This window comes from Zhongshania aquimaris, assembly GCF_019312595.1.
GTDB lineage: Bacteria > Pseudomonadota > Gammaproteobacteria > Pseudomonadales > Spongiibacteraceae > Spongiibacter > Spongiibacter aquimaris.
Window position 1 is genome coordinate 1 of sequence record NZ_JAHWDQ010000001.1, and the last position, 57,671, is coordinate 57,671.

Sequence of the window (57,671 nt, forward strand, 5' to 3'; positions counted from 1 at the left end):
ACGCCAATGGCAACTTTACTTGATGGTAAAACGATCTGGGCTGAGAAAAATTTAGCTCAGATCTAAACTGGCAGACACCGGTAAAAAACGGGTAACTGTCAGATCAAGTCTGAGCTACTACAGATTAGCGAAGGTACCGACATACCGAGACTAAAAGTGTGCTGTCACCTTACTAGGGTTAAAACCGAGTTGTATTTCAGGCAAATTTTAGGCCGTATATTACGCTCTACGGGTATTGAAAATGATGAAGGCTTTCTATTCATGCCCGCCGAACCAAATCTAGTCGAATACGCCGAACGAATTATTGAAGATATACCCAACGCGAATACCGTTGCCATTGAACAGATGATCGGAAGCATCACCACAAGCGATAATTCAACTCAAGTACTGACGCTACCGGAGATAGGGAACGATCCTAAGCCAATTGTAAACGTCAATTTTTCTAACGAGCTATTTTCAGGTGAAAAAGGGGTTGAACTTTCAGCATTAACTACACCAACGCTTGCTGAAACTTACGACACGTCGGTTGGCCTATTTGGACGATTTAAGCAAGAAATAATAAATTTTGCGATACAAGACATTGCCTTTAATCGTTAAGAAAGTGGACATCAATACGGCGCCACTGAACGCAAACTTAAAGCGAATCAGACCTCCGATCTTAAAAACCCTCTCATTTACGGAGAATTAGCTATAGAATTTGGTAACTTCAAGTAAGCTTGATAATTTTCAGATGACTTCATCATATAGCTTCGCCCTTCAATCACAAAACCGTCCAAGCCATGCTCTATCGTATAAGCTGCGAGATCTGCTATGTTGTTTATAAACCCTCTTCCATTGAAATTTAGAGAGGTATTACACAAAACACCATAACCTGTACGTAACTTGAATGCATCGAGCAGCTCATACATTTTACAATTAGAATCAGGAGTTACAGTTTGAATGCGCGCCGTCCCATTAACATGTGTCACGGCTTCTAGTGCACCGGTCGAAACGGGCCGCGTATAAAGCATAAATGGGCTTGGGTGAAAGCAGTCAAACCATTTTTCGGCATCTTCTTCGAGACAGAGCGGCGCTATCGGACGAAACTGCTCGCGTTGCTTAATCACATTCAATCGCGCCTTAGTGCTATTTTGAAACGGCGACGCAAGGATGGACCGGTTTCCCAGTGCGCGTGGTCCAATTTCGTATTTTCCATTAACCCACCCAATGATCATGTTATTAGCCAGCATGTCGGCAATCATTGCGATGTTCGCATTACACTCATCAAATAAAGAAGCATCAAATGTGCCATTAGTTTCAAATTCAAGACCCGAATAAACACTCCAATTTATCTTGGGATTTCCTGTGAAGTAAAATTGCGCGTCAATAGCTGTGCCTATCGCCGATCCTGAATCGTTGGCAACGGGCGGTATGAATACCTCTGGGAAGAGATTGGATTCCCGCCACTTTGTGTTCCAATCACAATTTAATCCGCACCCACCAGAAATTAACAATGGCAAGCCTTTCTTCATATTCGATTTAGCAAATTGATAAAAGCGATCGAAAATTCTATCGCTAACAATACCTGCGAAGTTACGAAATTCTTGATCATCTAAGCCAACATTGTAGTGACTACAATGCCTTAAACTCTCACAATCCTTCGCCCTGAGGTGTAAGCAGTCCTGCATTAAAAAAGTGATTATTTCTTCCTCTTCATCCGTAGGCAGACTTCGCTTCGAAAATGATGCTAGAGCCATCAGCTTTCCTGCGTCAGAAAACCGGGAGAATTCCGCAACACTCTTATCAAAGGTTGGATCCGCTAGGCCGTAGAGCAAGGCATACCGATGTCCAGGTTCAGGCATGACATCGCCTAGCTTTGTTATATTCAACTCGGAATCAATTTCGTAGAACGATCCGATTACGCCTTCCCAAAGCAGCGCATAGCATGGTGTTCCTTTAGGTAGATTTGACATTCCAAAAGCACAAAGAAGATGTGATCGTTCGTGAGAAGATGAAAAGTATTCAACAGTCTTCCCGAATAGACGACTTTTGCTAACTATAATACCGCTGTTATGCACACCACGGTAACCAGCAATACTTGGCTGTTCAGGTAGATGCGAGTCGCTCGGCCACCAGCCACCTCTACATAGAACATCGGGAACCTCTTTGAGTTTACTAAAAACATTGAACGCATCCGGAACTGCCAGAGGTGAATAGCGATAACCGGAGTTCTTTTCAGACTCAACCGACGCCACTAGCTGTCCATCTTCAAGATAAGCGAATGCACCATCGTGGCCCGGATTGTAAGATAGGATAATCATAGAGTGGCCAATCCATCGTGAAGTATTTTAGCCTTTGTCTGGAGCATATCGTCAGCATTAGATACGGGCGTTGAGGTAACGGAATTCGCTTTGATAACAATGGATTCTAATATCGCAGCTCCTGGAAGCCTTCGCTTATTGATTCGCCCAGCAAGTTGAGTAGAGCGAGTTGGCCAGCTGTTAACGTGTAAGGTCATTGGAAGATGTGGTATTGGCGTCGGATCCCACATCACGCGTCTATGGACAAGATGCCCGTCTACTTTCCAAAGTATCTCGCAGGGAGTCCATTCAATTGTGAAGCGATGACTCGCTTTGGATGCATCAAAACCGAGGTCGATATAACTTGGAGCACCTCTATAACCATAGTCAAAATTTGCTCCTTCACCACCGGGGTTGTAGAAGACATTGACCATTAGCCGATCTGGCCTATTCCCGGCGATTTCGATATCTATCTCCTGTCGTGGAGAGTTTCGGTGAAGGAAAAAACCTGTGACTACGCCGGGTACATTGGAGGCTTGAAGAGTCGCTTCGAATGTTCCAAACAAATATTGGTCCCGGCTGCATATCGACGCTGCGCTGTACTCGCGAACACCCAGAGGCTCACTTCTGACGAAAAGCTCGGCCCCAACTCCCGGTTTAATCATGAAGTTTGAGGGGCGAAACAATGCTAAATTATCTGTGAAGGTGTCATTTCTCAGAAGCCAGCGCTTTGTGTCGAGAGTTTCATAACAATCGGTGAAGCTAACGAGCTTTACATCCCCAGCCATCTCATCCTCTTTCATGGCGGAGCGAATGCCTTGCCACCATTTACGAGACTCAACGACCCATGGCGACTTATCCCACTTTGGCTTCTTGGAAATTGGGAGTTGGTCCTTTCCCATTTCGCCTTGTGGGGTGGGTCGTTGACCAAGGTCCTCCAGCTCGGGAAAAGAGCTGGTGGGAGGCGCGCATCTGAGGTGCTCACAAATAACTTGCCATTTATTAGGTTCCTCTGTGTGAAGCACCGCGATGTGGGCACCATTAAGTTCGTCCGTAATGCTTTCAAAAATATCATCTGAAGCGATACCTTTGGCAGCAGTAAAAATAAATTTTGCTTTCGGATAGAGACTTCTGAGCTTTCTTACGTTTGAACCTAAAGACCCGATATTTACATATGCATCAAAAACACGGCCCTCCCTTCCGTCAAGAAGCCGTTCTAATTCAGGCGCCGGTAATCCCTCAAGATCACTGCAGCATTTATATCCGAGCATACACAAAGCCATTGCTAACGATGAATGACCAGAGCCTTCAGGTCCAAAAGTGAACACAGGGTGCTCAATTGGGCGAATATTGAATAAAGATGCTGCTTCACTATTGATCGCGCCAATTGTTGTAAGCGTGGGAAGAATTGAATAAGAGTTACTCGATTTAACATCGCGCCGCTGGCTAACAATTGGTTGTTTAGCGGCACTAACATTCAGTGCCTCAAACATGTGATTTATCCAGAGGTCAATGGGGCCGCGGCAAGGAAGCATTTGAAGAAGTTTTTCAGCCCCTTCGCGAGAGACGATGTATCCGGAAAGGTGCCAGAGTCCGCGTAATGGACTGAATACGGTGTTTGAAATAGAGACCTTTGGCGCACCATGCTTTGCTTCGAGATACGATAGATAAAGAACATCGAATGTTCCACTCTTATCACATTCCCCCATGACCTCCTCCCACACTTGGTCTAGGTGTTTTGCAAATCCATTATGAAACCAAACATCGTCCTCTAGAATCATTACGTAGGCGTGATTACTCGCTGCAATCTGCCTCCAAACATTAATATGTGAACGAGCTACTGCAATCTCAGCCCGGCTCATTCGAATTGGAGTGTTTAGTTCAAACTTTGTGGGAACAACCAATGGCTGGGGTTCTACAAAAAGCTGATCTCCGAGGGTATAAAACGGATCGATATCGGCATTTTCGGGCGGAACTCCCAAGAATGCCTTGGCGTCAACGGCGACGTATCGATCGGTCAAATTTAAGAGATGGTTCCCAGACGAATCCAATAGTCGCCGTAGTTCTTGCTGCATATTGGACCAACGAATCGTTTCACGATCGAGATTGATAACATAGATTTTCTCAATCTGAGCGCCTTGCATACCGAATGTTTGGCATGTCTGCTTTGGCAGGAGCCTCCGGAGAGCTAACCAGAACTGAAATACGTAGCTGACAACTTTTAGTGATGGACGCGCTAAGTTCATAGCTACTCCGCGCGCGACAAGGATCGATAGGCTTGCTGGTTCGATAGCCTCCAGTTTCTCTTATCGCTTCGGTAACTGAGTGGCCATTTACTTGTGGATATCTCCTCCCAATCATGGACAACAAGTAGCTCCATCTCAGGACAACTTTCTTCAACAAGCATCTCGAATACTGATCTTGTCAGGTTGCCAGGGCCAGTAGATGCTTGGACTTCAGGTAATTCCCCCGTAATTTCCTGTTCAAGTGATATCGTCGAATTTAGCAGTGCGCGCTCTACAATGGGGTGATTGCGAGCCGCGATCAAAGGTGTCGTATTAAAGTAGAAAATCCAACTCAATTGATTTGCTCCCAGATTTACGAATTCTGAGGGTGGAACCATCTGAGCTGTCGAAATATCGTAGCAGAAAGGTTGCAGCTTCAATCGACCATCTGAAAAAAGGTGATCAATTTCCGTTCCATGATAAACATCGTCTGCGTCAATGTAGAAACCGCCCTCCACAAAGATGTAAGAATAGCGGAAGTAGTCTGATTTCATCGAGGGGTGGTAGCACTTTTCAAAAGCATTCTCATAACGCGTGCCCAAATGGGTTCGGATAAAATCCCTTGCCGCGCTTTCATCGAAAACCTGAATTTCGAAGCCTGATTGTTCGAGCACCGTCCAAGAACTCATACACTCCCTAACATCCGGCGGTAATCGATCAAGATCATCCCAGAACTGCACTATTCGTTTTGGAGGCATGGTTGTAAGGCGTGCGTTACGCCCCTGCTGTGAATCGTTAGTTCGCTGTACAAAGTCACGAACAAAATTAGAGCGACTACGCTCGTCTTTACTTAATGGATCCGCTTCACTAAATTCACTCATATTATATTTGGTCACCCTTGCTGTAGGTAGATTCCACAATCGAATAGTTAAAATAACCAAAATCCGTTAACGTCCTGCGGATTGAGGTAGTAAAGAAAACGTGTCACTGATTAGGCGTAAATAACGCCGCCGTTGCCTATAAGGCAATGTTTGATCTTAGTATCTGATATTTATCTCCGGCGCTAAGAATTCATTTCAGTCCTTACGTCCTAGTAAAGCTGCAGTAATGTTAATCTTGGCCATTCTTTTGTGACCGCATTCAGTTAATAACGATGTTTTAATGAAAATCCACCCCGTCCAAAAAATGCCCCCCATCCACGGTGAGCACATTGGTGTAGACCTCGGTACTTTCTATCGATTTATGCCCAAGGAGCTGACTGACGATCTTCAGCGGCCGTCCGTGCAGCAATAGGTGTATTGCGAAGCTGTTCCGAAAGGTATGGCAGGTAATATTGATCGGCGCGCCCCCTACTCGGTCCACTAAATCATGGATATGCCGGTTCACCGTCTGGCTGGCCATGGTGAAGATCCGCTCGTCCCTCCTGAAATGTCCCGCGTACAGGTAGCTCTGTATGCGATCCTGAAGAATGGGGTCGACGATGAGCACGGCGCGCTTGGGGCTGCGGGCGAGTTGTACGTTGGTCGGTCGCCCCGGCCGCTGTTTGAGTGTGCGGAGCACCACCATGAAATCGTAGCCGTCATCGATGAAGTGACTCGGAGTGAGGGCCAGAACCTCAGAAATCCGGGCGCCGGCAGTCCACATAAGGTCAAGGATCAGGCGGTAAGTTGGGTGTTTTTCGGCGTCGAGAAAGTCCAGGACTTCGGGCTTGAGTAAGTACGTGGGCATCGCGTCCACGGTATCCAACACGAGTTCGCGCTTGGCCATGAGGCGCTGCCAGTCGATTTGCACATGCTGAATCGGGAACGTATCGAGGCGCGGCTCTTTCGGGGTGAAGCGTCGTTTCGGCCGGGATGCGGGAAATGCCCCGCGGCTGTCCTGAATCCGTTCCATTTCACCCAATCCTTGGTGCACATTTGCTACCTTTATACGCTCAGGTTTGAGGCGTTGCAAGCCGCAATAGTCGAGGGAGAATGCGCTGCAGACCGGTACACCGAAATAGGTAATAACGGTGCAAACTAGGGTCTTTTAACCAATGCGGAAACACGTTAAGTATCGCAGTCCATTCCTTAGTTGCGGCAGAATCCTTCGTGCCCTACCTAGTCCCAACCTAAAAACAATTACGCGTTAGCAGTCATTGCCATGAGCAGCGCTTTGTGGAGAATATGTTTATTGTTACGTTACATAGCTACAGTGAGTTCCTCTATGGGCCTGCTGGAGGGCGATCTAAAGGTCCCCCTCTCACTACCGTTTGGAGTTATCACATCTCCAGAACGAAATTATTTGTTCTTTAATTTTAGTCAGTTATCGAGTCTTTCAAGAATTTACCCCCTTAAGTCGTCAGCCACCGATCCCCCTGACGTGGGAGAATGCATCCTGATATCGAGAGTAAGAAGCACATATAATTAGATTATCCGAAAGCATCGAAGCGTTCCACGAATATGTTTCACGGAATAATGTGATAAGAAGTGGCTAGTACCCCGATATGCTTTAACAATGTCGAAAAATTCACTCTCAAAGGTGGTCTTTACACAAGTAACACTGAATGGGCACCTTTCAGGCTGATGGTCGCCAAGGGTGATGAATCCAAGCCCGATAAGAAAAAATACCGACCCTCGCAGGAAACCTTGCAAGCGACGTTTACGGCTATTAACGCCTTCTACAAACATCTAACCGATGAAGAATACTGCTATGGAAATCCGGTTCAAATAGCTAAAAAGGATTGTCGGTATTTGATCAAAGATGCCCAGGTCAAAGATGTAAAGCGGTTAACGGAAGACCAGTGGAATTTCTTGCTGGAGGTTGCTCATAGCATGGCGGATGACGACTCACGTTACGAGAGAAGCTTATTTCTGATTGCATCGTTAAAAACGCTTTTCCTTCGCATTTCCGAATACTCTGACCGGCCGGAATGGTCACCTACAATGAGTCATTTTTGGAAAGATAATGGCAATAACTGGTGGTTAAAGATCTATGGAAAAGGCAGAAAAGTCCGCGATATTACGGTGCCGCCAAGCTTTCTTAGTTATTTAAGCCGATACCGACTCTATCGAGGCCTAAATAAACTCCCTGTTGCAGGTGAAAACCACCCTATTATTGAAAAAATCCGCGGCCGTGGCGGAATGACAGCGCGACAATTATCAAGATTGGTGCAAGAAGTATTTGATATGGCGTACGAGAGAATGAAAGCCCGTTATGGCGAAGAAAATGCCAGTAACTTTAAAGAAGCGACGTCACACTGGCTGCGTCATACCGGAGCCAGTTTAGAGATTGAACGCGGTCGTGCGCTAAAAGATGTATCAGAGGATCTTGGTCATGCCAGTATGTCCACAACAGATACGGTGTACGTGCAGACAGATGATAAAAAACGGGCTGCTAGCGGTAAGGAAAGAAAAGTTTAGCGAGATAGCAATCTACGCAATAAAAAATGCCAATCGGGCCCTTTTTACGGTTCTTTTTAAGCGCCCGCCACTTATTCGAAATAACCTTCATCACTTTGAAACCGCATCGATATATCAGTATTTAGATCTTCTCCGCCCGGCTTACCGTCAGCACCCAGGGTGGTTAATTCAAAAGCTGGCGGCGCATCTGAACTTTCGTAAAGATAGGCATTTTTCCACGGATCATGGATGAGGGTTTCGCGGTTTATATACGGACCCTTCCAGAAGTGAGCTAGGGGCTTGATTTGCGGCCTTTCCAAAAGCGCCAATAGATTTTGCTCGGTGGTCGGATAGCGCTTGTTATCGAGTTTGTATTGGTGCAAGGCAACAGAGATTCGACGAATATCGCTCTCTACTTGCTCAACCATTGCGGAACCAATGCGCTTTTTTACGATAACGCCAATACCCATAGCAATCGCGACAGAGATAAGTAAAACAAGCATCAACTCCCAGCGTTTAATACCCCGCTGTTTTTGTTTTAACTTAATTACTTCGCGCTTGGCGACGCGGGCTTGGTACGGTTTAATCAACATTTATCGCTCTTAAATCTCTACCCATTCCGCACGCTACTTACTATCGATGCTTTTGTCTCTTTTGAATCAAAGCGACAGTGAATCAGTCGCTCGTCAGCAATTATCCCCAGTACCGATTTTGCGTCAATTTACCTAATAAATTGCTAACACCGCGGTTTAATGCCGTTTCCGCCGCAAAACCCAAGCGCTCTGGCAAGCTACGTTTTTGACGATATTTAACGGAATACAGGTCTGTATCAAGACGTTTACTTAGCAAATAATCATCACTGGTACGTACTTCATCGATAAGCTTTTGATCCAATGCACGCGTTCCATACCAAACTTCACCCGTTGCGATTTGGTCGATATCGAGCTGCGGCCGGTTCTCGCTCACAAACTCTTTAAACAGTACGTGAGTGTCTTCCAGCTCTTCTTTGAACTTCTGCCGGCCTTCTTCGGTGTTTTCACCCACCATGGTCAAGGTTCGTTTGTGCGCACCCGCAGTGTGAAGCTCAATGTCGACATCATGCTTTTTTAACAGGCGATTAAAATTAGGCAGTTGAGCTACCACGCCGATGGAGCCGATTACGGCAAAAGGCGCAGCGAGAATACGGCTGCCGATACACGCCATCATATAACCGCCACTAGCGGCCACGCGATCGATCGAAATGGTGAGGGGAATTCCGTGACGTCTAATTCGCTGTAATTGCGATGAGGCAAGACCGTAACTATGCACCATGCCGCCGGGGCTTTCTAAGCGCAGCAGTACTTCGTCTTCAGGTTTGGCGACAGTTAGAACTGCGGATATTTCATGCCGCAGAAATTCTACATCGGAGGCGCTCATATCACCGTCAAAATCCAGTACGAAAAGGCGTTTACGGGTTTCGTCACTGCCCTTCTTGCGATCCTGCTTTTCTTGCTTTTTCTTTGCCTTACGATCTTTTTTAAACTCGGCTTCGTCTAGTATTTCAAACTTTAGCATGTCTTCCCAATCCTCAAACTTGTGGTTTAAGGTGGTAACTTCTATATGACCGTCACTGCTCTCACGCTTATTTCGCTGACTTGCGACTGCAATAGCACTAACGATAACAATAACGGCGATGACAACAGTGACCGATTTGGCCAAAAATAAGCCGTATTCCAGTAAGAATTCCAACTACGTACTCCCAAAGGTAAAAAAGTGCCACATAGTGGTATGTGGATGTGGTTTAAGTCAAGTTGGCCAATTGCCTAAGGCCTTGACTGCTATGGGGTTTCCCGCCCGAATAAACAAGCCATCGCGGCCTAAATAAACATTGAATTGAGCGCCATCGACCATAGGCGCGAAAACGGCGTTGCCGTAATCTGCTTCAACCCACTTAATTAAATAGCTGTTGCTGTGCAACCAGGCCCAAATATCCACAGGTTCGGAAAGGCTGATAAGGTAGATAGTGCGCGCCATATTGCGCTCTTCTTCAATGCTTTGATAGCGACCGGAAACGCGCTCTAATCGATATAAATTATCAAAACCAAGCCGCGCGATTGGGAAGTTCCAGCGAATCACCCTGCTGTCTAATTGCCACTGATCCCCCATGATCAGAAATGTCTGTAAGGGGTCATCGTTAACAGTGTCAACGCTGACTATATATTGTTGCTTAGCTTTACCCGCGACAAAGATCCTGGCGACAAGTTGTTCGTCTGCTAAATGGCGATAGCTGTAAACGTCTTTGGTAATGACTAGCGCTGCACCGGTAAAGCTTAACGATAACAGTACTGCAACGAGACCAGTAAACACATGGCGGCGAAGCCTTATAAACGCCAAAAAACACAGCAATACGCCCACACTACAGATGATGAGCAAGGCTTGATCTAATCCGACAAACGTATCCATATATTTAATTAAAAGCCTGAAGCGTTGCGATACTGTCTTCTGCCACTAGTAAGATGCGCTCGTCGGCGATATGACGGCGACCTAGTTCATTGAGATAGTATTCGATACTGATCATGGCGTCCGCCAGAGTTTCTAGCGCTTGCACATCTGAAGCTGGATTTACTGCCTCTCGGCCGACAAAACGACGCATAAACTCGGTTGCCCCTAGTGTCACAGCCGGGAGCTTGTTGGCATTTATCATTTGAAATGCGCCGCGCACAGAATCGAGCAACTGAGGTAGGTTGGCGATATGTGTACTGTCAAAACCGGAGTCTATATAGGCCGAAATAGCTCTTTTCACTAGGCCGATTGCCGCTTTCGACTCTTCAATGACAATACTCCGGGCTTCACTAACTTGGTTGTCGGCGCTGATGGCATCACGGCGCTCAAGCGAAATTTCGCCCAGGTCTTCATAGTTTAATTTGCGGCGATCAATTTGCGCCAAACTGCCATCTATAAATAGAAGGGTGTCTGCCAGATCTTCAAGTCGGCCGCGCTCCTTACTCAAATCACAACCCACTAATTGATGCAGGGCGTCAGCGTGACTGGTAAGCGTGCCCGCAAGGGCTGGTAAATTAAGCACAGCTAGAATATCTGCGCTTTGCTTTAGGACTGAAGTCAGCGGCAATAATTCTTCACTTTCACTGCGCTGGTGCTGAGCAAGTAACTCCAATACATCTTTGGCATGCCGCAATTCCGTCCGCAATTCATGAATCACCGACGACACAGTGTCGTAACTCAGGCCGAGCATGATGCCGCGCAAATTTTTGAGCTGGCCGTCATCAATCTCCGCTGCCTGAAGTTTCGCTGCTTTCATAACTTTGCCGACAAAACCGTCGCGGTAAGCGCTGACACAAAGTAGAAAAACGAGCTCGCGCTCAAGCACTTCATTAAGCACCAGTCGATTTTTCAAGCGCGCCCGCATTTGCCCTTCCAGGCTGGCTAGAACACGCTTTCGGTAGGGATTTATTTCCAGCCCTTGATTAACAAAGGCGTCTAAAACCGCATCGGCTAACAGCCAAAATCGCTGCTGCGGCCCCGGCTCTAAACTGCTGCGCAAACGCCTGACTGCCCTCGACATAATGACCAGCTGCATCGGACTATGTGCGTCTTTTAACAAGCCTAACAGGCCGCTTTGATAGAGATGACTGGCTCGCTTTAAGCCCGCAATAAACTCTGCTTCAGCGAGCGACTTGCCGCGCAAACCAAGATTAGAGTCGCGACTGAAAAGAAATTCGTCGGCGGCGGCGAAGTAGCTATCTGGTAACAATAGCTGGTTGTGAGCGGCGCGTAATTCGTTGACGTGAGAAATCACCAGATCTGCAATCTCGGACTGCCTAGATTGCACAAATTCTAAATATCTAGGCAGGACAAAGAACGCCGTACTGAGGGCATTGAGTTGACCTTCTGGAACAGCAGCGGTGCTTTTTAAAATGGCACTACACAGTGCCCGCATTTCGTCCGCGAGCAAGGCCCCGCCGGGAATCTGCAACAAGCGCAGAGTTCCCCCTACCTGGCGCAAGTTTGCTTCGCATTGTTCTAACAGAGATAAATTGTGACGTTCAGACAGGAATGTTTCAAAAACATTAGTGGCCTGCTGCAATGTCTTACCTAACTCATCCGCAACCATGGCATATGAGCTGGTATTAATTTCTACTTTCAGTCCCACACAGCATCCTTATAACCCATTGGGCTTGCCATCAAATATCACTCTAATGTTGATAAACCGCTAAATTTTGTTTCGTGTTTACTACCTTAGCAAAACAGGGGGTATCACAAACACATTACAAATTTTTTCAGAATCAGCCTTAACTAACGGTTATTTATAGACTATTTAGCACTAAAAAGGCATGAAGCACAGCATTATTATTCGATATAAACCGCAATTATGTGATTCTTACCCGATGTACTAACGAGTTTGATTCGCTATTTTATTCTTGTGATATTCGCTGCCAGAGGCAATTCCCGCCGCTGGCCTTATCGACTTCGGCCAACTGCTGCTGATGCTGGGAAAGTTCTTCGCTAGTGGCGCGAATGACTCTTAATTTTCGCGGTGAGCTGTCTAAGCGCCGGTGCTCACTGGCCGCCCCACCCTCATTCTGCTGGGAACCATCATCCCCAGCCAATGCTAGCGCGGTCTGGCCGCCAGTCATCATTAAATACACATCGGCAAGGATTTCTGCGTCTAGTAGTGCGCCGTGTAAATCCCGTTGCGAATTGTCAACATAGTAGCGTTGGCAAAGTGCATCGAGACTATTCCGCTGCCCAGGATGCTTTTGCCGCGCCATAATAAGGGTATCGACAACCCCACAAATGGACTTTACTTTGGGTATTTTACGCCCGAGCAAGGCAAACTCAGCGTCGATAAACCCCACATCGAAGGGGGCATTGTGAATGATCAGCTCAGCGCCCTTAATAAACTCAAAAAACTCATCGGCGATTTGGGCAAAACGGGGTTTGTCTTTTAGCATCTCATTCGTTATGCCGTGAACTTCAATAGCGCCCGCCTCAACCTCGCGATCTGGGTTGATATATTGATGGTAATGTCGACCTGTCAATTTGCGATTGACCAGCTCTACGCAACCGATTTCGATAATACGGTGGCCGGACGCATGCTCTAGGCCAGTAGTTTCTGTGTCGAGTACTATTTGTCGCATTAGGCTTTCTCTAATTCATCGATACCGCGATTGGCTAAAGTGTCCGCAATCTCATTTTCTCTGTGGCCGCTATGCCCCTTTACCCAGCGCCAGTCAATCTGATGCCCCTGCGTTGCAGCGTCAAGCTGCTGCCAAAGATCCGCATTTTTAACAGGCTGTTTTGCCGCCGTCTTCCAGCCGCGCTTCTTCCAATTGACCATCCACTCTGTAATACCTTGCCGCACATATTGGGAGTCAGTAGTCAATATAACCTCGCAGGGCCGCTTTAGTGCGCGCAAGGCTTCAATCGCCGCCATTAATTCCATGCGATTGTTTGTCGTCGCCGGTTCGCCCCCAAATAAACTGCGCTCCTTGCCTTGGCAGCGCATTAAGGCACCCCAGCCGCCTGGGCCGGGGTTTCCGCGACAAGCGCCGTCGGTAAAAATCTCAACTTTCTCTTGGGTTTTGCTCATAGTCAGCTCGTGATTTTATGGTGCGTGTGGCGCCCGCCATTGCGGGGTGGCGAAGTATCTTCGCGCGGCGCGCCAAGTTTTGAGCCGAAGGGCTTAAGGGCGCGCGGTATTTTGTCGCGCTGAGGATGAAAACACCACCCATAGGGACGTTTTTTGCCACTATTTTATGCGACATGAAGTAACTCGGGCTGCTTACCGGCAGGCGATGGAAACCGTAATCGACCACACTGACTTCAAACCCTAAAAGTGACAGCCAGTCTTGTAAGCGATGGATTGGCAATCGGTGGTTTTGCCACATGGGGCTGCGCTTCACTCGGCCAAGCAATCCGCGCACAGCTAATAGTGAATACGGATTTATGCCGCAAATCACGACTTTGCCGTGGGGCACAATGACGCGCTCTACCTCACGCAGTACCTTATGTGGGTTGTCGACAAACTCTAAAAGGTGGTGCAAGACCACCACATCTTGTGACTCACTCGCGACCGGTAAATTTTCAAAATCGCAGATAACATCTAGGACTTGGCTCAAACCGTAATGCTGCATACCGCCGAGACAAAACTGCCGCTGGAACACATCGCTCGCAATTGGGCAGCGCTCGGGAATAACGCTAAGGTTTAGCAGGTTGTACTTCGCGGTCGATGAATCGCTTATGGCATCGGCGATTAAAGGCCGCTCCTCCGCCAAAACAGTTCGTCCAACCGGCCCTTGAAACCATCGCCTGAGAGCCGGTAACAGGACTTCTGGTGAATGCTGTGTGCGCCATTTTGCCATAATTCTTCCTAACGATTTTCCTGTTTCGCCACTTGCGGCAAGATAAAGGAATGTTTATGCTTCGCTGTCCACATTAAAATAATGATTATGCTGTCAATATCACCCATATCTGCTTTTAGCGACAACTATATTTGGTGCGTCGCACGCGACGGAGAGGCAATCATTGTCGATCCTGGCGATGCCACGCCGGTGCTTAATCATCTAGACAAAAATGGCTTAACCCTCTCGGCAATCATTATTACCCATCACCATTACGACCACGTAAATGGTATCGAATTACTCTGTGAACGCTTCCCCAATATTCCGGTGTACGGTCCAGAAAATCAATGCGAAAGTATCAATCAGCGCCTCAAACACGGCGATAAAATCACCCTGCTCGATCACACATTTAGCGTGTTTGCCGTTCCAGGTCATACTCTAGACCATATTGCATACTATATAGACAGCGCCACTTCTGCGCCTGCCCTATTCTGCGGTGACACCCTTTTTGCAGGTGGCTGCGGTCGACTTTTTGAGGGTACGCCGGAACAAATGTTGCGGTCTCTTGGACTAATCCAAGCTTTACCTGCAAATACTGCGGTGTACTGCGCACATGAGTACACGTTAAACAATCTGCGTTTTGCGCTCGCGGTGGAACCTGACAACAGCGAATTACGCGAGAGAATGGCGAATACCGCAGACCTACGAGAGAAAAATTTACCAACGGTCCCCTCTATACTGGCACTTGAATTGCTGACGAATCCCTTCATGCGAACGGACAACTTAGCTGTGCAGCAGCAAGTTGCGGCACATGCAGAGCTTAAGTATTGGAATCAAAACGATATTTTTGCCGAATTACGGGCATGGAAGGATGACTTTTGAATGATGTTAGCGAAATTATTTTATAATGACGACACTCAGTAGTTACCTAAATAAGGTCATTTTTAGTGCAGTGCTATTGTCACTGCTGGTCGCGTGTGCCCAAACACCCAGCCAGCGCAGCGTGCGAAATAAAACTGACCAACTGTATTGTGAGCGATCGGAAAACCGAAACTCCAGACTGTGCAAATATCAAGAAGTGGTTGAACGACGAAAAGACGGTGGTGATCCCGCGAGAGACACACTTGAAGGCCTAAAATATAAACCAAAGCCAAGCGTACAGACCGCGAAAGCAAAGCCAGCCCATGTCGCAGAGCGCTCCGCAGCACAAAAAATAACAGCGGCTCAAAAATCACCAAAGGCGGCAAGAAAAGTCAAACAGATTTGGCCTCGCTTAGCCTCAGATCTGCAGTTTGATGCCTTAACTGGCCATGCTAGCGTTGAGGAGCGGGAAGAATGGTATGCCGAACATTCCTATTACCTCGCTAACGTCAGCAAGCGCGCATCGCGCTATATATACTACATACTTGAAAGTTTAGAAGAGCGGGATATGCCAGCCGATTTGGCATTACTACCCTTTGTTGAAAGTGCCTATGACCCTTTTGCGTACTCTCATGGTCGAGCGTCTGGTTTGTGGCAGTTTGTACCTAACACCGCTAAGCATTTAGGGATCGATCAGAATTGGTGGTACGACGGTCGCCGCGATGTCATTGTCGCCACTAACTCGGCTCTCGATTACCTTACCGAACTCAATAAGCGTTTTGACGGTGATTGGCTGCTGACTTTGGCGGCCTACAACGCTGGCGCAGGCACGGTAAATAAGGCAATAACAAAAAACAAGAAGAAAGGATTGCCTACTGATTTTTGGTCGCTAAAACTACCCAAAGAAACCAGAAATTACATTCCCAAAATGCTGGCGCTGGTGAAAATATTCAAAAATCCCGCCTCGTATAACCTAACCTTACCTTCAGTGCCTAATGAACCCCACTTTATGGCAGTGAATACAGGTAGCCAGCTCGACTTAGCGCAAGCCGCTAAACTGGCCGATATCAGTGTTGATGAACTCTATCGTTTAAACCCCGGTTTCAATCGATGGGTGACCGCACCTGAAGGGCCGCATCGCTTATTAATTCCCAGTGCGAAGGCGAAAACATTTTCATCGCGCTTATTGAAAATTCCAGCCCGCGATCGCCTGCGCTGGCAGCAGTACAAAATTCAGCGTGGCGATAACTTGGTTACGATTGCACGTCGCCATCACGTCGATGTGGCAACCCTGCGGGCCAGCAACCAGCTAGATAGCGACATTCTCAAAATAGGTCACGTGCTACTAATTCCAGATGCCGGAAATGGAATATCGCCTCTTCACGGTGCGAATCGTGGTTTGGCTTCAACAGAAGCCTCGCGTATCGAGTACAAAGTGAATAGCGGCGACACCGTGAGTGGCATAGCCAAGAAATATGGCGTAAGCACCAAGCAAATATACGCTTGGAACAAATTAAAGTCAGATTCAATTATCAAGACGGGTCAAAAGCTTGTGGTATGGGGTAAAACACCACAACAATCAGATCAAGGCATTATTCGCAAAGTGGGTTATAAAGTGCGCAACGGTGATTCTTTATCGCTGATTGCCAGCCGGTTTAATCTGCGCATTCGCGACATTATCGAGTGGAATTCGATTAAAGCTAGCCAGTACTTGCGCCCCGGCCAGTCATTAACTTTATATGTAGATATCACACACGCCGATCTTTAACGGCGTTTTGATATAGTATAGCCTCTTCGCTTTGCCCAGGTTGTTATCGCGTTTATGACAGGCTATTTTGTTCGCCGTTTTTTATTAATTATCCCCACCTTTATTGGCATTACCTTATTGGTTTTTGCCATCACCCGCGTTGTACCCGGAGGGCCGATTGAGCGTCTTATGACGCAAATTCAATTGGGCGGTGAGACCGGCGCTTTGCATCGCAGTCAGGGCGGCGGAACGCTATCAGATGAGCAATTAGACGAACTAAAGCGATATTACGGTTTTGATAAGCCCATGCTGAGTAGCTATGCAATTTGGCTAAAAAAGGTCGTTCAATTTGATTTAGGTTTATCAACTCGCTATCAAGATCCCGTCTGGCAAATTATTAAAGAACGCTTCCCTATTTCGATTTTCTACGGATTAACAACACTTATTTTAACGTATGTGGTCTGTATTCCCCTCGGGCTTGCCAAAGGAATGTACCACGGCAGTGCGTTAGATAGCTGGTCATCCGCTGTGGTGTTTTTAGGCTATGCCCTGCCCAGCTATGTGATTGGTATCGCACTCATTTCACTATTTGCCGGCTATTGGGATATCTTTCCCCTCGGCGGGTTTATCAGCGACAACTACGACGACCTGAGCACCTTCGGCAAAGCTGCCGACATTTTCCATCACTCGGTATTACCCCTAATTGCTTACTTAGCGGGTAGCTTTGCAGTAACTACCCTAATGATGAAAAACTCACTAATGGATAATTTGTCCTCTGACTATATGCGAACTGCGACCGCAAAAGGCCTGAGTCGCGGCGAAAGTGTTCGCGGTCATGCCCTGCGCAACAGCCTCATACCGGTTGCGACCTCATTCGGAAATAATATCTCGCTGTTACTTGGCGGCTCATTTTTGATTGAAACCATTTTTAACATCGACGGCATTGGTTTACTGGGCTACGAAGCCATTATCGAGCGTGACTACCCGATTGTGATGGGGATACTTGTGATTTCATCATTGCTGTATTTGATCGGTAATATTCTATCTGATATTTGTGTGGCCTTAGTTGACCCACGAATCCGCTTTGGCGGTCGAGGTGCCGCATGAGCTTGTTTAACAACCCGGTTGCCAGAAAACGCTGGCAGCGTTTTCGAGAGTCTCGGCGTGGCTATTTTTCTGCGTGGATTCTACTCGCACTTACCCTGTGCAGTTTTGGCGCGGAAATGCTAGCCAATAATCGTGCGTTAGTCGTAATCCATAATGGAGAGTGGCACTTTCCTACCTATGGTGATGTGCTTTCTGGTAAGGATTTTGGCCTAGACTATAGCTATGAAGTTAATTACCGAGAGTTAAAATCGCAATCGGCTGGTTCAGACGGAAGTTGGGTGCTAATGCCCCCTATCCCTTTTAGCCCACTAGAGACTGATTTGATAGCCGGTGACTTCCCCCCACACGCGCCCTCGTTGGATTCCCGTCATTATTTAGGCACGGATACCAGCGGCAGAGATGTAGCGGCACGCTTAATTTATGGCTTTCGCACGGCAATCACGTTTTCACTGCTACTGCTGTTTTTTAATTATGCGGTGGGTGTGGCGATCGGTTGCATGATGGGGTTTTGGGGCGGTGCTTTTGACCTTGTGTTTCAACGCATCATCGAAATTTGGTCAAACATCCCCTTTCTTTATGTGATCATGATCGTCGCCTCAGTCATTACCCCGGGTTTCTGGACCTTACTCTTTATTATGGCCTTTTTCGGCTGGACCAGTATGACCTGGTATATGCGAACCGCGACCTACAAAGAAGTGGCGAGAGACTACGTTATGGCGGCCCGAGCGTTGGGGGCATCCGGACCGCGCATTGTCTTTCGACATATATTGCCGAATAGCGTTTCGACCTTAGTTACCTTTGTGCCGTTTTCGGTAGCCTCCGGCATCACCTCGTTAACCGCGCTCGACTATTTAGGTTTTGGCCTGCCGCCGCCGGTATCAAGCTGGGGTGAACTACTTAAACAAGGCACTGAAAATCTTGAATCACTTTGGCTGGTGGGCTCTGTTGTCGTCGCGATGACCGTCATCCTGATGCTTGTTGCGTATATTGGCGAAGCGATACGAGACGCCTACGATCCCAGAAAATTCAGCTTTTATGAATAAACCACATTATGCGTAATCTGATCTTATTTTTGCTCGGCATCACTCTCGGCTCACTGAGCCTTAACACGCTGGCGCTGCCCGAAAAGCTGCCTGCAGATTTGGTTTGGCAAACCAATCACAGCGACCCTGTTTTCGCAGACCCAAACGCGCAGCGGGGCGGTCGATTTAGGACCTTTGTATCCACCTTTCCTCTGACACTGCGCCTGGTTGGTCCAGATTCCAATGGCAGTTTTGCAGGCTATATGCGGGCCAACAATTTGAGCTTGGTCGGCATACACCCGAATACCCTTAAACCGATTCCCGAGCTGGCGACGGAGTGGGCATTTGGAACAGATGGCCACAGTATTTACTTTCGCTTAGACCCAGAGGCACGTTGGTCTGATGGCACACCGGTTACCGCAGACGACTATGTATTTGGTCTGGAATTTATGCGCTCGAAGTTTATTTTGGCGCCTTGGTACAACAATTATTTCAGCGAAATTATCACTGATCTCGTCAAATACGATGACCACACGATAGGCATTGAAGGCGCGACACCGAAGCCAGACGACGAAATGTTATTTGAGTACAGTGTGTCGCCAGTGCCTAAACATTTCCACAAGCTCGACGAAAATTGGGTAAGGGACTATAACTGGCGTATTGAGCCCAATACGGGGCCGTATATCATTACGGAAATACGCAAAGGTAAATATGTTGAGCTCTCCCGAAAGCAAGATTGGTGGGCTAACGAAAAGCGCTATTTTAAGCACCGCTACAATCCCGACCATATTCGCGTCAAACTCATCCGCGACCTGAACATTGCCTATCAGTATTTTCGAAAAGGTGAGCTAGATACCTTCCCGCTGCTAATGCCCCGCTTTTGGCATAAAAAAGCTCAGGGCGACATCTATGAAAAGGGCTATGTTGGCAAAATCAAATTTTACAACGATGTCCCCCAACCCATTAGCGGACTTTTTTTAAACGAGGATGCCCCGCCGCTGGACGACATCAATGTTCGTTACGCGATTGCGCACGCCTTGAATGTCGACAAAGTCATTAACACGGTTTTACACGGTGATTACGAGCGCTTACAAACTGCGCATGATGGCTATGGCGATTACTCCAACACCAGCATTCGCGCCCGCGAGTTCGATTTAAAAAAAGCAGCGAGCTACCTAGAGAAAGCGGGCTGGGATAAGCGCGGCAACGAAGGTATTCGGGTAAAAGACGGTAAACCACTGAGCGTTCGTATTACCTATTACAACAGTGGTCACAATGATCGCTTGGTAATTTTGGCGCAGGAAGCCCGCAAAGCGGGTATCGATTTCCAGTTACAACTACTGGATATGTCTGCTGCATTTAAACAGATTATGGAAAATAAGCATCAAGCTGCGTGGATGGGCTGGGCCGGTGGTGGACTATCGCCCCGTTATTGGGAATTCTATCATTCCGACAACGCCCACAAGTCACAAACCAATAATGTCACCAATACCGACAATAAAATCCTAGACGAAAAAATAATGGCCTATCGCACCGCCACCGAAAAAAGCACCCGCGTCACGCTCGCTCATGAATTAGAGCAAATGGTGCATGATCAAGGCTCTTTCATCCCAACCTTCAAAGTGCCTTATACCCGGGAAGCGTTTTGGCGCTGGATAAGGCTGCCAGCCAGTTACGGAACCCGCACCAGCGACGCCCTATTTGATCCTCTTGGCGGCAGTGGCGGCCTTTTTTGGATTGACAAAGATGAGCAACAAAAAACTTTGGACGCCAAACAATATGGCGAGGCACTCCCCACTATTATGATCATCGACAGAGACTGGGCGGTGGCACCATGAGCCTGTTGTCGGTACAGGGATTGTCGGTCGCGATTCGTGGCGACGACGGAGTGCTCCATGAACTGGTGAGTGCGGTGTCTTTCGACATAGCCGCCGGCGAAACCATGGGGCTCGTGGGAGAATCTGGCTGCGGCAAGAGCCTAACGGCCATGTCTATTTTAGATTTACTGCCAAAACCGCAAGCGCTTCGCAGTGCTGGAACACTATCCTTCAAGGGCGAAAGTATTAGCTCAGCCAGCCCACGCCGCCTGCGTGAAATACGCGGTAAAAACATTGCCGTTATTTTTCAGGACCCGATGACGGCGTTGAATCCCGTGCAAACCGTCTCACAGCAAATAAGTGAAGTACTCGCAATTCATTTTCCTGAACAGTCGAAAAAATGTCGCGCGGATCGCGTGTTATCGCTATTACATGAAGTCGGCATACCCGCCCCACAAGAGCGTTTATCTGCCTATCCGCACCAACTTTCCGGGGGAATGCGGCAGCGGGTTATGATCGCAATGGCGCTAGCCTGTGAACCCGATTTATTGATTGCGGATGAGCCAACCACCGCGCTCGACGTGACAATACAGGCGCAAATTGTTCGGCTTTTGAAAGGTCTACAGGCAAAAAATGGCATGGCCATGTTGTTCATTACCCACGACCTCGCCCTGGTATCCCAAGTAAGCGACAAGATTGCGGTTATGTATGCAGGAAAAATCGCTGAATACGGATCGGCGCAACAGGTTTTTGCTAAACCACATCACCCCTACACACAAAGTTTACTCGCGGCGCTACCGGGTGCTCACCACCCACCAAAGTCGCCCTTGCTCGCGCTCGAAGGTCAGGTACCCGCCATTCAAGACATGCCCAAAGGCTGCCGTTTTGTAAACCGCTGCCCTCACGCCGCCGATATCTGCCGCGAGGAAATACCTCCACAAGATATCACTACAGACGCCACGGTCGTCGCCTGCCATCGCTGGAAGGAGATTGCACAATGAGCGATCTGATTCTAGATGTTCAAAACCTGCAGCTGCACTTCTCACAGCGACGCGGTATTTTCGGCCGTGAGCGCGCGGTGGTTCGCGCAGTAGATAACGTCAGCTTTCAACTTAGAGCGGGTGAAACACTGGGCTTGGTTGGCGAGTCCGGCTGCGGCAAAAGTAGTCTTGGCAAGGCGATTCTGAATTTACACCGCCCTACCAATGGCCGCGTGATCTACCAAGGTAAAGATATAGCAGGACTCACAGATCGCGCGATGCGTGAATATCGCCGCTCCTTGCAGATCATTTTTCAAGATCCCTTCGAGTCGCTTAACAGCCGCCACACCGTATCTGCAATATTAGAAGAACCGCTTTTAATACATGGTATTGGCGATCGGGATAGTCGACGCAAGCGTGTGGACGCGTTGTTAGATATGGTGGGTTTGCCGAGTTCAGCAAGCAGCAAATATCCCCACGAGTTTTCTGGCGGGCAACGCCAGCGGATCGGGATTGCACGCGCCATCGCGCTCAAGCCCACGGTGTTGATTTGCGATGAGGCGGTCTCTGCGCTTGATGTTTCTGTTCAGGCGCAAATATTGAATCTGTTGCTAGATATTCAGCGTGAACTCCATCTTAGTATGCTATTTATTTCCCACGACCTGGGTGTCGTTCGTCATATGAGCGACCGCATCGCGGTGATGTATTTAGGTCAGATTGTTGAAATTGGCGACGCCCAAGCGATCTATCAACAAGCTCGCCATCCCTATACACAAGGTCTACTCGCAGCAATACCCAAGATTGGACATACGCCTGAGGAAACCAGTCAAATCGGGGGAGATATCCCCTCACCAATGGCGCCACCATCGGGATGCCGCTTTCACACCCGCTGCGCCTATGCCCAAGAAAAATGTAAAGCGGAAGTGCCATCATTGACCGCCAAGGACGATAGGCATTTCACGGCCTGCCACTTTTGGGAAGAACTCATCCACAGCGCCTAAATATCGTTTAATCGGACGTCCTTTTTGTCGCCAATACGAGGTAAACTTCGGAGCTCGTGTAAAATGCAACTCAGACATCGAGCGCTCTGTTAACTAAGAGCCCATTAAGTGAATCATATCGTTAAGGTTTTCGCGTGCGTAGCAATTACCCATCACATAAAGATCTTGTTCCGCTTAAATATGCGCGGAGTATGCTTCAGGTAGCTGAAGCTCAGGGTTACAGCGGTGCAGAGTTGTTACGGTCGCTAGACTTACCCATTGATCCACTCGCTGCCAACGCCAATTTAGACACCATGATCGACGGCCGTTACTACAGCCAAATATATCGTCGGGTAATGTGGTTACTACAGGATGAGTCCTTTGGCTTGGGCCTGGATCGGCGTACACCAGCCGGCAGTTTCCGCATGCTCTGCTTATTTATCATTCACTGCGAAACCCTTGAGCAAGCCTTGCGTCGCGCCGCAGAATTTATCAATTATTGTCGCACGCTGACTGACGCACCTAGCAGTTACAGAAGGCCTGTCGAGCGTCTATCCGACGGCACAGCACTCTACCGCTTCCCTGAAAACACCGACTTAGTTGGTGCCACCGATATAAATTCTGCCAGCACGACGATCGCCCAAACAATGGCAATTTGGCGTCGCTTTTGCCAATGGTTAATTGGTAAGCCCTTAGATTTAATAGCGGTTCACCTGCAAGCCGATGCACCGGCGCGGCTTGGGTATTTTGAGCAGTTGTTCGGCTGCGAGGTTCATTTTGGTAGTGAACACAACGCATTTTTGTTGGCCGAATACTGCCTTGACTGCCCGCTTATTCACACCGAAGAATCACTGCAAAAATTCCTTCGCAATGCGCCCTATCATTTACTGGTATCGCAAGAAGACGACGATAGCTCCCTACTCTCTCAAATGAAGAGAATCGTGGGCAGCGATCTCAGCCATGAATTCCCAAGCGTTGTGGTGATGGCCGAACAACTAAACATGTCAGTGCGAACATTACGTCGTCGCTTAAAAGATTTAGACACCACCTACCAGCGCTTTAAAGATGAATTGCGTCAAGAACACGCGACCCGCTGGCTGAATCAACCCGAGTTAAAAGTGAATGCCGTGTCAGCCTTACTCGGCTTTGATGAACCCAGTGCATTCCACCGCTCCTTTAAAAAATGGACGGGAATGACGCCAGGTGAATATCGCGCCAGTCGGCAACCTCATGCAAAAGACTAGCGATTTATTTTTAAAAAATTACATTAATATTAGAATCTAATTATATGAATACCATAGATTTAATACACACCACACCGCAATCTTCGGATCAATCTGTACCGGCTGAAATTCGCCCAATCCCCGCGCTATTGCCGGCCTCACAGCGCCAGTCTGTCCGCAAGCTAGACTTTGACGGAATGTATAATTTTCGCGACCTCGGCGGGTATCGCACCACTGACAATCGTCAGCTTAAATGGGGACAAGTCTATCGTGCAGATAAGCTATCCTCACTCACCTCAGAAGACCAGCAGTTTATTGTGCGCCTCGGAATTCGCCAAGTAAGCGACTTTCGATCTGAGGAAGAGCGCATAGAGTCACCTCATAAACTGCCAGCCAGCACTGGAATTACGGTAAAAGAGCTACCGATTACAGTCGATGCAGCACAGATTGAGCATATAACCGCCAGGCTCCAAGAAGAAAATGTAACTGCAGACGACATGGCGCACTTTTTAATCGAAGCCAACCGCGAAATGGTTGAGCGCTTTACCCCAACCTACCGTGAGTGGCTGCAAAATCTATTGGACGAAAGCAGCTACCCCCAGGTTTTTCATTGCACAGCTGGCAAAGATCGCACCGGTCTAGGCGCAGCCTTGCTGATGAGCATACTGGGTGTACCTTACGACACGATTTTGGAAGATTATCTTTCAACCAATACTTTCACTGCAGAGCGGGTTGAACATATTGTCCATTACGTGCATGAAAAAACCATGCACCAAGTGAATCAAGACGTTATTCGAACCTTATTTACAGTTCAAGAGCAGTATTTAGGCGAAGCCTTTAAAGCCATCACCGAAGAATACGGCGACGTCGATAACTACATCGAGACCGCTTTAGGTTTTGGGCAAACTGAGCGCTTAGCAATACAGGCCCTACTTCTTGAACCTGTTAGCGATCTCTAATGCCCCACACCGCCATCTTTGCTACGCCATTTAATAGCCTGCAACTTAGCCGCCGGCCGCACCGCGAACGCGAAACCTTGCAAGCTTGGGATGCGGCTGATGAATATTTATTACACCACATCGCCGAGCTAAATATTGCCGACGACAGTCGCCTGCTAATTGTTAACGACAGTCAGGGTGCATTAAGTACCGCACTTTCCGCCTATAACTGCACCCTGTGGGCAGATTCGGCAATAAGCGCGCTGTCCACTACCGAGAATTGCACTCGCAATGGCGTAAGGCCGCCGGTATTTATGCCTGCCACTGATCAGCCGGAAGGCCGTTTTGACTACATATTGTACAAACTGCCCAAAAGTCGCTCTCTACTTCAATACCAGCTACAGCATTTAGCGTCCTTGGTTTTGCAACCGGAACAATTTATTGCTGCGGCAATGGCTCGCCATATTGACCACCATGTTGTCGCCGCGTTTGCTAAAAACCATGCTCCCGCCAGACCGAGTTTAGCGCGCAAAAAAGCGCGACTGATTCAATTACAGGCTGCGCCGCAAGATATCGCGATTAACGACGACACCAAAGTCATTACCCTGACTGAATTCGATTTAACACTGCATAACCGCGCCAATGTCTTTTCGAGGGATAAGTTAGATATAGGTAGCCGGCTCATGCTGCGGGCAATGGATAAATTGGCAGCGCCCAGTCACATCGCAGATTTAGCCTGCGGCAATGGCTTGCTGGGTATTTATGCTGGCCGTAAATGGCCGCAGGCGCGACTCCACTTCTTTGATGATTCGTTTTTAGCGCTAGATTCTGCCCGTAAAAACTGCCAAGCCAACCTAGCACAAGTCTCGCAAATCGACACCGACGACCTTTCTTTTAGTGCTGACGACTGTTTGTCCAACTACCAGGGCGCGGCCTTTGATTTGATTTTATGCAATCCGCCATTCCATCAAGATCACCATGTCGGCGACCACATTGCCCAAACCATGTTTCGCGATTGCCAAAAACACCTTGCGGATAACGGCCGACTTTGCGTTGTCGGCAACCGCCACTTGGGCTATCACGTCACACTAAAAAAACTATTTGGACGCTGCGACGTGATCGAGTCTGATTCGAAATTTGTTGTGCTCTTGGCCTATCGCTAAAACTGCTATAGCTGGTGACTCCCCACCAAACGGATGATGTCACACAGGAGCAGGAATGCTACTTTAGACCCAGTATTCATCGATTGGAAAGCCTGCGCTGTAATGTCAATTCATGTGGTTTTTGTTTGTCTGGGTAATATCTGCCGCTCCCCTGCAGCACAGGGTGTGTTTGAAGAGCTACTAAAACAAAACGGTTTAACAACCGCGATAAGCGTAGATTCTTGCGGCACTGCAGCGTTCAATATCGGTAAATCCCCAGACACCCGGTCGGTGCAGGCAGCGCTGAAGCGCGGCTATCGCATTGATCATCAAATAGCGCGACAAATTGACGATAGCGACTACGAGCGCGCGGATTACGTGGTAGCAATGGACCGCATGAACCTGACCAATATTGTCGCGTGGGCACCTGCGGGCTACAGCGGTGAATTAAAGTTGTTAATGGATTACTGCGGCAACGCCGGCAACACCCAAATTCCAGACCCCTACTATGGCGATGACTCGGCGTTTGATCTTGTTATTGCACAAATTGAGAATGCCGCTGCGGGTTTGTTGACATATATTTGTGAAAAACATGAGTTAAAGCCTGCCGACAAGGCGGTTTAATATTCAAACCAATAACAATAATAGGAAATCGTCATGCGATTTGTTTTATCGACGTCGTTTAGCAGCGTCGCAGATTTAAAAAAATTAGCTATTGCCGCAGATGACTGCGGCTGGGAAGCAATGTCATTCTCTGATCACGTCGTGAATCCAGAAAAAATTACCACTCCCTACCCTTATACCGAAAACGGCGAGCGCCGCTGGCAAGCTTTTACTGACTGGCCTGACCCTTGGGTCATGATCGGCGCCTTAGCCAGTATTACCCGCAATTTGAAATTCACCAATAATATATTTGTGTTGCCCATGCGGAACCCGTTTTTGGTCGCTAAGGCCATCAGCACAGCGGCGATCATATCTGATAATCGGGTGATCCCCGCAATCGGAGTGGGCTGGTCGAAGGATGAATTTCAGTTGTTACAACAGGATTTCCACTCCCGCGGCAAGCGCGCCGACGAGATGGTCGAGATAATGCGCCTGCTATGGACCGGTGAGCTGGTTGAGTATCAGGGTAAGCACTACCAATTCCCCCCCTTGGAAATGAACCCAGCACCCAGCGCGTATATTCCCATATGGGTAGGCGGCATTAGCGAAGCGGCTATGCGCCGCGCAGCGAGAATGGCAGATGGCTGGGTAACGGATTTGCAAACGAGCGATGATATTCTCGCCAGCATTGCAAAGATCAAGGAGTACCGCCGTGAATACGGCCGCGACCATTTGCCATTTTCTGTGATGGCAACCCCTTCAGATGCGTTTACGATCGACGGCTACCGTCGCTTAGAGGAAGGGGGTGTAAGTCATATTTTGACTATGCCTTGGCCCTTTTATCACGGCGACACCCAGGATGTGGAGAAGAAGATCGACGGCATAAAACGCTATGCGGACGATTATATCAGCGCTTTTAACCGTTAGATTTTAATGCCTCTGCACATCAGCGCCTAAGAAAAACCGCACTTTCGACATGGTGGGTATGTGGAAACATATCCGCCATAGCCGCATCGTCGACCTTAAACCCCGCCTGCTTAAGGATCGCGAGATCCCGCGCCAAGCTTGCTGGGCCGCATGAAATATAGACAATGCAGTTAATTGCTTGGCAGGCCGCTAATTGTTCGCACAGCGTTTTTGCGCCGGCACGGGGTGGATCTAACACCACTTTACGACAGCCCACGGGAATCGTAATTGCATCGGGATCAAATAAATCTGCGCAAAAATAGGTGGCAGGCAGGCTCTTCTCCAGTGCTTGCTGATTTGCGCATTCGATCATGCCCGCGCCCGCATCGAAGCCCATCACTTGTACGCCAGATTGCGCCAGGGCAAGGCTGAAATTACCGAGACCACAAAAGTAGTCAGCAATTAGTTCATCCGCTTCTGGCGCCAGCCAAGCGATGCACTGGGCGATAGTCTGACGATTAATTGCTGTGTTCACCTGGGTAAAATCCCCAGGCTGATAACGCAATGTCAGTGAATCCGTAACTTGGTAAGACAGCGACGCCCCAGCCCCTCGCCACGACGGCCCCTTTGTACCTACTACGCTGTGCAAAAACGCTGGTGCGGCGATATTTTGGGCGAGCTGCTCGCTGCGCTTCACATCTACAAAGCCGTCTTTTTGAATACGTATGCCAACCCGACCGTCGCGATCTGCGCTAAACACCACTTCGCCACTGGCCTTGTGACCAAAATAACGTGCCAGTGAATCTCTGGACTTAGCTAATGCAGTATTGATGGCGTCTTCGAGCAAGGGACACTGTTCAACACCCACAATACTGTGACTTGATTTAGCTTTAAATCCAAGTTCACCATTGGCATAGGCTAAGCGCGCGCGATGGCGATAGCGGGTCGCGCTAGCCTGAATTATTGCAGGGCTAAATACGGGAGATTCTCCGCCATCAATAAGCTTGCTGAGTCTCGCCAGCTTGTAGTTAAGTTGTGCTTGGTAGTCCAGGTGCTGAAGCTGGCAACCACCGCACTGATCGTAGATGGCGCAAATCGGGGTCACCCGATCTGGTGATTGCGTGTTGATCTCAACCAGCTCTGCTTCGTCAAAGCGTTTGTGAGAGCGCGAAATTTTTGCCTTTACGTGTTCGCCAGGCAGCGCACCGCCAACAAAAACCACCTTGTTATTGTAGCGAGCAACGCCGCGACCATCGTCAGCCAAACTTTCGATCTGCAAATCTAATAGCTGCGACGGTACTTTCGCCGGCGCTTTCTTAGCGGGCTTAAATGTATTAATGGCGCGATGTTTTGCCATTATTTTAGCCCCTTATTGGGAATAAACTGCTGATAATGAGTAAGGCAGGCCTGCTTGCGCTCAGCCAAGATCCGTTGTTCAACGGCATTTTCCGCTGTCGTCTCAGCCAGTTCCTCGCAGGGCAGCTCAGTAAAGTCGCGATTTTGGCTGGGCTCAATACGGATTTGCGGTGTCAGTTTCACAACGGGCAAGTCAGCCTCTTCATTTGCATAGGCGGGTGTGACTAACAAAAAGCAAACTGAAAAACTGCAGATACCCGCCAGTCGACATATCGGGGCAACACCCGGAACGCACTTAACTTGGAAACGATTTTGGCTCACTCGGTAATTTTCCCTGCAAATTCAGCGTATTTTACCTGCCTAAGGCGGTACTGGATATTTAATTGGCATACTTTTACGTTAGAATGGTGAGCTGAATTAAGTTTATAGGTCTCCGAAACCGGAAGTATTATGTCTAACACCGTTATTGAAAACGTCAATGTCGATGCGCAGGAAATTCTTATCACCCCTGCTGCATTAAAAGCTGCTCTGCCAATGAGCGACGCCGCTAAAGAAGTTGTTTCACGTGGTCGCGATACTGTCAGAAATATCCTGGACGGCAAAGATCACCGCATGTTTGTGGTTGTGGGCCCATGCTCTATCCACGATGTGGACGCGGCAATGGACTATGCTCGGCGCTTAAAGAAATTAGCCGATGAAGTTAGTGACACGCTGGTTATAATCATGCGCGTGTATTTCGAAAAGCCCCGCACCACCGTAGGCTGGAAAGGCTTAATCAACGACCCTTATTTAAATGACACCTTTAAAATTGAAGACGGTCTCCACATCGGTCGCAAATTGCTACTCGATATTAGCGAGCTGGGTTTGCCAACCTCAACCGAAGCATTAGACCCCATTTCGCCGCAGTATTTGCAAGATTGCATCTCTTGGTCGGCGATTGGTGCGCGCACCACCGAATCACAAACCCACCGAGAAATGGCCAGTGGCCTGTCCTCCGCCGTGGGCTTCAAAAATGGCACCGACGGCGGCTTAACCGTTGCACTAAACGCCATTGGTTCAGCGGTAAAACCACACCGGTTTCTGGGCATTAATGGCGAAGGGCAAGTTGCGGTCATCCATACCCGAGGGAACGCCTACACCCATATCGTTCTGCGCGGCGGCAGCCAAGGCCCCAATTACGATTCAGTGCATATTAAGTTGTGCGAAGCAGAGTTGGATAAGTGCGGCATACCCTTGAATATTATGGTGGATACCAGTCACGCGAATTCCAGTAAGCAGCCATCGCTGCAGCCCCTGGTTATTGAAAACGTGACCAATCAGGTGATTGAAGGCAACACCTCTATTATTGGCCTAATGGTAGAAAGCAATATTAATGCTGGCAATCAAAGCATTCCGGAAGATCTGTCCAAGCTCGCTTACGGTGTGTCGGTCACTGACGGCTGTATTGGCTGGGAAGACACGGAAACCGCGCTGCGAACTATGCGCGAACGCTTAAAAGATGTACTGCCAAAGCGAAAACGCTAAGGTTTTTAGAGCCTGTGATTAAAGCGCCTGCGGGCGCTTTTTTTTGCCTAAACTTTTGGATAAGGAAAATCCAATATGCTGCGCGGCACGTAAAGCCCATGCTTCACAACCATAATGCATGGTTTATTTGCCCCTAGCTTCTAGGGGCTTTTTTTCGCTATCTCTCAAAAGCCAGCCCAAAATACTCACTTAATGAGCTCTAGTTCTGCGTAAAGAGCGCAGTGATCTGAGAGTGAGCGCCAAGGTTCACCACTAAGCCGCTTCGCCGTCACTGCAGTAAAACCTCTAAAATAAATTCTATCTAATCGCAGTACGGGACGCTTGGCCGGAAAGGTTTTGGCAAGCCTACCGTTCGCCTGCACAGATGCTTCGCACAAATTTAAGATACGCTTAAAGCGTGAATGCAGCGAGCCGCTCCAGTCGTTAAAGTCGCCGGCGATGATTAACGGTGCATCAGCAGGAATTTTCTCTGCTATAACCGCTTCCAAACGCTTGAATTGCCGGCGACGCTCCCAGCCCAGCAGGCCCATATGCACGCAAATCACATAGATACCAGGCTCAATGACACTGAGTAGCAAGCCGCGCTGTGAGCGTCGATACACAGAGACATCGATATTCTCGCTGTCGACAATCGGGTATTTGCTGAGAATGGCATTGCCGTGGTGACCGTGGTCATACACTGCATTTTTACCGTAGGAGAAATGCGGCCAAACCGTGTCAGCCAGAAACTCAAATTGACCCTCGTCAATCCAACCATCGATCTGCGAGGCGTGCTGGCTGTTTTCGCCAACGACTTCCTGAAGAAAAACCACTTCGGCATCGACACTACGAATACTTTCGCGAATTTGCTTGAGAAGGAATTGCCGATTTGCAGAACAAAAACCTTTGTGCACATTGTAGGAAAGGACGCGTAATACCGACATTCAAGCTCCTATTCGGGATGGCACTTCTTTATTTTCCGACCGCTACCGCACCAGCAGGTTTCATTCCTGGCAAGTGAGATTGGCGGTAGCATATCACCATCCACATAAAACCATTGGCCGTCTTCAAAAAGAAATCGCGAGCGCTCATGGAGTTGCCCGCTGGTATCGCCATCGATGTAAAATGCCGCGAACTCGACCTCGCCCTGTTGCTGACCATCCTTACCTTGCTGGCTGCGAATGACCTTGAGCGAGCGCCATTCGGTACTACCAAAGCTGCGCAGCAGCGCCTTCTTACTTTCCTTGGCCCGCTTATCTAAATGTAAAGTGGCAAGTAGGTAATCTGCATTTTGAAGACAAAAAGCACTAAATCGGGAGCGCATTAGCGCTTCGGCACTTGGCGCCGCACTCTCACCACTTAAGTACTTATTACAACATTGGTCGAAATGAGTACCGCTGCCGCAGTAGCAAAGCACGATACCTAGGATTCGTTTGTCGTTTCTGGGGGAAGCACACCACTGATATCGGTCGCCTCCCATTCGGTTGGGAGTGCAGTGGACTTTCTGGTTTCGCGATCAAAGCCAACCAATACCGTTTGGCAGGTAGTCGCCAGCGCGCCATTAGCATAGATGTGATGCTCGATGGTCATACTCTTGGTACCCATTTTTGAGCACCAAGTGTCTACTATCACGGTGTTATCAAAGCAAATCTCGCGAAGCATATCCATTTTAACGCTGGCAACAACGTGCGACGGATTCGCGCGCTCGCTAATATTAGAAACGTTTCTAAAAAACGTGACCCGCGCCAAATCAAAATATTGAGCGTAGTAGCTGTTTGATACGTGCCCGAGGATATCAAGGTCGGAAAACCGCACCTGAATCTCTGTGCGCGAATGGGGTAACTGCATAGTGTATTGTCCTAGAGAGCCAAGCCCTAAGCATAAGGGCTGGCTTTTTTGAGTGCGCTGGCGATCGCGCGTTACTATTTGAAGTAAGCGTTCTCGGTATTGCTGTGGTCGGTAGAGTCCTTAACACCGGCTAAGCCAGGCACTTTTTCTATTAAGGTTTTCTCAACACCTTCTTTAAGCGTGACATCGACCATGCCGCAACCTTGGCAGCCGCCGCCAAACTTCAAAATGGCAAACTTATCGTCAGTCAGCTCCTGGAGTGACACTTCTCCACCGTGCGCTGCCAATGAAGGGTTTACTTCGTTGTAAAGAACATAGTTAATTTGATCTTCTAACGGGCTATTTGCATCGACGCGCGGTAACCGCGCATTAGGTGCCTTGATCGTTAGCTGCCCACCCATGCGATCCTTGGAGTAATCGATAAACGCTTCGTCCAAGAATGGGATGCTCCGCCCCTCAAAATAGGCTTTGAATTGCGGGTAGTCACGTATCACATCATGTTCAGTCATATCGCCTTCGCGGCAATAGGCGATGCAGGTTTCCGCTTTCGGTGTACCAGGTTGCGTAATGAACACCCGTACGCCAATCACATCATCCTGCTTTGTCAAAAGATCCGCGAGGTAGTCTTGGGCTGACTCTGTGATCGTCAAATTAACGGCTGTTTGCTCTGTCGACATAATTACCTCTGTATATCTCGCTGTTTTGCCAAACAATTTCAATGCTGGGCCGTGTATCTGTTAGAATTGCACAGTTTACCATGAAGCCCATTCCGGCCACAGCCCGAGACGCGCTTTAGCTATTTAATTGTTTTTAATATCAGGATATTCATGAGCCAGCCCACGCATCGCATCGCCCAACTCACCCAAGCACTAAAAGATCGCATATTGATTATCGATGGTGCTATGGGCAGTTTGATTCAAAGCTATAAGCTTGAGGAGATGGACTATCGCGGCTCTCGTTTTGCTGAATTCCATAAAGATTTAAAGGGTAATAATGATTTATTAACCCTCACTCGGCCAGACGTTATTCGAGAGATCCATCAAGCCTATTTAGATTCCGGTGCAGATGTCATCGAAACCAATACCTTTAATTCAACGGCTGTTGCCCAAGACGATTATGAGCTAGGCGAGATAGCTGAAGAGTTAAATCGTGCTGGCGCCGCGTTAGCGCGCGAAGTCTGCGATGCAGAAACGGCTAAGAATCCCGACAAACCGCGTTTCGTCGCCGGTGTCATCGGCCCCACCCCGCGCACCGCGTCTATCTCACCAGACGTAAATGATCCCGGCGCCCGCAATATTAATTTTGATCAGCTCGTAGAAAATTACTATGCAGCGACTCGCGGCCTGATTGATGGCGGCGCCGATATTCTGATGATTGAGACGGTATTTGACAGTCTCAACGCCAAAGCAGCGGTCTACGCGGTATTGCAATACTTTGAAGACAGCGGCAAAAAGCTGCCGATTATGATCTCCGTGACCTTCCCTGACACCAGTGGCCGAACCTTGTCTGGGCAGACCCCAACAGCTTTCTGGAATTCTATCGCCCACGCAAAGCCATTGATCATCGGTACAAATTGTGGCCGTAGATTCAGTGAGATACGACCATTTGTTGAAGAGCTTTGTGAAGCATCTGACTGCTATTTTAGCGGTCACTTTAATGCTGGCCTACCCAATGAGTTTGGTGAATACGACGAAACGCCTGAGGACATGCACGGCGAGTTAAAAGAGTTTGCACAGCGCGGCTTCTTGAATTTGGTCGGCGGTTGCTGCGGCACCACACCCGCACACATAAAAGCCATAGGCGAAGCGATGGACGGTATTGCACCTCGGCCACTGCCAATTCGTGAGCCCATATGCCGTTTAGCCGGTTTAGAGCCCTTTCATATTGGCCCCGACTCCCTGTTTGTGAATGTCGGCGAACGCTGCAACGTCACTGGCTCGGCTGCATTCAAACGCCTAATCCTGGAAAATGACTACGATGCAGCACTGTCGGTTGCCCGTCAGCAAGTGGAGAATGGTGCTCAGGTTATCGACATCAATATGGATGAAGGCATGCTCGATGCCGAGAAAGCCATCGTCACCTTCTTAAACTTGGTTGCCGCAGAGCCGGATATTTGCCGGGTTCCCATTATGGTCGACTCATCCAAATGGGATGTGATCGAAGCGGGACTCAAGTGCATTCAGGGTAAGCCTGTCGTCAACTCCATCTCGCTAAAGGAAGGCGAGCAAGAATTTCGCGAGCGCGCCCGCTCCTGCTTAAAGTACGGCGCTGCGGTGGTCGTCATGGCTTTTGACGAAGACGGCCAAGCAGACACCTTTAAGCGCAAATCTGAAATCTGCAAGCGCAGCTACGATATCTTGGTTGATGAAATAGGCTTTCCGCCACAAGACATTATTTTTGACCCGAATATTTTTGCAGTCGCTACCGGCATAGATGAGCACAACAATTACGCCGTCGACTTTATTGAAGCGACAGCTTATATCAAAAAAGAGCTTCCCTATGCGATGGTATCGGGCGGCGTTTCAAACGTGTCGTTCTCCTTTCGTGGCAACAATCCTGTGCGAGAGGCTATTCACTCCGTATTTCTATACCACGCCATTAAGGCCGGTATGGACATGGGGATTGTTAACGCCAGCCAGCTAGCTATTTACGACGACCTACCCGCTGAGCTGAAGGATCACGTAGAAGACGTTATTCTCAATCGCCGCAGCGACAGCACCGAGCGCCTGCTCAACATTGCCGACAAATACAAAGGCGATGGCAGCACCGCCGAAAACAAAGAAGATCTGAGCTGGCGTGAGCTGCCAGTAAATAAGCGGATTGAGCATGCCTTGGTGAAAGGTATATCAACCTATATAGAAGAAGATGCAGAAGCTGCACGCGCCGCCGCCGTTAAACCCATAGATGTTATAGAAGGCGCATTAATGGACGGCATGAACGTGGTTGGAGATCTTTTCGGCGACGGTAAAATGTTTCTGCCGCAGGTGGTCAAATCCGCTCGGGTAATGAAACAGGCGGTCGCCTACCTCAACCCCTATATCGAGGCGGGTAAAGAAGTGGGCGCCAAAGCCAACGGCAAAGTACTGATGGCAACGGTCAAAGGCGATGTTCATGATATTGGCAAAAATATCGTCGGTGTTGTGCTGCAATGCAATAACTTCGAGGTGATAGATCTCGGCGTGATGGTCTCTTGTGAAAAAATACTAGAAACCGCGAAGCGCGAAAATGTCGACATAATCGGCCTGAGCGGCCTGATCACCCCTTCTTTAGACGAAATGGTTCATGTGGCAAGTGAGATGGAACGCCTTGGCTTCACGATTCCCCTCATGATTGGTGGCGCAACAACATCAAAAGCACATACAGCCGTAAAAATTGAACCTAGATACAAGAATGATGCCACTGTATACGTCGCCGATGCCTCGCGCAGCGTTGCTGTAGCCACACAGCTCATTAGCCAAGATCTAAAGGCAGCTTTTGTTGCTGAGCGTAAAGACGAATATGAGCGCGTTCGCGCGCGCCGCGCCGGCAACCAAGGCAAAAAACGGCTTCACAGCTACCAAGCAGCCTGCGATTTGGCCTATCAATGGGACTGGGCAAACTACACGCCCCCTACTCCAACATTTTTGGGCACACGGGCATTTACCGACTACCCGCTAGAAGAGCTCAGAGAAACAATCGACTGGACCCCCTTCTTTATTTCGTGGGGCTTGGCGGGCAAATACCCGAAAATCCTCGATGATGAAACGGTTGGCGAAGCGGCGCGCAATCTGTTTAAAGACGCGCAGCAAATGCTGGACAAAATCATTAGCGAGAAATTGCTACAGGCAAACGGTGTAATCGGCTTTTGGCCCGCCAAGCGCTCTGGTAGCGATGATATTGCCGTGTTTAATCCGGCGGGCGGCAAGCAGCTGGCAACGCTGCATCATCTTCGCCAGCAGTCTCAAAAGCCAGATGATAAGCCTCAGATGAGCTTGGCTGACTACATTGCGCCAGAAGAAAGTGGTATTGCCGACTTCGTTGGTGGCTTTGCGGTAACAACCGGCTTGGGCGCTGATGAACTCGCGGCCCAATACGAGAAAGCGAACGACGATTACAATTCCATCATGGTCAAGGCGCTGGCTGACCGCTTAGCCGAGTCCTTTGCCGAGACGCTCCACCGCCGTGTTCGCAAAGAGTTCTGGCACTACGCGCCCGATGAAGAGCTAACAAATGAGCAGCTTATCAAGGAAAGCTACCAAGGAATTCGGCCTGCACCGGGGTATCCCGCCTGCCCGGACCACACTGAAAAAACAACGCTGTTTGAGTTATTAGACGCCACCAATGAAACAGGTATTATTTTAACAGAGCACTTGGCGATGCACCCCGCCGCGGCAGTCAGTGGATTTTATTACTCTCACCCGCAATCGCGTTATTTTGCTGTGGGCCGCATTGCGAAGGATCAGGTTGCCTCCATAGCCAAACGCAAGGGCATGGAAATGACCGCAATGGAGCGGTGGTTGTCGCCAATTTTGGATTACGATCCATAGCCACTCGAACTAACCGCTGCGCACGAATTGAATATTGATAGGAGTTATAAATGACAGATTCCGACGACGACACCAAGAAGCCTGGCCCAATTGCAGTTATTGGAAGCGTAATTTCGGCGGCTTTTGGTGTGCAGAGCAGTAAAAATCGAGAACGCGACTTCACCCATGGCCGCTTTAGAAACTACGTCATTACCGCGATTATTTTCGTTGGCGTCTTTATCGCCACCGTCTATACCATCGTGCAAATAGTCTTGAAATAAGACTGCGTCTTGATATTCAGTCATAAAAAAAGCCGCAAACGCGGCTTTTTTTATGACGTCAACATGGTTCTAAGTCGGCATGCCTTGCAGCCAATATACAACAGTGCCGACAACGAGAACTAAAATAGCAACAGCGGCGCAGACATCAGCAAAATCGTCTTCACGCTGTTCTTGAGTTTGATCAGACATGGGAGCCTCATAATACGAGTAAAAAGACGCCGAAGTTCGGCAGATAAATTCGACGACATTGTAGCAAAAAATACTTTCTTGGTTAGCTTTTATTCGCAGCAATAGGGATATTCGCAGATAATTAGGACTGCATGGGCAAATTAAATAGCGCCTGCCCCCTCCCGCACTGCCGACTTACCAAGGGCTTACCTGAACACCGTATAAGCATTACCCACAAAATCAGTTAGCACATTGCCGCTTTACTCTTTACCATTACGGCCGTAAAACGTGATCTCAGGTGATTTTCAGCGTAAAATGCGGAGCGTTTTTTTAAGCAGCGCAGCATAGCGCGCTACTACCCGCCAAAACTCTTTAGACAAAGGTTTCTATGTACACTTACGACAACTTTGACCGTCAGATTGTCAGTCAGCGCGTCGCGCAGTTTCGCGATCAGACTCAGCGCTATCTCGATGGAAAAATAACGGATGAGCAATTTTTGCCACTGCGTTTGCAAAATGGCCTATACGTGCAGCGCCTTGCGCCCATGATGCGCATCGCTGTGCCCTATGGCACGTTAAACGCAAACCAATTGCGTAAGCTTGCCCATATTAGCCGCAAATACGACAAAGGCTATGCGCATATCAGCACGCGTCAAAACGTGCAGTTAAACTGGCCAAAGCTGGAGGAAGTACCCGATATATTGGCTGAACTGCTCGAAGTTGAAATGCATGCCGTGCAAACCAGCGGTAATTGCATTCGCAATACGACTGCCGATCAATTTTCTGGCGTCGCGGCAGATGAGATTGAAGATGCCCGCCCGTATTGTGAAATCATTCGTCAGTGGTCAACCTTTCACCCCGAGTTTGCGTTCTTACCACGCAAATTTAAAATTGCGGTGTGCGGCTCAGAATCAGATCGCGCAGCTATAATGATGCACGACATCGGCTTGCAGATTACTCATGACGCTGAAGGCAAAACCGCGTTTAAGGTATTTGTCGGTGGCGGTTTGGGACGCACACCGGTTATCGGCAGCCTTATTCACGATAGTTTAGAACCTGAGCACCTGCTCACCTATCTCGAAGCCATATTGCGGGTATACAATCAGCTCGGTCGTCGCGACAACAAATTTAAAGCTCGAATAAAAATCTTAGTGCGCGCGATGGGCGCCGAGGCGTTTAAAGCGGAAGTCGAAAAAGAGTGGGCACACATCAAGGATGGCGCGCTGAGCCTAACCGACGAAGAAATCGAGCGCGCCAAATCCTTTTTTGTACCGCCTAGCTACCAAACGCTAGCGCAAGAGGACATGCAGGCCCTCGCGCTAGAAAGTGCTGACTTTGCACGCTGGTTGCAACACAACACCCATGAACACAAGGTGTCTGGCTATCGTATCGTTACCTTGGCGCTGAAGACCGTTGGCGTCGCACCAGGGGATATCACCGCTGAACAATTCGAAGCGGTTGCAGATCTATCTGAACGCTATGGCTTTGGTGAAATACGCAGCACCCACCAGCAAAACCTAGTATTGCCAGATGTAAAACAACGCGATCTTTTTGCACTCTGGAAAGAACTTGTCGCCCTAGAAGTTGCCTCTCCCACCGTAGGCACCCTAAATGACATTATTTGCTGCCCAGGCGGTGATTTCTGCTCTTTAGCCAATGCGAAATCGATACCTATCGCGGAAGCCATTCAGCGCCGCTTCGATGATATCGATTACGTATACGACCTCGGCGAGATTGAACTCAATATATCTGGATGCATGAACGCGTGTGGCCACCATCATATTGGAAATATTGGAATATTGGGCGTAGACAAGAAAGGCCAAGAGTTTTATCAGGTGTCCCTTGGCGGTAGCCAAGGTTTAAATGCATCTATCGGTTCAATTCTCGGCCCATCCTTTGCGCAAGATCAAGTGCCGGATGTTATTGAAAAAGTATTGGAAACATATGTAAATCTACGCCAGCCAGAAGAACGCTTTTTAGATACATTCCGTCGCGTTGGCATTGACCCCTTCAAGGAGCGCGCCTATGCCTAAGATTATTAAAGACCAACAAATTTGTGACGATAGTTGGCAAGTATGGCGCGACACTGAGACCCTTCCAGAAACCGCTGGGTACATTGTTCCTTTGAGCTTATGGCTGAGCAACAAGGAAGCCCTCAAGTCTATGGGTGATGTTGCTGTCTTTCTTGCCAGCGATGAATCACCAAAAGCGCTTGGCAATGACGTAAACGAGCTAGGCCTTATCGCAGTGGATTTTCCGAAATTTGCTGACGGCCGTGGCTTTTCCTATGGCCGCGAATTGCGCGAGCAATTAGGTTTTACGGGCGACTTGCGAGCAATAGGCGACTTCATTCGCGATCAACTGTATTTCCTTAATCGCTGCGGCTTCAATAGCTTTGCGTTGGAGACCGCTGACCTTGAAGAGTCGCTGGCAAGCTTCCAGGATTTTTCTGAGTCATACCAAGTGGGCATCGATCAAAAGCTGCCACTGTTTCGCCGCCGCTAAATACCCATATTGTAAGTGAAGCCACAATGCCGTCTAAATGACGGCATTTTTTATTTCCAGTATTGTTTCGTAGCGCCAGCCTGTGTGATGATGCTTTTTCCGCCACACATTGAGGGAATCACGCGTGGACGCCAGCCTGACCTCATCTTTTTTTATGATATTCAGCGGTGCGGCGGTACTTGCGTCAATCGCCCTTTACACAAGACAACCGCTATTAATCGCCTACATTGCCTTGGGTGCCATCATCGGTCCCTATGGAACTGGCTGGGTCACTGATTTAAAGCTGCTCGCCGAAATTGCCGAATTTGGCATTATTTTTTTGCTGTTTCTGCTCGGCTTGGATATGCAACCCAAAGCCTTGCTAAGCACCCTGAAAAAAGCGACGGTGGTTGCGCTTGCAAGCTCCCTCGCGTTTGCCGCCATTGGCTTTGTACTCGCCTACAATTTTGGCTTTAGCATGACAGAAAGCCTTATTGTCGGCGCAGCGATGATGTTTTCTAGCACCATCATCGGCATAAAACTCCTGCCAACAACTGCGCTTCATCATCGTCACACGGGCGAACTGATGGTGGGCTTACTACTATTACAAGACATAATCGCGATTTTTGTGTTACTCGTTTTATTCAGTATGAGTCAGGGTGAATTTTCATTCACCAATTTACTGACCACGCTTGCCGCCCTTCCCGCAATGATTTTATTTGCCTTCGGTTCAGTTCGCTATGTGTTGTTACCAATGCTTATGCGCTTTGACCGGTTCCACGAATATATATTTCTACTGGCAATTGGCTGGTGCTTGGGTATGAGCGAGGCCGCACATGCGCTGGGACTATCTGCAGAAATTGGCGCTTTTTTGGCTGGTATCAGTTTGGCAACAAGTCCAATTTCACAATACATCGCAATCAGCCTAAAACCATTGAGGGACTTTTTCTTAATTTTATTTTTCTTTTCACTTGGTGCACGCTTCGACTTAAGTCTACTTTCCGCAATCCTTTTACCTGCGGTGATACTTGCCGGCCTCGTCCTCACCTTAAAACCGATCATTTTCCGCTACCTCATTCACGGTATGAGTGAGACTAAAAAACTAGCGTGGGATCTCGGGTTTCGCATGGGGCAGATTAGTGAGTTCTCATTGTTAATTGCCTATGTGGCAGCGGAAATGGTGTTAATTGGGCAGGAGGCATCACACTTAATTCAGGCCACCGCTATTATTAGCTTTGTCGTTTCCTCGTATATTGTGGTGTTTAACTACCCTACGCCCATCGGGATTTCAGATAAATTGCGGCGAGACTAATCTCTCGCCGCGTATTTTTTACTGAAATACCACCGAGAAAGTGACGGGCACAACCAAATCAATATTTTGCAACCCAGCCAAACTGCGAAGCTTACCGATACCAGGCGCTAGTTCGAAGCTATTGGCACTAATAAACGCTGGCGAGCTTGTTGCCGCATGGAAGCTTTCATCGCTACGCTTGGTGACAATCACCTCGAAAACGACAGGCGCCGTCTTACCGTGAAGCTTAAGCTCACCCCGTAATTCAATATTTTTTTGCTCCCCGACAGCCATGGCATTTAAGTTCGCCATTTCGACCGTTGCGCTATATGTCGCGCTTGGAAATTTATCAATCTGAAACAAGTGCTCGCGCATGCGATCGTTTCGAATATCGATACCAGTTTCTACGCTAGACAAATCAACAATTAACTCTGCTTTACCGGTGGCGTCATCAATACTGCCGGTCAGTGATGAGAAACTCATCAACTCTGCTACCGCGTCGTTTTTGACCGTTACAAAATTTAAAACCGACGCCTCTTTGACTAGTTCAAGTGCATTCAGCCCGCCCATCGGAAGTAATAAGGCTAAGGCACATACTAGTTTTTTCATGACTAACTCCTTTTGCTTTTGCAGTGTTTAAATAACTTATAACAAATACTAAGCTCAAAACGGATAAATACAGAAATTTATTTTATATGAACAGTTGTGACCTTTGAGATCAAAAACTATTCCATAAAACAGCTTTAAACAGGCAAAAAAAAGCCCGGTTTTTATACCGGGCTTATTTCACTGCATGTTTGCAATTGTTTACAGGCTTGAATCTAGCTCTGGAACAGCGTCAAACAAATCTGCAACTAGACCGTAATCTGCAACCTGGAAGATCGGCGCATCTTCGTCTTTGTTAATAGCAACAATGACTTTCGAGTCTTTCATACCGGCCAAATGCTGTATCGCGCCAGAAATACCAACGGCAATATACAAGCCAGGAGCAACGATTTTACCAGTCTGACCGACCTGCATATCGTTAGGTACAAAGCCTGCATCAACAGCTGCGCGTGAAGCACCCACCGCTGCACCAAGCTTGTCAGCCAAAGAATACAACATAGCGAAGTTGTCGCCATTTTGCATGCCGCGACCACCAGATACGACAATGCCTGCTGCAGTCAGTTCTGGGCGATCGCTCTTAGCAACTTCTTCACGAACGTAGCTTGACTTACCAGCATCATGCGCGCTCGCAACTGCTTCTACCGATGCACTACCACCCTCTGCAGCAACTGCGTCGAAAGCAGTGGTACGAACAGTAATGACCTTAATCGCATCAGAAGACTGGACGGTTGCAATTACGTTACCTGCGTAGATTGGACGCTTGAACGTGTCTGCGCTTTCAACCGAGATAATTTCAGAAATTTGCGCAACATCTAGCAGTGCAGCAGCACGCGGTAAGGTGTTTTTACCGTTAGTCGTTGCTGGCGCTAAAATGTAGCCATAGTCTTTGCCAAGCTCAGCTACCAAAAGGCTCACATTTTCAGCGAGTTGGTGACCGTAGGCAGCATTGTCAGCAACTAGCACTTTGCTAACGCCTTCAATCTTAGCCGCCGCTTCCGCAGCAGCGCCACAAGCCTCACCAGCAACAAGAACAGTAATGTCGCCACCAATTGCTTTTGCAGCAGCAACTGTATTTAACGTAGCGCCTTTAATAGAGGCGTTATCGTGTTCTGCAAGAATTAAAATACTCATCAGATTACTTTCGCCTCGTTTTTCAGCTTATCAACAAGTTCAGCAACGTCTGCAACTTTAATACCCGCTTGACGTTCTGCAGGCGGCTCAACCTTCAAGGTGGTCACTCGAGGAGCCACTTCAACACCTAGCTCTTCTGGTGTCATAGTGTCTAAAGGCTTCTTCTTTGCCTTCATAATATTTGGCAGCGATGCGTAACGTGGCTCATTCAAGCGCAGGTCAGTTGTTACAACCGCAGGCAATGCCAATTTAACAACCTGTGAGCCGCTATCAACTTCACGGGTAACAGTAACGCTATCGCCTTCAACAACGACTTCTGACGCAAATGTACCCTGCGACATGCCAGTTAATGCAGCCAGCATTTGTCCAGTTTGATTGTTATCGCCATCGATAGCCTGTTTGCCAAGAATAACCATTTTTGGCTCTTCTTTGTCGACAACGGCTTTCAGCAATTTAGCGATCGCTAAAGGCTGAACTTCAACGTCTGTCTCTACCAAAATACCGCGATCAGCGCCCAAGGCCAAAGCAGTACGAATCTGCTCTTGGCATACTTTAGCACCAATTGAGACAGCAACTATTTCAGTTACCACGCCTTTTTCTTTCAGACGTACGGCCTCTTCAATGGCAATTTCGCAAAATGGATTAATAGCCATTTTTACATTATTCAGATCAACGCCAGTACCGTCCGATTTCGGACGTACTTTTACGTTGTAGTCAACTACTCGTTTGACAGCAACCAGAACCTTCATGGATTCCCCAGTACACGCGTAAATTAATAGGAATGGCTTTATATCCCTACGCTGTGGAACGATTAATCAGTCCCATCCGGATAAAGCCCCTTTTCAAAGCGCCGTTATATTGACGCTTATAAGACCTAAGGTCAATAAAAGCAGTATATTCACGACACGAATAACAACTATCCGAAAGCGAATCTTATTTTGATGCAAGCTTAATAAGGTTTTGTTTAAAAAAGGTTTTTTTTACTGTATCTACGGAAACAATAAGAAATAAGTAAGGAATTAAAGCAGTGCTAAAGTAGCGTTTTAAGGGCTCAAGTTTTATAATTCGCGCTTTCCATCAGTGATTAATGCCCCAAAATAAGGGCAATGCTGGTAATGCATACAGAGGAGAGAGTCTGTGGAACGCGAATCAATGGAGTTTGACGTCCTAATCGTTGGGGCTGGTCCCGCCGGTTTAGCTGCGGCGTGTAAAATTCGTCAGTTAAGCGAAAGCACCGGAAAGGATATCAGCGTTTGCGTTGTAGAAAAAGGCTCAGAAGTCGGCGCCCATATCTTGTCAGGTGCGGTTTTTGAACCCACTGCTCTGAACGAGCTATTCCCAGACTGGAAAGAAAAAGGCGCCCCGCTCAATACGCCGGTCACTGGTGACGACATTTACTATATGACCAGTGCGGAGAAAGCGATCAAAGTTCCTGGTTTTGCCGTCCCTAAAACCATGCACAATGAAGGCAACTACATTATTAGCCTTGGTAATTTGTGCCGCTGGATGGCAGAGCAAGCCGAGGGGATGGGTGCGGAAATATACCCTGGATTCGCAGCTGCAGATGTACTATTCCATGAAGACGGCAGTGTAAAGGGTGTTGTTACTGGCGATATGGGTATTGCTGAAGATGGCAGCCATAAAGACAGCTATATGCCAGGCATGGAACTTCACGCCAAATACACACTATTCGCAGAAGGGTGCCGCGGCCACCTTGGCAAGCGCCTGATGGAAAAGTTTGACCTGAATGCCGGCAAAGACCCCCAGCATTACGGCATTGGTATTAAAGAGCTTTGGAAAATCGATCCAGCCAAGCACGAAGAAGGCAAAGTAATGCATGCCGCAGGCTGGCCTCTTGCTGAAAATGGTGCGGCTGGTGGTAGCTTCCTTTACCACATTGAAGACAATCAAGTGTCGATTGGTTTGATTACCGATCTTTGCTACGACAACCCATACTTATCGCCCTTTGAAGAATTTCAACGCTTTAAAAAGCACCCTAAGGTAATGCAATACTTAGAAGGTGGTGAGCGTATTTCTTATGGCGCCCGCGCCATCGCCAAAGGTGGTTTGCAGTCACTACCCAAAATGACCTTCCCCGGCGGCTTACTGATTGGCTGTGATGCCGGCACGCTGAACTTTGCCAAAATTAAAGGCAGCCACACGGCGATGAAATCAGGCATGATTGCCGCGGAAGTAGTTCACAAGGCAATCACCGAGAACGAAGCCACCGGCGCAGAATTAAGCGAATATACCACGGCCTTCGAAGCCTCGTCAGTTTACAAAGAGCTCTACGAGCAACGTAACTTTGGTCCAGCACAGCACAAATTGGGCAACTTTTTTGGCTCAGCTTACGCCTTCCTTGATCTTAATATCTTTGGTGGTAAGTTGCCGTGGACATTAAGTGACACCCACCCTGACCATGCAGAAATGAAGCCTGCGGCGGAATCGAAGAAGATTACTTATCCCAAGCCGGATAATAAAATCACCTTTGACCGTTTAACCTCTGTCTTCTTGTCAAACACGAATCACGAAGAAGACCAGCCCTGCCATCTGACCCTGAAAGATCCAGCGCTACCTATTCGTGACAATTTACCGAAATATGCCGAGCCCGCTCAACGCTACTGTCCGGCGGGCGTTTATGAAGTGATTGAAGATGAAAATGGACCGCGCTTTCAGATCAACGGTCAAAACTGTGTCCACTGTAAAACCTGTGATATTAAAGACCCCGCTCAGAATATTGTGTGGGTCACACCTGAAGGTTTGGGTGGTCCCAACTATCCCAATATGTAATTAAAAAGGGCAGCTTAAGCTGCCCTTTTTTTATTTTAAACCGTTCAAATATTGCGCTAAACCGGTTTTATACGCTACCAAGCTCAAACTCAGCCCCACCTGCTTCCAACACTAAATACTCATTTTTACACTCAGCCATTTCTACTAATTTATAAAAACTGGCTCTATTAATTCTAGCTTGTAGGCCGTGGGACAAATGCACAGAGGGTTTAGGCTCCTGTGTAACAGGGTCAATATCCACCACTAAAGGATGCTCCGCACCAAGCTCGAACCAAGTATCCACATTAGTTTTCAGCACAATACGCTGGCCGGAGCTTAAATCACTACACTCAAAATCGATGATTAACAGGGGAAGGTCTTCAACCGTGACTCGCCATTTTTCAACAGGCGTTACTAAATAATATTCGCCATCATTTTCGCGGCGCAATATTGAGGAAAAAAGTTTGACTAATTTATGGCGCTTTATCTCACCACCCTCATGAATCCAGCGACCATCCGCTTTTATCACGATATCAATATCACCACTCAACTCCGGATGCCATTTATCAATAGGGGGCGCACCGCGTTGATCACGCAATAAGGTTTCTATACTCGATAATGTCGCCACCAATCCCCCTCCTACTCTTATAAGTAGTAATTAATAAATTACCCTCACATTAATCACACCTTCCAGAGCAGCGAGTTCGCCTACGAGTTCCGCACCGACATCGCCGCCCAGATCAATAAGGTTGTAGGCAATTTCGTCGCGACTCTTATTTAGCATATCCACAATATTGATATTAGCATCCGCCAATATACCTAAAATACTGCCTAGAATTTTAGGGACGTTGTGGTTGGCGATCGCCAATCTGCAGTGGCCGCTGCGCTCTAACTGAAGATTAGGAAAGTTAACAGAGTTCTTTATATTGCCATTCTGAAGAAAATCCGCGATTTGCTCTGCAGCCATCACCGCGCAATTATCTTCTGCCTCGTCAGTGCTCGCGCCAATATGCGGCATCAATATGACGTCTTCGCGGCCGATTAAAGATGGAACGGGGAAATCAGTAATAAACTGACGGAGCTGACCTTTATCAAGCGCGGCGATCACAGCATCGACGCTGACAATCTCCTCACGCGCAAAATTCAGCAGGCAAGCTCCTGGCTTACACGCAGCTAACAATTCAGCGTTCACCATGCCGCGTGTGGAATCCAGCACCGGTAGGTGAAGCGTAATGTAATCCGCTTTAGCAAACAAACTAGTGATATTCTCCATCTTCTTTACGGAGCTAGGTAAACGCCAAGCTGCGTCTACAGAAAGCGCAGGATCATAGCCGACAACGTCCATATCCAAGCTCAGTGCAGCGTTTGCAATCATTGAACCTATCGCACCAAGGCCGACGACACCAAGTGTGCGGCCTGCAAGTTCATTCCCCTTGAAACGCTTTTTCTCTTTTTCGAGCAACTTGGCCATTTCGCTGGCATCAGTCATATGTCCAAGTGAATTGACATAAGATACCCCTTGCATGATACCGCGCGAGCCCAACGCTAAACCTGCAATGACTAATTCTTTAACTGCATTCGCATTAGCACCCGGGCTATTGAATACAGGGATACCACGTTCCGTGCAGGCACCAACCGGAATATTATTTGTTCCCGCTCCGGCCCGACCAATTGCTTTAACAGTCGTAGCAATATCGTCCGCTTGTAATTTATGGCTGCGAAGAAGAATAGCGTCTGGCGTAGTGAATTCACTGGCAATCTCATAGCTTTCGCGAGGTAAGCGCTGTAGGCCTTTTGTTGAAATTTGATTAAGCGTTAAAACTTTATACACAAACTAATCCTCGATTTTTCACCCAATCATACGATTGCGTTGACCGCTACCGCTAACTGGAAAATTGTTAAACGCCTCCTCAGCACTTAGCTCCAATTGCTTTACCAATGGAATGCTATGGAAATACGTAATACTGTTTATTTTTCGGCCCAAAGCGATGGCCGCAGTGAAGTTCAAATTTTTACAGACAATACTAAAATCCCATCGATCAGCTTCTGGGCCGACAAATTCGCTAAACGCACCCTGCTCATCTAATACGATTGAGAAATCGTGTAGCGGGATCGATAAACCCTCTCCGCGCGCTTTGATATACGCTTCTTTTAAAGTCCAATAGCGATAGAAGTAATCAAGCTGTTGATCATCTGCACGACTGTTCAATGACTGTAATTCAGATGCTGAGAAATAATCATCGGCCATATTGAGAATGCCACGGTTTTCCGCAGGACTTTCAACATCGATTCCAATATCACTTTCTCGCGTAACAACACATACAGTTAGACCACTGGTGTGAGCGGTATTAAATTGGATTAACCCCAGCTCCTCACTATTGCTTAACTCCGGCTTCCCGTAAGCATTAACACAGAAGCCAATATCTTCAGGAGCCAGATTGCAGTATTCCGACAACACAGTACGCAATAGCGCACGACTAACGAGATAATCTCTGTCATTACTGCCATGCATCAACAATTGATACTGTTGCTGCTCCGCAGGGGACAACATAGCTTCATACTGAGCTAATTTACTATTGAGGCGCGCGTCATCGGTAAAGCAATACCAAACATCAACGTGTCCAGATAAGGACGATCTTTTTTCTACAGCGGAATTCATTATTTTTATATATCCAGTTGCTTGCTACGCTCCATTTCCAAACGTGGCAAGCACATTACTTCAATTAATTTTAATCTCGGCGCTCTCCCACAGACTATTAAAGTAAGCGGAAAATTCCTGAGATGATTTATTACGATATGCGTTCTTTTTAGCTTCTAGAGCAACACTTTCATTTAATGCTGAAAGGTCTCCGTAGCGAACGTCCAGCAGTTGCAAAACTACCCGGTCGCCGTTGTTCTTTCGCAAGGTACTAACGCTAGCATTAGAATCTGGGCGGGGCATTGCAAACGCCTGATTGCGGATTCCGGAATCGATATTTATATCACTGCGCTTTCCATCTAATACCGCGTTCCAGTTTAAACCCTGCTCCTTAGCAACAGCCTCGGCACGACCACCTGCAATCAATTCAGCTTGTATTTCACTTGCCTTAATCTCAGCAGCTGCCTCGGCCTTATTCTCAGACAATACGCTTTTAATTTCATTCCGCACTGATTCAAGCGCTTTTGGCTCGGGTGCTTTGTATTCTTCTATATGAATAACAACGTAACGTTCGGGCGAGAGCTCGATCACATCGCTATTTAACCCCTGGCTACGGAGCTCAGGATTAAACGCAGCTTGTTTCACACTGGGGAAACTGAATAGCCCCTCGTCTGAGTTCTTACTGAGCCATTCGCCTTGCTCGACACTTAAGTCCATTTCCTTGGCAGGCATTGCAAGACTTTCGGCATTGAATACCAAATCTTTTAAGGTATCTACCGCTCCGACTAATCGAGGCTGAGCCTTTTGTGCGCGAAGTTGCTCGGTTATATTTAAACGAGCCTCCTCGATACTTTGCACCTCAGGTTTACGGATACTGACGAGCTTAATTAGATGAAGCCCAGCCTCGGTTTCGACAACGGGCGACACTTCACCTACCGCCAAGTTAGCTAATGCCTCTTCAAACTCAGCGGGGAAACTTTCGCCACTAGTGAATCCCAATAAGCCTTCATTGCCGGCGGAGCCTGCATCTACTGAGATTTTTTTGGCTTCGACGCCAAAATCAGCACCAGCGACAATATCTGCGCGTATTTTTTGTAACGTCGCTAAAGCGTCTTCGCGACTACGCTCATCGTTTATGTCCAACAATATGTGCGCTGCTTCACGCTCTACCTGAGCATCGCTAATATCGACCATCCGCTGATATTCAGCTTGAACTTGGTCTTCCGACACGGGTTCATAAAACTGTTGCTCAGTGAGTTCTATATAAGAAAAGCGCACCTGCTCTTCACTTAAAAAGGACTCTGCGTTATTAGCATAATAGCTAGCAACTTCTTCATCACTGACACTGACATCCTTGCTGTAATTCGCTAAGGGTACATTTATATAGTGAAAATCGCGTGATTCATAAAGCAAGCCAACCGATCTAGATAACTCTGCTTCACTAATAAAAGCTGAGCCGGCAACCGCCGTTGATAATTGTTGAATTGTTAAATCTGATTTCAAAAGTTGCTTAAAGAAACTGCTGTTATAGCCTTGCATACGCAACACTTGCTCGTAGCGCTCTTGAGAGAAACGGCCATCCTCCTCAAATTGCGGCATAGCCGCAATGGTGGCGTTGAGCTGAGCATTTGAAATTTCAATGTCTTCTGCTTGTGCAGCCTGCAGAAGTAATTGCTGCTTTATTAGTGTATTTAAGGCAGGTTTACGAAGTATTGCATCGTCGAGCATAGCGGGATCAATTTGATCACCCATCATGCTTAATAGACGGCGCTTTTGCAGCGTTATGGCTTGCTGTAGCTCCGCCTCTGAAATCTTTTCACCATTGACGACCGCAGCCGCAGAAGGTGCTGAACTACTGAATAAGCTGTCAATCCCGAAAAGTGCAAAAGGCACTATGATTATCGCGATGATGACTTTGGCCGCTGTACCCTGGATATTATTGCGAATATTTTGCAGCATCTATGCTAAACCTGACTCTGAATCAAAAAAAAAGCGCACCTCTCGATGCGCCTTCTGTAAGAGGTTGTACCTCTACGGCCCCCGGAATTAACCGGAATGGCAATCTATACCCTAGTTGCAGGCATCTTTCAGCGCTTTACCCGCTTTGAAGCTTGGGATTTTTGCTGCTGAAATTTCAATTGGTGCGCCAGTTTGTGGATTGCGACCAGTACGTGCTGCGCGGTCTTTAACACTAAACGTGCCGAAACCTACCAAAGAAACTGAATCATCTGATTTCAGTGCATTAGTAATAGCTTCTACGGCTGCATCCAATGCGCGGCCTGCTGCGGCTTTAGACAAATCTGCAGATTCTGCGATAGCGTCGATTAGCTCAGATTTATTCACTTATTCTTCCCCTTCAAATTGTTATAAAAAATATTTTTACATTAACTGACTGGTGACCGTCACAAACATACACATCGGCCGAAAAGGCCATATGCGTAAAGAGTGGGATTTATACCAACTGCGCCGTATATGGTCAAGATATCTCTGCGCCTAGTGTGCGTTTGCACGCGACTCGCCAAGAATATCGCCGTTCCCATCTACGTTTTTATGACTTTCGTCAACACCTGCAAGGTACGCTTCTTCAGAAATTTCCTCTGGAAGACTTTCCAGCGCGATATCTAGAACCTCATCAATCCATTTTACTGGTCGAATTTCTAAATCGGCCTTTATATTTTCCGGAATTTCTTTCAGATCCCGCTCGTTTTCCAGCGGTATTATAACGGTTTTTATGCCGCCACGGTGAGCCGCAAGTAGCTTTTCTTTTAAACCACCGATCGCTAAAACTTGACCGCGAAGGGTAATTTCACCCGTCATTGCCACATCGGAGCGCACGGGAATGCCGGTAATCACCGAAACCAGCGCCGTGCACATACCAATACCCGCTGAAGGGCCGTCTTTAGGCGTAGCTCCCTCAGGCATATGGATATGTATGTCATGTCGGTCGTGATAACGAGCGGGGATACCTAGACGCTTAGAACGGCTTCTAACGACCGTCGTTGCCGCCTGGATAGACTCCTGCATGACATCACCGAGCGAGCCCGTTTTAATGTGCCGCCCCTTACCAACCACCGAAACCGCTTCAATAGTTAGGAGTTCACCGCCAACTTGAGTCCAAGCCAATCCGGTAACCTGCCCTACTTTGTTTTCTTCCTCAGCCTTGCCGAAGGTGTATCGACGCACACCGAGATAATCTTCTAGATTAGCGCTCGTGACAGAAATAATGCCGCTGTCGCCGTTTAAGGCCACACTTTTAACGACTTTGCGGCAAACTTTGGCGACCTGACGCTCTAAACCGCGCACACCCGCCTCACGGGTATAATAACGCACGATATCTTGCAGTGCTTCGTCGTCTATTTCAGCTTCGCTTACTTTTAAACCGTTGTTTTTCAATTGCTTGGGAATGAGGTAACGCCTAGCAATATTAATTTTTTCATCTTCCGTATAGCCGGGAATCCGGATTACTTCCATACGGTCCATTAGCGCCGGCGGAATATTCAAGGAGTTTGACGTACAGATAAACATTATATCTGACAAGTCGTAGTCCACCTCGAGATAGTGGTCGTTGAAAGCGTGATTCTGCTCCGGATCTAACACTTCCAGCAAGGCCGACGCTGGATCGCCTCGATGATCCATACCCATTTTGTCTATTTCATCTAACAGAAACAGTGGATTACGCACTGCTGTTTTTGACATTTTTTGGATAACTTTGCCAGGCATTGAGCCAATATACGTTCTGCGATGACCGCGAATCTCCGCTTCATCGCGAACGCCACCCAAGGCCATACGTACAAATTTACGATTAGTTGCACGGGCAATCGACTCTCCCAGGGATGTCTTACCAACCCCCGGCGGACCAACTAAACAAAGCACCGGGCCCTTTACCTTTTTCACCCGCTTTTGTACCGCGAGATATTCAAGAATTCGGTCTTTAACCTCTTCGAGTCCGTAGTGATCTTCGTCTAATATTTCTTGAGCGCGCTTGAGATCGTGCTTAACCCGTGAACGCTTCTGCCAAGGAATATTAACTAACCAATCTATATAACCACGCACCACTGAAGCTTCCGCCGACATCGGCGACATCATCTTAAGTTTCGCTAATTCAGCTTTCGCCTTTTCAAGCGCCTCTTTGCTCATCCCCGCCTTTTGAACGCGGTTCTCGAGCTCTTCAAGCTCGTTAACACCTTCTTCAGACTCTCCGAGCTCTCGCTGAATCGCCTTCATTTGTTCATTCAAGTAGTATTCGCGCTGACTTTTTTCCATCTGCTTTTTAACGCGACCGCGAATACGTTTTTCTACCTGAAACAGATCGATTTCGGCTTCCATTAAGCCCATTAAATGCTCGAGGCGCTCGCGCTCATTGGCCATTTCAAGCACAGCCTGCTTTTGTTCTAACTCCATGGCCATGTGGGCGGCAATCGTATCGCCCAGCCGACCAGGTTCATCTATACCTGATAGTGATGTTAAAACTTCAGCGGGGATTTTTTTACTAAGATTAATGTATTTCTCAAACTGAGAGATAGCAGAACGAAGCATTACCTCGGACTCTTCTGCGGCAATTTGCTCACCAACTATCTCGGTGATTTCTGCACTAAAATAGTCTTCTTCAGCCGTCACTGCATTCAATTGCGCGCGATAGCTACCCTCTACCAACACCTTAACGGTGCCGTCCGGGAGCTTTAACAACTGGAGAATGTTCGCAACAGTACCAATATCGTACAAATCATCGGTACCGGGCTCATCTAAGTCTGGGTTGCGTTGTGCCGCAAGTACAATTTCCTTATTGCTGGCCATAGCCAGCTCTAAGGCCCGAATCGATTTGTCACGACCGACAAAAAGCGGGATTACCATGTGGGGATAGACCACCACGTCGCGCAAAGGAAGCAGTGGCAATTCCAATGTGTCGTGTTTGTCAGCCATTACATTTCCTCTTAGTTGATCAGATGTGCAATCCACATATTGTGAATATATGCCCACTATAAAGTCAGCTTAGTTCTAAGATGGGGATTTGGCGTGTTAAAAACAAGACTTGACTGTAAAGAAACGGAAAAAAAAGAAAACGCCGCGAAAATTGACATTTCGCGGCGTTAGATAGCGCGGGGATTACTCTTTAGGAGCCGCTTTGCGCTGCTCAGTGTTGTGATACACCAATATCGGCGCAGAATCACCCCTAATCACCGAATCATCGATAACGACCTTGCTGACGTTATCCATAGACGGTAAATCATACATAGTATCTAGCAATACCGACTCTAAAATGGAGCGCAGACCGCGGGCGCCGGTTTTGCGCGTCATGGCCTTCTCTGCCACCGAGCGCAAACCATCTTCTCGGAAGTCTACTTCAACGCCCTCCATGTCAAACAGCTTCGCATATTGCTTGGTTAAGGCATTCTTAGGTTCGGTTAAAATACTAACCAAAGCATCAACATCCAGCTCTTCGAGAGTCGCAATCACCGGTAAGCGGCCTACAAACTCTGGAATTAAGCCGTAGCGCACCAGATCATCAGGTTCGACGTCAGCGAGGATTTCGCCAACGTTACGCGCCTCATTCTTACTTTTAACCTCAGCACTAAAACCGATGCCGCCCTTCTCCGACCGGTCGCGAATAACGCGATCCAAGCCCGCAAAGGCACCGCCGCAGATAAACAGGATATTTGAGGTATCAACCTGCAAAAACTCCTGCTGAGGGTGCTTGCGCCCACCCTGTGGCGGAACCGAAGCAACCGTGCCTTCAATTAATTTAAGCAGTGCCTGCTGTACGCCCTCACCAGATACGTCACGAGTAATTGACGGATTATCTGATTTGCGAGAAATCTTGTCGATTTCATCAATATAGACAATACCCATTTGAGCTTTTTCTACATCGTAATCGCATTTTTGCAGCAACTTCTGAATGATGTTTTCAACATCTTCACCAACGTAACCCGCTTCGGTCAATGTTGTTGCATCCGCAATAGTGAAGGGAACATCAAGTAAGCGCGCCAGTGTTTCCGCTAGCAATGTCTTACCGCTGCCCGTTGGGCCCACTAGCAAAATATTGCTTTTACCCAGTTCGACGTCATCTTTGTGTTTATCGCCGTAACGCAGCCGCTTGTAATGGTTATAGACCGCGACCGCCAACACTTTTTTGGCGCGCGACTGGCCAATAACATATTGATCCAGCGTGCCATTGATTTCCTGTGGCGTTGGCAGCTTGTCACGCCCTGCCTCGCTTGCCGCTTCCTGAACTTCCTCTCGAATGATGTCATTGCAAAGATCGACACACTCATCACAGATGAAGACAGACGGCCCTGCAATTAGCTTGCGGACTTCGTGCTGGCTTTTACCACAGAAGGAACAGTACAGCAGTTTGCCGTTATCATCTGTGCCGTCTTTACTACTCATTCATACCTACCTTGTTCGAATTTTGCGGGATGATCGAATCACCTTAAAGTAAAGATGACGCCTTTTACCCACTTTTGCAAGTTTGAACTATTCCGATATCAAGTCGAATATCGCCCTAAACGCTATTAAGCGCGGGTAGATAGTACTTCATCGACCAAACCATAATCACAAGACTGCTGCGCATTCATAAAATTATCGCGCTCGGTATCGCGTGCGATAGTTTCGTATGTCTGACCAGTGTGCTCTGCCATTAAATGATTAAGCTTCTCACGAATAATCAAGATTTCTCTCGCTTGAATATCGATATCCGTGGCCTGTCCCTGCGCACCGCCACTCGGCTGGTGAATCATGGTGCGGGCATTTGGCACAATAAAGCGCTTACCTTTAGCGCCGCCACTCAGCAAAAACGCGCCCATACTCGCAGCTTGACCAATACACATGGTACTCACATCAGGCTTAATGAACTTCATGGTGTCATAAATTGACAAACCCGCTGTCACCGAACCACCTGGCGAATTGATATAGAGGTGAATGTCTTTATCGGGATTCTCTGATTCAAGGAAAAGTAGCTGAGCCACAATGAGATTGGCCATATGGTCTTCAACTTGACCAACGCAAAAAATTACGCGCTCTTTCAGCAAACGGGAATAAATATCGTAGGAACGTTCACCACGGGCCGTTTGCTCTACAACCATAGGCACTAAACCTAAATTGGTTACAGCATTACTGTTAAAACCATCAATCGAATTGCGCGACATATTGAATACTCTTCCGTACGTAATAAATGTTTTAAATTTACGGCCAGCAGAAAAAAATCAAGCGACGGAACTTTCGTTCAGTCGCTTGAGCGGAAAAAGCCAGAGTATCCTTATTCAAATTAGGATTCTTCTGCCTCTTGCGCTGGCGGCGACATAATTTCTTCGTAGCTTAAAGTTTCTTCGCTAACCTTCGATTTTTCAAGCAATTTTTCAACCACTTCTTCTTCAATAACCATACCTTCGATTTGTTGAAGCTGCTGTGGGTTACTCATATACCAATTAATAATTTCGTCTTTATCTTCAAAGCTTGCGGCCATTTCTTCAAGCGCAGCGCGTACTTTGTCTTCTTCCGCCTTAATACCTTCTATGCTGATCAGCTCGTTCAACACCAAGCCCAGCTTAACGCGACGCTCCGCATTCTCACGAAAAAGCTCATCTGGCAGGATATCGGCCGCATTCAGTTTTTCTGCCATGGCACCGAATTGCTGCATCTGCTGGTTGCGAAGCGCTTCGATTTCTTGAGAAACCAATGCTTTCGGCACTTGGAGATCTGCATGGATGGAAAGTACACCTTCCATCACTTGATTCTTAATGCGGGACTTTGTCGCGTTTTTCAACTCACGCGCCATATTTTTTTCTACTTCTGCGCGAAAAGCCTCTTCACCACCCTCTTTTACACCAAAGGCTTCAAATAACTCAGCATCAAGCTCTGGCAGCTGCTTCTCGCTAACGCTATTTAGAGTGATTTTGAACTCAACCGCAGCGCCTTTAAGCTCTTCACTGTGGTAATCATCCGGGAAAGACAGAGCAACTACTTTTTCTTCGCCCGTAGACATACCGATTACGCCAGCTTCGAAGCCAGGAATCATTCGGCCAGAACCCAGCTCTAAATCACTACCTTCAGCCTTGCCGCCATCAAAAGGAACACCGTCTTTGGTGCCAAGGTAATCAATATTTGCTTTATCGCCTTCAGCCGCGGCGCGCTCAACGGGTTGCCATTCGGCGCGTTGCTGACGGAGATTTTCAATCATTTTGTCGATGTCAGCGGCAGTAATTTCGGTTACTGGCTTCTTAACCTCAATTGCGCTGTAATCCTTTGCTTCAACTTCTGGAAAAACCTCGAAAGTCGCAACAAACTCAACATCTTTGCCAGCTTCTAGACTTTTCGGCTCAATGCTTGGACGACCTGCGGGTTTTAAGCCCTGCTGTTGAATCGCTTCGTAAAAACTTTCATTCATCACTTCGCCAAGTACTTCCATGCGGACCGATTCGCCAAAGCGCTGACGCACCACACGCATAGGGACTTTACCAGGACGGAAGCCGTCTAATTTTACCGTGCGCGCAGCATTTTGCAGGCGAGAATCAACTGCACTATCAATACGCGCAGCAGGAACGCCTACTATCAGGCGACGCTCTAGGCCAGAAGTCGTTTCAACTGAGACTTGCATGGGGGGTCCTCAAAACAGGGCTGTTAAACATAAATGGCCACTATATCGTTAAAGCGGCCATTTAAAAGAATTCTATGAAATGGTGCGGATGGAGAGACTCGAACTCTCACGCCTTGCGGCACCAGAACCTAAATCTGGCGTGTATACCAATTTCACCACATCCGCGTACTTGTAAAACCGTCTTAAGGTATTGAATTATCACGGTTTACAAATGATATCGCAGAACCATGGCTCCGCGAGGAACGAGATTGTGCCACAGCACATGGGCGCGATCAAGCAGACCAGCAAACAATTATTGTTAAAGGCCGCTATTGTATAAATCTCGAGCAATAGCAGCCCTTAACAGGGTATTACACCCGCTCAATAATTGTACTAATGCCCTGCCCCATGCCAATGCACATTGTCGCAAGACCAACCGAGGTGTCGCGCTGCTCCATCACATTGATCAAAGTCGTAACAATACGTGTACCGGAGCAACCAAATGGGTGGCCAAGCGCTATAGCGCCCCCATTGAGGTTTACCTTGTCTTCCATCTTATCTAAAAGCTTAAGGTCTTTGAGTACAGGCAGTGCCTGTGCTGCGAAAGCTTCATTTAACTCAACTGTTTCGATATCGTCCATGCTCATACCGAGACGTTTGAGCGCTTTTTGGGTAGATGGCACTGGTCCATAGCCCATAATCGACGGATCGACGCCAGCGACGGCCATGCCCGTGACTTTTGCGCGAGGAGTCAAGCCTAAGTCCATCGCACGCTGACCCGACATCATGATCATTGCGGAGGCGCCATCTGCAATTTGTGAACTCGTGCCCGCAGTAACAGTACCGTTGCGCGGATCAAACGCTGGACGCAGCTGGGCAAGACTTTCGAGTGTGGTTTCTGGACGAATAGTGGTGTCATCCTTAACCAGAATCTTACGGCCATCATCACCGTGCCCTTCGATGGCAATAATT

52 protein-coding genes and 1 tRNA gene (1 of these 53 running past the window's edge) are annotated in these 57,671 nt (G+C 47.9%); 21 read left to right on the top strand and 32 right to left on the bottom strand.

The window, feature by feature from the left end:
* Positions 1–261 precede the first annotated feature (261 nt).
* Positions 262–597: a hypothetical protein gene (locus tag KXJ70_RS00005; protein ID WP_219041427.1), complete on the top strand. Its 336-nt coding sequence runs from the start codon at positions 262–264 to the stop codon at positions 595–597.
* A gap of 77 nt (positions 598–674) precedes the next feature.
* On the opposite strand, the gene KXJ70_RS00010 is transcribed toward KXJ70_RS00005, so the two are convergent.
* From KXJ70_RS00010 to KXJ70_RS00025, 4 genes are all read right to left on the bottom strand, one after another.
* The gene (locus KXJ70_RS00010) at positions 675–2,300 is read right to left on the bottom strand and encodes a carbamoyltransferase C-terminal domain-containing protein (protein WP_219041428.1); all 1,626 of its coding nucleotides are present in this window, start codon (positions 2,298–2,300) and stop codon (positions 675–677) included.
* On the bottom strand, positions 2,297–4,525 hold the full coding sequence (locus tag KXJ70_RS00015; protein WP_219041429.1) for a family 16 glycosylhydrolase: 2,229 nt from the start codon (positions 4,523–4,525) through the stop codon (positions 2,297–2,299). Before KXJ70_RS00015 ends, KXJ70_RS00010 begins: the two co-directional genes overlap by 4 nt.
* Before the next feature lie 2 nt (positions 4,526–4,527).
* The gene (locus KXJ70_RS00020) at positions 4,528–5,385 is read right to left on the bottom strand and encodes a glycosyltransferase family 32 protein (protein WP_219041430.1); all 858 of its coding nucleotides are present in this window, start codon (positions 5,383–5,385) and stop codon (positions 4,528–4,530) included.
* 277 nt (positions 5,386–5,662) lie between these two features.
* Positions 5,663–6,397 (bottom strand): tyrosine-type recombinase/integrase, encoded by a 735-nt coding sequence (locus KXJ70_RS00025; RefSeq protein ID WP_219041431.1) that lies wholly within the window; start codon positions 6,395–6,397, stop codon positions 5,663–5,665.
* A gap of 575 nt (positions 6,398–6,972) precedes the next feature.
* On the opposite strand from KXJ70_RS00025, the gene KXJ70_RS00030 reads away from it, so the two are divergent.
* Positions 6,973–7,905: a tyrosine-type recombinase/integrase gene (locus KXJ70_RS00030; RefSeq protein WP_369409732.1), complete on the top strand. Its 933-nt coding sequence runs from the start codon at positions 6,973–6,975 to the stop codon at positions 7,903–7,905.
* Between the two features lie 71 nt (positions 7,906–7,976).
* Here KXJ70_RS00030 and gspG read toward each other — a convergent pair whose 3' ends face one another.
* The 7 genes from gspG to KXJ70_RS00065 form a co-directional block, all read right to left on the bottom strand.
* Positions 7,977–8,477, bottom strand: coding sequence for a type II secretion system major pseudopilin GspG (gspG, locus tag KXJ70_RS00035; protein ID WP_219041432.1), 501 nt, complete (start codon positions 8,475–8,477; stop codon positions 7,977–7,979).
* A 100-nt stretch (positions 8,478–8,577) separates the two neighbouring features.
* Positions 8,578–9,612: a protease SohB gene (gene sohB / locus KXJ70_RS00040; RefSeq protein WP_219041433.1), complete on the bottom strand. Its 1,035-nt coding sequence runs from the start codon at positions 9,610–9,612 to the stop codon at positions 8,578–8,580.
* 57 nt (positions 9,613–9,669) lie between these two features.
* Positions 9,670–10,326 carry a cation/multidrug efflux pump gene (locus tag KXJ70_RS00045; RefSeq protein WP_219041434.1) on the bottom strand — a complete coding sequence of 219 codons (657 nt, stop codon included), beginning with the start codon at positions 10,324–10,326 and terminating at the stop codon, positions 9,670–9,672.
* Positions 10,327–10,330: 4 nt separating this feature from the next.
* Positions 10,331–12,034: a FimL-related protein gene (locus tag KXJ70_RS00050; protein ID WP_219041435.1), complete on the bottom strand. Its 1,704-nt coding sequence runs from the start codon at positions 12,032–12,034 to the stop codon at positions 10,331–10,333.
* A 262-nt stretch (positions 12,035–12,296) separates the two neighbouring features.
* Positions 12,297–13,022, bottom strand: a complete 726-nt coding sequence (gene dnaQ / locus KXJ70_RS00055) for a DNA polymerase III subunit epsilon (protein ID WP_219041436.1) — start codon at positions 13,020–13,022, stop codon at positions 12,297–12,299.
* Positions 13,022–13,474 (bottom strand): ribonuclease HI, encoded by a 453-nt coding sequence (gene rnhA / locus KXJ70_RS00060; protein WP_219041437.1) that lies wholly within the window; start codon positions 13,472–13,474, stop codon positions 13,022–13,024. Before rnhA ends, dnaQ begins: the two co-directional genes overlap by 1 nt.
* Positions 13,449–14,246 carry a class I SAM-dependent methyltransferase gene (locus KXJ70_RS00065; RefSeq protein WP_219041438.1) on the bottom strand — a complete coding sequence of 266 codons (798 nt, stop codon included), beginning with the start codon at positions 14,244–14,246 and terminating at the stop codon, positions 13,449–13,451. The genes rnhA and KXJ70_RS00065 overlap by 26 nt, the downstream gene beginning before the upstream one ends.
* Positions 14,247–14,333: 87 nt before the next feature.
* Here KXJ70_RS00065 and gloB point away from each other — a divergent pair, with 87 nt between their 5' ends.
* From gloB to KXJ70_RS00125, 12 genes are all read left to right on the top strand, one after another.
* Complete coding sequence (gene gloB, locus KXJ70_RS00070; RefSeq protein ID WP_369409733.1) at positions 14,334–15,107, top strand: hydroxyacylglutathione hydrolase; 774 nt, start codon at positions 14,334–14,336, stop codon at positions 15,105–15,107.
* A 25-nt stretch (positions 15,108–15,132) separates the two neighbouring features.
* Entirely contained in the window at positions 15,133–16,854 is a 1,722-nt protein-coding gene (locus KXJ70_RS00075) for a LysM peptidoglycan-binding domain-containing protein (protein ID WP_255558141.1), read from the top strand.
* A gap of 54 nt (positions 16,855–16,908) precedes the next feature.
* Positions 16,909–17,940, top strand: a complete 1,032-nt coding sequence (locus tag KXJ70_RS00080; protein WP_219041440.1) for an ABC transporter permease subunit — start codon at positions 16,909–16,911, stop codon at positions 17,938–17,940.
* Entirely contained in the window at positions 17,937–18,983 is a 1,047-nt protein-coding gene (locus tag KXJ70_RS00085) for an ABC transporter permease (protein ID WP_219041441.1), read from the top strand. The genes KXJ70_RS00080 and KXJ70_RS00085 overlap by 4 nt, the downstream gene beginning before the upstream one ends.
* Before the next feature lie 8 nt (positions 18,984–18,991).
* Positions 18,992–20,800: an extracellular solute-binding protein gene (locus tag KXJ70_RS00090; protein ID WP_219041442.1), complete on the top strand. Its 1,809-nt coding sequence runs from the start codon at positions 18,992–18,994 to the stop codon at positions 20,798–20,800.
* Positions 20,797–21,780 (top strand): ABC transporter ATP-binding protein, encoded by a 984-nt coding sequence (locus tag KXJ70_RS00095; RefSeq protein ID WP_219041443.1) that lies wholly within the window; start codon positions 20,797–20,799, stop codon positions 21,778–21,780. Before KXJ70_RS00090 ends, KXJ70_RS00095 begins: the two co-directional genes overlap by 4 nt.
* Complete coding sequence (locus tag KXJ70_RS00100; RefSeq protein WP_219041444.1) at positions 21,777–22,760, top strand: ABC transporter ATP-binding protein; 984 nt, start codon at positions 21,777–21,779, stop codon at positions 22,758–22,760. Before KXJ70_RS00095 ends, KXJ70_RS00100 begins: the two co-directional genes overlap by 4 nt.
* Positions 22,761–22,951: 191 nt before the next feature.
* Positions 22,952–23,983 (top strand): AraC family transcriptional regulator, encoded by a 1,032-nt coding sequence (locus tag KXJ70_RS00105; RefSeq protein ID WP_219041445.1) that lies wholly within the window; start codon positions 22,952–22,954, stop codon positions 23,981–23,983.
* Between the two features lie 44 nt (positions 23,984–24,027).
* A complete protein-coding gene (locus KXJ70_RS00110) occupies positions 24,028–24,921 on the top strand; it encodes a tyrosine-protein phosphatase (RefSeq protein WP_219041446.1) in 894 nt (297 codons plus the stop codon).
* Positions 24,921–26,063 (top strand): methyltransferase, encoded by a 1,143-nt coding sequence (locus KXJ70_RS00115; RefSeq protein ID WP_219041447.1) that lies wholly within the window; start codon positions 24,921–24,923, stop codon positions 26,061–26,063. The genes KXJ70_RS00110 and KXJ70_RS00115 overlap by 1 nt, the downstream gene beginning before the upstream one ends.
* Before the next feature lie 102 nt (positions 26,064–26,165).
* Positions 26,166–26,666, top strand: coding sequence for a low molecular weight protein-tyrosine-phosphatase (locus KXJ70_RS00120; protein WP_219041448.1), 501 nt, complete (start codon positions 26,166–26,168; stop codon positions 26,664–26,666).
* Positions 26,667–26,699: 33 nt separating this feature from the next.
* Positions 26,700–27,572 carry a TIGR03619 family F420-dependent LLM class oxidoreductase gene (locus KXJ70_RS00125; protein WP_219041449.1) on the top strand — a complete coding sequence of 291 codons (873 nt, stop codon included), beginning with the start codon at positions 26,700–26,702 and terminating at the stop codon, positions 27,570–27,572.
* A 19-nt stretch (positions 27,573–27,591) separates the two neighbouring features.
* Here KXJ70_RS00125 and rlmD read toward each other — a convergent pair whose 3' ends face one another.
* Together rlmD and KXJ70_RS00135 are read right to left on the bottom strand one after the other, a co-directional pair.
* Positions 27,592–28,908: a 23S rRNA (uracil(1939)-C(5))-methyltransferase RlmD gene (rlmD, locus tag KXJ70_RS00130; protein WP_219041450.1), complete on the bottom strand. Its 1,317-nt coding sequence runs from the start codon at positions 28,906–28,908 to the stop codon at positions 27,592–27,594.
* Positions 28,908–29,228, bottom strand: a complete 321-nt coding sequence (locus KXJ70_RS00135; protein WP_219041451.1) for a hypothetical protein — start codon at positions 29,226–29,228, stop codon at positions 28,908–28,910. The genes rlmD and KXJ70_RS00135 overlap by 1 nt, the downstream gene beginning before the upstream one ends.
* Positions 29,229–29,357: 129 nt before the next feature.
* Here KXJ70_RS00135 and KXJ70_RS00140 point away from each other — a divergent pair, with 129 nt between their 5' ends.
* Complete coding sequence (locus KXJ70_RS00140) at positions 29,358–30,431, top strand: 3-deoxy-7-phosphoheptulonate synthase (RefSeq protein WP_219041452.1); 1,074 nt, start codon at positions 29,358–29,360, stop codon at positions 30,429–30,431.
* Between the two features lie 185 nt (positions 30,432–30,616).
* On the opposite strand, the gene KXJ70_RS00145 is transcribed toward KXJ70_RS00140, so the two are convergent.
* From KXJ70_RS00145 to nfuA, 4 genes are all read right to left on the bottom strand, one after another.
* On the bottom strand, positions 30,617–31,354 hold the full coding sequence (locus tag KXJ70_RS00145) for an endonuclease/exonuclease/phosphatase family protein (protein ID WP_219041453.1): 738 nt from the start codon (positions 31,352–31,354) through the stop codon (positions 30,617–30,619).
* 8 nt (positions 31,355–31,362) lie between these two features.
* A complete protein-coding gene (locus tag KXJ70_RS00150) occupies positions 31,363–31,890 on the bottom strand; it encodes a YchJ family protein (RefSeq protein ID WP_219041454.1) in 528 nt (175 codons plus the stop codon).
* Positions 31,833–32,258 (bottom strand): acyl-CoA thioesterase, encoded by a 426-nt coding sequence (locus tag KXJ70_RS00155; RefSeq protein ID WP_219041455.1) that lies wholly within the window; start codon positions 32,256–32,258, stop codon positions 31,833–31,835. The genes KXJ70_RS00150 and KXJ70_RS00155 overlap by 58 nt, the downstream gene beginning before the upstream one ends.
* A 74-nt stretch (positions 32,259–32,332) precedes the next feature.
* The gene (gene nfuA, locus KXJ70_RS00160; protein ID WP_219041456.1) at positions 32,333–32,935 is read right to left on the bottom strand and encodes a Fe-S biogenesis protein NfuA; all 603 of its coding nucleotides are present in this window, start codon (positions 32,933–32,935) and stop codon (positions 32,333–32,335) included.
* A 150-nt stretch (positions 32,936–33,085) separates the two neighbouring features.
* On the opposite strand from nfuA, the gene metH reads away from it, so the two are divergent.
* On the top strand, positions 33,086–36,784 hold the full coding sequence (metH, locus tag KXJ70_RS00165) for a methionine synthase (RefSeq protein ID WP_219041457.1): 3,699 nt from the start codon (positions 33,086–33,088) through the stop codon (positions 36,782–36,784).
* A gap of 50 nt (positions 36,785–36,834) precedes the next feature.
* Positions 36,835–37,044: a DUF2970 domain-containing protein gene (locus KXJ70_RS00170; protein ID WP_219041458.1), complete on the top strand. Its 210-nt coding sequence runs from the start codon at positions 36,835–36,837 to the stop codon at positions 37,042–37,044.
* Positions 37,045–37,113: 69 nt separating this feature from the next.
* On the opposite strand, the gene KXJ70_RS00175 is transcribed toward KXJ70_RS00170, so the two are convergent.
* Entirely contained in the window at positions 37,114–37,233 is a 120-nt protein-coding gene (locus KXJ70_RS00175; RefSeq protein WP_219041459.1) for a methionine synthase, read from the bottom strand.
* A 367-nt stretch (positions 37,234–37,600) separates the two neighbouring features.
* On the opposite strand from KXJ70_RS00175, the gene KXJ70_RS00180 reads away from it, so the two are divergent.
* The 3 genes from KXJ70_RS00180 (at position 37,601) to KXJ70_RS00190 (ending at position 41,007) form a co-directional block, all read left to right on the top strand.
* A complete protein-coding gene (locus KXJ70_RS00180; protein ID WP_219041460.1) occupies positions 37,601–39,244 on the top strand; it encodes a nitrite/sulfite reductase in 1,644 nt (547 codons plus the stop codon).
* Complete coding sequence (locus KXJ70_RS00185; protein ID WP_219041461.1) at positions 39,237–39,716, top strand: DUF934 domain-containing protein; 480 nt, start codon at positions 39,237–39,239, stop codon at positions 39,714–39,716. The genes KXJ70_RS00180 and KXJ70_RS00185 overlap by 8 nt, the downstream gene beginning before the upstream one ends.
* A 124-nt stretch (positions 39,717–39,840) precedes the next feature.
* Complete coding sequence (locus KXJ70_RS00190) at positions 39,841–41,007, top strand: cation:proton antiporter domain-containing protein (RefSeq protein WP_219041462.1); 1,167 nt, start codon at positions 39,841–39,843, stop codon at positions 41,005–41,007.
* Between the two features lie 18 nt (positions 41,008–41,025).
* Here KXJ70_RS00190 and KXJ70_RS00195 read toward each other — a convergent pair whose 3' ends face one another.
* The 3 genes from KXJ70_RS00195 to KXJ70_RS00205 all read right to left on the bottom strand — a co-directional run bounded on the left by KXJ70_RS00195 (position 41,026) and on the right by KXJ70_RS00205 (position 43,472).
* Positions 41,026–41,595: a YceI family protein gene (locus tag KXJ70_RS00195; protein ID WP_219041463.1), complete on the bottom strand. Its 570-nt coding sequence runs from the start codon at positions 41,593–41,595 to the stop codon at positions 41,026–41,028.
* A 198-nt stretch (positions 41,596–41,793) separates the two neighbouring features.
* Positions 41,794–42,723, bottom strand: coding sequence for an electron transfer flavoprotein subunit alpha/FixB family protein (locus KXJ70_RS00200; protein ID WP_219041464.1), 930 nt, complete (start codon positions 42,721–42,723; stop codon positions 41,794–41,796).
* Positions 42,723–43,472: an electron transfer flavoprotein subunit beta/FixA family protein gene (locus KXJ70_RS00205; protein WP_219041465.1), complete on the bottom strand. Its 750-nt coding sequence runs from the start codon at positions 43,470–43,472 to the stop codon at positions 42,723–42,725. The genes KXJ70_RS00200 and KXJ70_RS00205 overlap by 1 nt, the downstream gene beginning before the upstream one ends.
* 388 nt (positions 43,473–43,860) lie before the next feature.
* Here KXJ70_RS00205 and KXJ70_RS00210 point away from each other — a divergent pair, with 388 nt between their 5' ends.
* Positions 43,861–45,513, top strand: coding sequence for an electron transfer flavoprotein-ubiquinone oxidoreductase (locus KXJ70_RS00210; protein ID WP_219041466.1), 1,653 nt, complete (start codon positions 43,861–43,863; stop codon positions 45,511–45,513).
* Positions 45,514–45,580: 67 nt separating this feature from the next.
* Here the strand turns inward: KXJ70_RS00210 and KXJ70_RS00215 are convergent, their stop codons facing one another.
* The 11 genes from KXJ70_RS00215 to fadA all read right to left on the bottom strand — a co-directional run.
* Complete coding sequence (locus KXJ70_RS00215) at positions 45,581–46,120, bottom strand: DUF1285 domain-containing protein (protein ID WP_219041467.1); 540 nt, start codon at positions 46,118–46,120, stop codon at positions 45,581–45,583.
* 30 nt (positions 46,121–46,150) lie between these two features.
* Entirely contained in the window at positions 46,151–47,323 is a 1,173-nt protein-coding gene (locus tag KXJ70_RS00220) for a phosphoglycerate dehydrogenase (RefSeq protein WP_219041468.1), read from the bottom strand.
* Between the two features lie 18 nt (positions 47,324–47,341).
* Positions 47,342–48,151: a 4'-phosphopantetheinyl transferase family protein gene (locus KXJ70_RS00225; protein ID WP_219041469.1), complete on the bottom strand. Its 810-nt coding sequence runs from the start codon at positions 48,149–48,151 to the stop codon at positions 47,342–47,344.
* Between the two features lie 60 nt (positions 48,152–48,211).
* The gene (locus KXJ70_RS00230) at positions 48,212–50,089 is read right to left on the bottom strand and encodes a SurA N-terminal domain-containing protein (RefSeq protein ID WP_219041470.1); all 1,878 of its coding nucleotides are present in this window, start codon (positions 50,087–50,089) and stop codon (positions 48,212–48,214) included.
* A gap of 111 nt (positions 50,090–50,200) precedes the next feature.
* The gene (hbs, locus tag KXJ70_RS00235; protein WP_103684697.1) at positions 50,201–50,473 is read right to left on the bottom strand and encodes a non-specific DNA-binding protein Hbs; all 273 of its coding nucleotides are present in this window, start codon (positions 50,471–50,473) and stop codon (positions 50,201–50,203) included.
* A 150-nt stretch (positions 50,474–50,623) separates the two neighbouring features.
* Positions 50,624–53,050, bottom strand: a complete 2,427-nt coding sequence (gene lon, locus KXJ70_RS00240) for an endopeptidase La (protein ID WP_219041471.1) — start codon at positions 53,048–53,050, stop codon at positions 50,624–50,626.
* Positions 53,051–53,233: 183 nt separating this feature from the next.
* A complete protein-coding gene (gene clpX / locus KXJ70_RS00245) occupies positions 53,234–54,514 on the bottom strand; it encodes an ATP-dependent Clp protease ATP-binding subunit ClpX (protein ID WP_219041472.1) in 1,281 nt (426 codons plus the stop codon).
* Positions 54,515–54,639: 125 nt separating this feature from the next.
* Positions 54,640–55,272: an ATP-dependent Clp endopeptidase proteolytic subunit ClpP gene (gene clpP / locus KXJ70_RS00250; protein WP_219041473.1), complete on the bottom strand. Its 633-nt coding sequence runs from the start codon at positions 55,270–55,272 to the stop codon at positions 54,640–54,642.
* A gap of 119 nt (positions 55,273–55,391) precedes the next feature.
* Complete coding sequence (tig, locus tag KXJ70_RS00255; protein WP_219041474.1) at positions 55,392–56,720, bottom strand: trigger factor; 1,329 nt, start codon at positions 56,718–56,720, stop codon at positions 55,392–55,394.
* Between the two features lie 80 nt (positions 56,721–56,800).
* Positions 56,801–56,885: transfer RNA gene (locus KXJ70_RS00260), tRNA-Leu, on the bottom strand.
* A 185-nt stretch (positions 56,886–57,070) separates the two neighbouring features.
* On the bottom strand, positions 57,071–57,671 hold the 3' portion of the coding sequence (gene fadA / locus KXJ70_RS00265) for an acetyl-CoA C-acyltransferase FadA (RefSeq protein WP_219041475.1). The gene runs 575 nt beyond the window's last position; the window shows 601 of its 1,176 coding nt (coding positions 576–1,176); the start codon falls outside the window, past its right edge — the gene reads right to left on this strand; it ends in the stop codon at positions 57,071–57,073.

Coding starts and splice junctions, on each gene's coding strand:
- KXJ70_RS00045 (WP_219041434.1), bottom strand. CDS start 10,326: ATGGATACGTTTGTCGGATTAGATCAAGCCTTGCTCATCATCTGTAGT.
- KXJ70_RS00085 (WP_219041441.1), top strand. CDS start 17,937: ATGAGCTTGTTTAACAACCCGGTTGCCAGAAAACGCTGGCAGCGTTTT.
- nfuA (WP_219041456.1), bottom strand. CDS start 32,935: ATGTCGACAGAGCAAACAGCCGTTAATTTGACGATCACAGAGTCAGCC.
- gloB (WP_369409733.1), top strand. CDS start 14,334: ATGCTGTCAATATCACCCATATCTGCTTTTAGCGACAACTATATTTGG.
- KXJ70_RS00145 (WP_219041453.1), bottom strand. CDS start 31,354: ATGTCGGTATTACGCGTCCTTTCCTACAATGTGCACAAAGGTTTTTGT.
- KXJ70_RS00185 (WP_219041461.1), top strand. CDS start 39,237: ATGCCTAAGATTATTAAAGACCAACAAATTTGTGACGATAGTTGGCAA.
- KXJ70_RS00140 (WP_219041452.1), top strand. CDS start 29,358: ATGTCTAACACCGTTATTGAAAACGTCAATGTCGATGCGCAGGAAATT.
- KXJ70_RS00065 (WP_219041438.1), bottom strand. CDS start 14,246: ATGGCAAAATGGCGCACACAGCATTCACCAGAAGTCCTGTTACCGGCT.
- KXJ70_RS00155 (WP_219041455.1), bottom strand. CDS start 32,258: ATGCAGTTACCCCATTCGCGCACAGAGATTCAGGTGCGGTTTTCCGAC.
- KXJ70_RS00100 (WP_219041444.1), top strand. CDS start 21,777: ATGAGCGATCTGATTCTAGATGTTCAAAACCTGCAGCTGCACTTCTCA.
- KXJ70_RS00205 (WP_219041465.1), bottom strand. CDS start 43,472: ATGAAGGTTCTGGTTGCTGTCAAACGAGTAGTTGACTACAACGTAAAA.
- KXJ70_RS00120 (WP_219041448.1), top strand. CDS start 26,166: ATGTCAATTCATGTGGTTTTTGTTTGTCTGGGTAATATCTGCCGCTCC.
- KXJ70_RS00175 (WP_219041459.1), bottom strand. CDS start 37,233: ATGTCTGATCAAACTCAAGAACAGCGTGAAGACGATTTTGCTGATGTC.
- KXJ70_RS00230 (WP_219041470.1), bottom strand. CDS start 50,089: ATGCTGCAAAATATTCGCAATAATATCCAGGGTACAGCGGCCAAAGTC.
- KXJ70_RS00115 (WP_219041447.1), top strand. CDS start 24,921: ATGCCCCACACCGCCATCTTTGCTACGCCATTTAATAGCCTGCAACTT.
- KXJ70_RS00080 (WP_219041440.1), top strand. CDS start 16,909: ATGACAGGCTATTTTGTTCGCCGTTTTTTATTAATTATCCCCACCTTT.
- KXJ70_RS00170 (WP_219041458.1), top strand. CDS start 36,835: ATGACAGATTCCGACGACGACACCAAGAAGCCTGGCCCAATTGCAGTT.
- KXJ70_RS00005 (WP_219041427.1), top strand. CDS start 262: ATGCCCGCCGAACCAAATCTAGTCGAATACGCCGAACGAATTATTGAA.
- KXJ70_RS00015 (WP_219041429.1), bottom strand. CDS start 4,525: ATGAACTTAGCGCGTCCATCACTAAAAGTTGTCAGCTACGTATTTCAG.
- KXJ70_RS00200 (WP_219041464.1), bottom strand. CDS start 42,723: ATGAGTATTTTAATTCTTGCAGAACACGATAACGCCTCTATTAAAGGC.
- KXJ70_RS00010 (WP_219041428.1), bottom strand. CDS start 2,300: ATGATTATCCTATCTTACAATCCGGGCCACGATGGTGCATTCGCTTAT.
- metH (WP_219041457.1), top strand. CDS start 33,086: ATGAGCCAGCCCACGCATCGCATCGCCCAACTCACCCAAGCACTAAAA.
- KXJ70_RS00020 (WP_219041430.1), bottom strand. CDS start 5,385: ATGAGTGAATTTAGTGAAGCGGATCCATTAAGTAAAGACGAGCGTAGT.
- KXJ70_RS00090 (WP_219041442.1), top strand. CDS start 18,992: ATGCGTAATCTGATCTTATTTTTGCTCGGCATCACTCTCGGCTCACTG.
- rlmD (WP_219041450.1), bottom strand. CDS start 28,908: ATGGCAAAACATCGCGCCATTAATACATTTAAGCCCGCTAAGAAAGCG.
- clpX (WP_219041472.1), bottom strand. CDS start 54,514: ATGAGTAGTAAAGACGGCACAGATGATAACGGCAAACTGCTGTACTGT.
- KXJ70_RS00195 (WP_219041463.1), bottom strand. CDS start 41,595: ATGAAAAAACTAGTATGTGCCTTAGCCTTATTACTTCCGATGGGCGGG.
- KXJ70_RS00150 (WP_219041454.1), bottom strand. CDS start 31,890: ATGGGAGGCGACCGATATCAGTGGTGTGCTTCCCCCAGAAACGACAAA.
- gspG (WP_219041432.1), bottom strand. CDS start 8,477: ATGTTGATTAAACCGTACCAAGCCCGCGTCGCCAAGCGCGAAGTAATT.
- KXJ70_RS00180 (WP_219041460.1), top strand. CDS start 37,601: ATGTACACTTACGACAACTTTGACCGTCAGATTGTCAGTCAGCGCGTC.
- rnhA (WP_219041437.1), bottom strand. CDS start 13,474: ATGAGCAAAACCCAAGAGAAAGTTGAGATTTTTACCGACGGCGCTTGT.
- lon (WP_219041471.1), bottom strand. CDS start 53,050: ATGGCTGACAAACACGACACATTGGAATTGCCACTGCTTCCTTTGCGC.
- KXJ70_RS00025 (WP_219041431.1), bottom strand. CDS start 6,397: ATGGAACGGATTCAGGACAGCCGCGGGGCATTTCCCGCATCCCGGCCG.
- clpP (WP_219041473.1), bottom strand. CDS start 55,272: ATGTCGCGCAATTCGATTGATGGTTTTAACAGTAATGCTGTAACCAAT.
- KXJ70_RS00075 (WP_255558141.1), top strand. CDS start 15,133: ATGACGACACTCAGTAGTTACCTAAATAAGGTCATTTTTAGTGCAGTG.
- KXJ70_RS00095 (WP_219041443.1), top strand. CDS start 20,797: ATGAGCCTGTTGTCGGTACAGGGATTGTCGGTCGCGATTCGTGGCGAC.
- tig (WP_219041474.1), bottom strand. CDS start 56,720: ATGCAAGTCTCAGTTGAAACGACTTCTGGCCTAGAGCGTCGCCTGATA.
- dnaQ (WP_219041436.1), bottom strand. CDS start 13,022: ATGCGACAAATAGTACTCGACACAGAAACTACTGGCCTAGAGCATGCG.
- KXJ70_RS00125 (WP_219041449.1), top strand. CDS start 26,700: ATGCGATTTGTTTTATCGACGTCGTTTAGCAGCGTCGCAGATTTAAAA.
- KXJ70_RS00110 (WP_219041446.1), top strand. CDS start 24,028: ATGAATACCATAGATTTAATACACACCACACCGCAATCTTCGGATCAA.
- KXJ70_RS00105 (WP_219041445.1), top strand. CDS start 22,952: ATGCTTCAGGTAGCTGAAGCTCAGGGTTACAGCGGTGCAGAGTTGTTA.
- KXJ70_RS00225 (WP_219041469.1), bottom strand. CDS start 48,151: ATGAATTCCGCTGTAGAAAAAAGATCGTCCTTATCTGGACACGTTGAT.